The 55,859-nt window shown below is 68.1% G+C and carries 53 protein-coding genes and 1 tRNA gene (2 of these 54 cut by a window edge); 23 read left to right on the top strand and 31 right to left on the bottom strand.

Translation table 11 applies throughout. The annotated features are described in order from the left end of the window. Positions 1 to 620, bottom strand: partial view of an aminoacetone oxidase family FAD-binding enzyme gene (locus HUW10_RS10685; RefSeq protein ID WP_174503487.1) — the 5' portion only. 553 nt of this gene lie to the left of the window's left edge; only the first 620 of its 1,173 coding nucleotides appear in the window; the start codon lies at positions 618 to 620; the stop codon falls past the left edge of the window. A 151-nt stretch (positions 621 to 771) separates the two neighbouring features. Between HUW10_RS10685 and HUW10_RS10690 the strand changes: the two genes are divergently transcribed. Next, positions 772 to 1,860, top strand: coding sequence for a glycosyltransferase family 4 protein (locus HUW10_RS10690; protein ID WP_174503488.1), 1,089 nt, complete (start codon positions 772 to 774; stop codon positions 1,858 to 1,860). 67 nt (positions 1,861 to 1,927) lie between these two features. Here the strand turns inward: HUW10_RS10690 and HUW10_RS10695 are convergent, their stop codons facing one another. Beyond that, positions 1,928 to 2,383: a hypothetical protein gene (locus HUW10_RS10695; protein ID WP_174503489.1), complete on the bottom strand. Its 456-nt coding sequence runs from the start codon at positions 2,381 to 2,383 to the stop codon at positions 1,928 to 1,930. A gap of 93 nt (positions 2,384 to 2,476) precedes the next feature. On the opposite strand from HUW10_RS10695, the gene istA reads away from it, so the two are divergent. Next, positions 2,477 to 4,018 (top strand): IS21 family transposase, encoded by a 1,542-nt coding sequence (istA, locus tag HUW10_RS10700; protein ID WP_174502215.1) that lies wholly within the window; start codon positions 2,477 to 2,479, stop codon positions 4,016 to 4,018. An 11-nt stretch (positions 4,019 to 4,029) separates the two neighbouring features. Continuing rightward, positions 4,030 to 4,785: an IS21-like element helper ATPase IstB gene (gene istB / locus HUW10_RS10705; protein ID WP_174502216.1), complete on the top strand. Its 756-nt coding sequence runs from the start codon at positions 4,030 to 4,032 to the stop codon at positions 4,783 to 4,785. Between the two features lie 125 nt (positions 4,786 to 4,910). Here istB and HUW10_RS10710 read toward each other — a convergent pair whose 3' ends face one another. From HUW10_RS10710 to HUW10_RS10735, 6 genes are all read right to left on the bottom strand, one after another. Continuing rightward, positions 4,911 to 6,683 (bottom strand): hypothetical protein, encoded by a 1,773-nt coding sequence (locus HUW10_RS10710; protein WP_174503490.1) that lies wholly within the window; start codon positions 6,681 to 6,683, stop codon positions 4,911 to 4,913. A gap of 321 nt (positions 6,684 to 7,004) precedes the next feature. Continuing rightward, a tRNA-Gly gene (locus HUW10_RS10715) sits at positions 7,005 to 7,078 on the bottom strand. A gap of 17 nt (positions 7,079 to 7,095) precedes the next feature. Next, positions 7,096 to 8,370: a 3-oxo-tetronate kinase gene (otnK, locus tag HUW10_RS10720; protein WP_174503491.1), complete on the bottom strand. Its 1,275-nt coding sequence runs from the start codon at positions 8,368 to 8,370 to the stop codon at positions 7,096 to 7,098. A 72-nt stretch (positions 8,371 to 8,442) separates the two neighbouring features. Further along, positions 8,443 to 9,216: a 2-oxo-tetronate isomerase gene (gene otnI, locus HUW10_RS10725; protein ID WP_174503492.1), complete on the bottom strand. Its 774-nt coding sequence runs from the start codon at positions 9,214 to 9,216 to the stop codon at positions 8,443 to 8,445. Positions 9,217 to 9,272: 56 nt separating this feature from the next. Continuing rightward, positions 9,273 to 10,184, bottom strand: coding sequence for an L-threonate dehydrogenase (gene ltnD, locus HUW10_RS10730; protein ID WP_174503493.1), 912 nt, complete (start codon positions 10,182 to 10,184; stop codon positions 9,273 to 9,275). Between the two features lie 45 nt (positions 10,185 to 10,229). Beyond that, the gene (locus HUW10_RS10735) at positions 10,230 to 11,339 is read right to left on the bottom strand and encodes a LacI family DNA-binding transcriptional regulator (RefSeq protein WP_174503494.1); all 1,110 of its coding nucleotides are present in this window, start codon (positions 11,337 to 11,339) and stop codon (positions 10,230 to 10,232) included. A 225-nt stretch (positions 11,340 to 11,564) separates the two neighbouring features. Between HUW10_RS10735 and HUW10_RS10740 the strand changes: the two genes are divergently transcribed. Together HUW10_RS10740 and HUW10_RS10745 are read left to right on the top strand one after the other, a co-directional pair. Next, the gene (locus HUW10_RS10740; RefSeq protein WP_174503495.1) at positions 11,565 to 12,473 is read left to right on the top strand and encodes an NAD(P)-dependent oxidoreductase; all 909 of its coding nucleotides are present in this window, start codon (positions 11,565 to 11,567) and stop codon (positions 12,471 to 12,473) included. Further along, entirely contained in the window at positions 12,470 to 13,105 is a 636-nt protein-coding gene (locus HUW10_RS10745) for an aldolase (RefSeq protein WP_174503496.1), read from the top strand. Before HUW10_RS10740 ends, HUW10_RS10745 begins: the two co-directional genes overlap by 4 nt. 31 nt (positions 13,106 to 13,136) lie before the next feature. Here HUW10_RS10745 and HUW10_RS10750 read toward each other — a convergent pair whose 3' ends face one another. After that, entirely contained in the window at positions 13,137 to 13,724 is a 588-nt protein-coding gene (locus HUW10_RS10750) for an antibiotic biosynthesis monooxygenase (protein WP_174503497.1), read from the bottom strand. A 4-nt stretch (positions 13,725 to 13,728) separates the two neighbouring features. Continuing rightward, positions 13,729 to 14,325 (bottom strand): DUF2889 domain-containing protein, encoded by a 597-nt coding sequence (locus HUW10_RS10755; protein ID WP_174503498.1) that lies wholly within the window; start codon positions 14,323 to 14,325, stop codon positions 13,729 to 13,731. A 204-nt stretch (positions 14,326 to 14,529) separates the two neighbouring features. Here HUW10_RS10755 and HUW10_RS10760 point away from each other — a divergent pair, with 204 nt between their 5' ends. Further along, on the top strand, positions 14,530 to 16,023 hold the full coding sequence (locus HUW10_RS10760; protein WP_174503499.1) for an MDR family MFS transporter: 1,494 nt from the start codon (positions 14,530 to 14,532) through the stop codon (positions 16,021 to 16,023). A 291-nt stretch (positions 16,024 to 16,314) separates the two neighbouring features. Further along, positions 16,315 to 19,743, top strand: coding sequence for an indolepyruvate ferredoxin oxidoreductase family protein (locus HUW10_RS10765; protein WP_174503500.1), 3,429 nt, complete (start codon positions 16,315 to 16,317; stop codon positions 19,741 to 19,743). Positions 19,744 to 19,756: 13 nt separating this feature from the next. Here the strand turns inward: HUW10_RS10765 and HUW10_RS10770 are convergent, their stop codons facing one another. From HUW10_RS10770 to trxB, 3 genes are all read right to left on the bottom strand, one after another. Beyond that, a complete protein-coding gene (locus HUW10_RS10770) occupies positions 19,757 to 20,869 on the bottom strand; it encodes an AbrB family transcriptional regulator (protein WP_174503501.1) in 1,113 nt (370 codons plus the stop codon). An 18-nt stretch (positions 20,870 to 20,887) separates the two neighbouring features. Next, positions 20,888 to 21,775: a LysR family transcriptional regulator gene (locus HUW10_RS10775; RefSeq protein ID WP_174504839.1), complete on the bottom strand. Its 888-nt coding sequence runs from the start codon at positions 21,773 to 21,775 to the stop codon at positions 20,888 to 20,890. Positions 21,776 to 21,839: 64 nt separating this feature from the next. Continuing rightward, positions 21,840 to 22,811, bottom strand: a complete 972-nt coding sequence (trxB, locus tag HUW10_RS10780) for a thioredoxin-disulfide reductase (RefSeq protein WP_174503502.1) — start codon at positions 22,809 to 22,811, stop codon at positions 21,840 to 21,842. Positions 22,812 to 22,953: 142 nt separating this feature from the next. Between trxB and HUW10_RS10785 the strand changes: the two genes are divergently transcribed. The 10 genes from HUW10_RS10785 to HUW10_RS10830 all read left to right on the top strand — a co-directional run bounded on the left by HUW10_RS10785 (position 22,954) and on the right by HUW10_RS10830 (position 32,682). After that, entirely contained in the window at positions 22,954 to 23,457 is a 504-nt protein-coding gene (locus HUW10_RS10785) for an Lrp/AsnC family transcriptional regulator (protein ID WP_174503503.1), read from the top strand. Between the two features lie 15 nt (positions 23,458 to 23,472). After that, on the top strand, positions 23,473 to 24,429 hold the full coding sequence (locus HUW10_RS10790; RefSeq protein ID WP_236656340.1) for a cytochrome c oxidase assembly protein: 957 nt from the start codon (positions 23,473 to 23,475) through the stop codon (positions 24,427 to 24,429). 134 nt (positions 24,430 to 24,563) lie between these two features. Then, on the top strand, positions 24,564 to 26,882 hold the full coding sequence (bamA, locus tag HUW10_RS10795; RefSeq protein ID WP_174504841.1) for an outer membrane protein assembly factor BamA: 2,319 nt from the start codon (positions 24,564 to 24,566) through the stop codon (positions 26,880 to 26,882). Positions 26,883 to 26,886: 4 nt separating this feature from the next. Next, the gene (locus HUW10_RS10800) at positions 26,887 to 27,672 is read left to right on the top strand and encodes an OmpH family outer membrane protein (RefSeq protein WP_174503504.1); all 786 of its coding nucleotides are present in this window, start codon (positions 26,887 to 26,889) and stop codon (positions 27,670 to 27,672) included. Positions 27,673 to 27,678: 6 nt separating this feature from the next. Beyond that, on the top strand, positions 27,679 to 28,785 hold the full coding sequence (gene lpxD / locus HUW10_RS10805; protein ID WP_174503505.1) for a UDP-3-O-(3-hydroxymyristoyl)glucosamine N-acyltransferase: 1,107 nt from the start codon (positions 27,679 to 27,681) through the stop codon (positions 28,783 to 28,785). A 41-nt stretch (positions 28,786 to 28,826) separates the two neighbouring features. Continuing rightward, positions 28,827 to 29,324, top strand: a complete 498-nt coding sequence (gene fabZ, locus HUW10_RS10810; protein WP_174503506.1) for a 3-hydroxyacyl-ACP dehydratase FabZ — start codon at positions 28,827 to 28,829, stop codon at positions 29,322 to 29,324. Beyond that, on the top strand, positions 29,321 to 30,127 hold the full coding sequence (gene lpxA / locus HUW10_RS10815) for an acyl-ACP--UDP-N-acetylglucosamine O-acyltransferase (protein WP_174503507.1): 807 nt from the start codon (positions 29,321 to 29,323) through the stop codon (positions 30,125 to 30,127). The genes fabZ and lpxA overlap by 4 nt, the downstream gene beginning before the upstream one ends. 23 nt (positions 30,128 to 30,150) lie before the next feature. Continuing rightward, a complete protein-coding gene (locus HUW10_RS10820) occupies positions 30,151 to 31,011 on the top strand; it encodes an LpxI family protein (RefSeq protein WP_174504842.1) in 861 nt (286 codons plus the stop codon). Continuing rightward, positions 31,008 to 31,400, top strand: a complete 393-nt coding sequence (gene gloA, locus HUW10_RS10825) for a lactoylglutathione lyase (RefSeq protein WP_174503508.1) — start codon at positions 31,008 to 31,010, stop codon at positions 31,398 to 31,400. The genes HUW10_RS10820 and gloA overlap by 4 nt, the downstream gene beginning before the upstream one ends. Positions 31,401 to 31,407: 7 nt before the next feature. Continuing rightward, on the top strand, positions 31,408 to 32,682 hold the full coding sequence (locus HUW10_RS10830) for a sulfotransferase (RefSeq protein WP_174503509.1): 1,275 nt from the start codon (positions 31,408 to 31,410) through the stop codon (positions 32,680 to 32,682). Positions 32,683 to 32,825: 143 nt separating this feature from the next. Here HUW10_RS10830 and HUW10_RS10835 read toward each other — a convergent pair whose 3' ends face one another. The 8 genes from HUW10_RS10835 to HUW10_RS10870 form a co-directional block, all read right to left on the bottom strand. After that, on the bottom strand, positions 32,826 to 33,365 hold the full coding sequence (locus HUW10_RS10835; RefSeq protein ID WP_174503510.1) for a hypothetical protein: 540 nt from the start codon (positions 33,363 to 33,365) through the stop codon (positions 32,826 to 32,828). A gap of 229 nt (positions 33,366 to 33,594) precedes the next feature. Beyond that, positions 33,595 to 34,134 (bottom strand): GNAT family N-acetyltransferase, encoded by a 540-nt coding sequence (locus HUW10_RS10840; protein ID WP_174503511.1) that lies wholly within the window; start codon positions 34,132 to 34,134, stop codon positions 33,595 to 33,597. A 249-nt stretch (positions 34,135 to 34,383) separates the two neighbouring features. Continuing rightward, the gene (gene ettA / locus HUW10_RS10845) at positions 34,384 to 36,063 is read right to left on the bottom strand and encodes an energy-dependent translational throttle protein EttA (RefSeq protein WP_174503512.1); all 1,680 of its coding nucleotides are present in this window, start codon (positions 36,061 to 36,063) and stop codon (positions 34,384 to 34,386) included. A gap of 265 nt (positions 36,064 to 36,328) precedes the next feature. Next, positions 36,329 to 36,928 (bottom strand): hypothetical protein, encoded by a 600-nt coding sequence (locus HUW10_RS10850; RefSeq protein ID WP_236656342.1) that lies wholly within the window; start codon positions 36,926 to 36,928, stop codon positions 36,329 to 36,331. A gap of 153 nt (positions 36,929 to 37,081) precedes the next feature. Then, positions 37,082 to 38,053: a 2-dehydropantoate 2-reductase gene (locus HUW10_RS10855; protein WP_174503513.1), complete on the bottom strand. Its 972-nt coding sequence runs from the start codon at positions 38,051 to 38,053 to the stop codon at positions 37,082 to 37,084. Then, positions 38,050 to 39,570 carry an acyl--CoA ligase gene (locus HUW10_RS10860; RefSeq protein ID WP_174503514.1) on the bottom strand — a complete coding sequence of 507 codons (1,521 nt, stop codon included), beginning with the start codon at positions 39,568 to 39,570 and terminating at the stop codon, positions 38,050 to 38,052. The genes HUW10_RS10855 and HUW10_RS10860 overlap by 4 nt, the downstream gene beginning before the upstream one ends. A 156-nt stretch (positions 39,571 to 39,726) precedes the next feature. After that, positions 39,727 to 40,854: an FAD-dependent oxidoreductase gene (locus HUW10_RS10865; protein ID WP_174503515.1), complete on the bottom strand. Its 1,128-nt coding sequence runs from the start codon at positions 40,852 to 40,854 to the stop codon at positions 39,727 to 39,729. 9 nt (positions 40,855 to 40,863) lie between these two features. Next, on the bottom strand, positions 40,864 to 41,073 hold the full coding sequence (locus tag HUW10_RS10870) for a heavy-metal-associated domain-containing protein (protein ID WP_174503516.1): 210 nt from the start codon (positions 41,071 to 41,073) through the stop codon (positions 40,864 to 40,866). Positions 41,074 to 41,199: 126 nt separating this feature from the next. Between HUW10_RS10870 and HUW10_RS10875 the strand changes: the two genes are divergently transcribed. After that, entirely contained in the window at positions 41,200 to 43,476 is a 2,277-nt protein-coding gene (locus tag HUW10_RS10875; protein ID WP_201712608.1) for a cation-translocating P-type ATPase, read from the top strand. Positions 43,477 to 43,483: 7 nt separating this feature from the next. On the opposite strand, the gene HUW10_RS10880 is transcribed toward HUW10_RS10875, so the two are convergent. The 10 genes from HUW10_RS10880 to hemE form a co-directional block, all read right to left on the bottom strand. After that, positions 43,484 to 44,227: an SDR family NAD(P)-dependent oxidoreductase gene (locus HUW10_RS10880; RefSeq protein WP_174503518.1), complete on the bottom strand. Its 744-nt coding sequence runs from the start codon at positions 44,225 to 44,227 to the stop codon at positions 43,484 to 43,486. 12 nt (positions 44,228 to 44,239) lie between these two features. Continuing rightward, positions 44,240 to 45,166 (bottom strand): dihydrodipicolinate synthase family protein, encoded by a 927-nt coding sequence (locus HUW10_RS10885; protein WP_174503519.1) that lies wholly within the window; start codon positions 45,164 to 45,166, stop codon positions 44,240 to 44,242. After that, entirely contained in the window at positions 45,163 to 46,131 is a 969-nt protein-coding gene (locus tag HUW10_RS10890) for a 2-hydroxyacid dehydrogenase (RefSeq protein WP_174503520.1), read from the bottom strand. Before HUW10_RS10890 ends, HUW10_RS10885 begins: the two co-directional genes overlap by 4 nt. After that, positions 46,128 to 47,834 carry an IlvD/Edd family dehydratase gene (locus tag HUW10_RS10895; RefSeq protein WP_174503521.1) on the bottom strand — a complete coding sequence of 569 codons (1,707 nt, stop codon included), beginning with the start codon at positions 47,832 to 47,834 and terminating at the stop codon, positions 46,128 to 46,130. The genes HUW10_RS10890 and HUW10_RS10895 overlap by 4 nt, the downstream gene beginning before the upstream one ends. A gap of 2 nt (positions 47,835 to 47,836) precedes the next feature. Beyond that, on the bottom strand, positions 47,837 to 48,583 hold the full coding sequence (locus HUW10_RS10900; protein WP_174503522.1) for a ribonuclease activity regulator RraA: 747 nt from the start codon (positions 48,581 to 48,583) through the stop codon (positions 47,837 to 47,839). A gap of 80 nt (positions 48,584 to 48,663) precedes the next feature. Beyond that, positions 48,664 to 48,807: a hypothetical protein gene (locus HUW10_RS10905; RefSeq protein WP_174503523.1), complete on the bottom strand. Its 144-nt coding sequence runs from the start codon at positions 48,805 to 48,807 to the stop codon at positions 48,664 to 48,666. Positions 48,808 to 48,965: 158 nt separating this feature from the next. After that, entirely contained in the window at positions 48,966 to 49,415 is a 450-nt protein-coding gene (gene hemJ, locus HUW10_RS10910; RefSeq protein WP_174503524.1) for a protoporphyrinogen oxidase HemJ, read from the bottom strand. Further along, positions 49,412 to 50,104, bottom strand: a complete 693-nt coding sequence (locus tag HUW10_RS10915) for an HAD family phosphatase (RefSeq protein ID WP_174503525.1) — start codon at positions 50,102 to 50,104, stop codon at positions 49,412 to 49,414. The genes hemJ and HUW10_RS10915 overlap by 4 nt, the downstream gene beginning before the upstream one ends. After that, positions 50,101 to 51,189, bottom strand: a complete 1,089-nt coding sequence (gene hemH, locus HUW10_RS10920; RefSeq protein WP_174503526.1) for a ferrochelatase — start codon at positions 51,187 to 51,189, stop codon at positions 50,101 to 50,103. The genes HUW10_RS10915 and hemH overlap by 4 nt, the downstream gene beginning before the upstream one ends. A gap of 5 nt (positions 51,190 to 51,194) precedes the next feature. After that, positions 51,195 to 52,271, bottom strand: coding sequence for a uroporphyrinogen decarboxylase (gene hemE / locus HUW10_RS10925; RefSeq protein ID WP_174503527.1), 1,077 nt, complete (start codon positions 52,269 to 52,271; stop codon positions 51,195 to 51,197). A 280-nt stretch (positions 52,272 to 52,551) separates the two neighbouring features. Between hemE and HUW10_RS10930 the strand changes: the two genes are divergently transcribed. The 5 genes from HUW10_RS10930 to HUW10_RS10950 form a co-directional block, all read left to right on the top strand. Further along, positions 52,552 to 53,430: a pyruvate, water dikinase regulatory protein gene (locus tag HUW10_RS10930; protein WP_174503528.1), complete on the top strand. Its 879-nt coding sequence runs from the start codon at positions 52,552 to 52,554 to the stop codon at positions 53,428 to 53,430. A 184-nt stretch (positions 53,431 to 53,614) separates the two neighbouring features. Continuing rightward, entirely contained in the window at positions 53,615 to 54,109 is a 495-nt protein-coding gene (locus HUW10_RS10935; protein WP_174503529.1) for a methylated-DNA--[protein]-cysteine S-methyltransferase, read from the top strand. A gap of 20 nt (positions 54,110 to 54,129) precedes the next feature. Continuing rightward, a complete protein-coding gene (locus HUW10_RS10940; RefSeq protein ID WP_174503530.1) occupies positions 54,130 to 55,107 on the top strand; it encodes a quinone oxidoreductase in 978 nt (325 codons plus the stop codon). 169 nt (positions 55,108 to 55,276) lie between these two features. Further along, positions 55,277 to 55,567, top strand: coding sequence for a high-potential iron-sulfur protein (locus HUW10_RS10945; RefSeq protein WP_174503531.1), 291 nt, complete (start codon positions 55,277 to 55,279; stop codon positions 55,565 to 55,567). A 127-nt stretch (positions 55,568 to 55,694) separates the two neighbouring features. After that, positions 55,695 to 55,859, top strand: partial view of a CHRD domain-containing protein gene (locus HUW10_RS10950; protein WP_236656344.1) — the beginning only. It continues 261 nt past the right edge of the window; only the first 165 of its 426 coding nucleotides appear in the window; its start codon is at positions 55,695 to 55,697; its stop codon lies beyond the right edge, outside the window.

Consider the following 55,859-nt stretch of genomic DNA (forward strand, 5'->3'; position numbering starts at 1 on the left):
GCGAGCGGAGTGGCGCGGGCGCGCTCCTCGCCCTCCAGCACGAAGGGCACCAGCGCCGGACGCGGCGCCACGATGCGCAGGCCGAAGCGGGCGGCGAGATCATGGGCGAAGCCGGTGGCGCCGAGTTTCGGGATCGACAGGCCGCCAGTGGCGAGGATCAGCGATCCGGCAGCGACGGGACCGGCCGAAGTGGCGAGGCGGAAATCCGGCGCGCCGCCGATCTCGCTGATGGTGCAATGGGTGCGGATCTCGACGCCGGCGGCGGCGCATTCGGCGAGCAGCATGTCGACGATGGCGCGGGCCGAGCCATCGCAGAACAGCTGGCCGAGCGTCTTTTCATGCCAGGCGATGCGGTGCGCCTCGACCATGGCGAGAAAATCCCGTGGCCGGAACCCGGCCAGCGCCGAGGCGCAGAAGCGGCGGTTTTCCGAGAAGAAGCGGTCCGGCGCCGTGTGGATGTTGGTGAAATTGCACCGCCCGCCGCCGGAGATCAGGATCTTGCGGCCGGGTTCGGGCGCATGGTCGAGCACCAGCACACGGCGGCCGCGCCGGCCGGCGGCGATCGCGGCCATCAGCCCGGCGGCGCCGGCGCCCAGAATGATCACGTCGAACTGCCGCATGTCTGCTCCCAGCGAACCAACCGCTTCACCCGCCATAAAGCAGGCGCGCGGCGGCACCAAGGGCGCCTCAGGGCCGGCTTGCCATGGCTGCGGAGGGCAGATGAACGGCCAGATTGATGCGGCGCCGAACTTCGTTCATGGATAACGCCGCATGAACACGGTCTCATATTTTCCCCATTCCGGCATCGCCTCGCTGGCCTTGCCGCGACATCTGGCGCTGTTCGCCGGGCTGGCGCTGTTTTCCGGCTTCGTCGTGCGGCTGATGATCGCCATCGGCGTGCCGGACCGGCCGGACGCGCGCAAGGCCCATACGCAGGTGATGCCGAAGGCCGGCGGGGTCGGCATCGTCAGCGCGTTTCTGCTCGGCATCGTGCTGCTCTATCGCTATGGGCATGTGTCGCGGCTGGCCGCACCGGTGTTTCTCGGGGTGATCGCGGCGGCCGTGCTGATCGCGGCGGTGTCGCTGCTCGACGATTTGCGGGATTTTCCCTTCGCGGTGAAGCTCGGCGCCCAGCTCGCCGCCGCGCTAGTCGCGGTGGGATCAGGGATTTCGGCGGTGCGGTTCGACCTGCCGCTGGTCGGCGGGGTCGCGCTCGGCGCTGCGGGGCCGGTGCTCTCGCTCGGCTGGATCCTGTTCGTCACCAATGCGATGAACTTCATCGACGGGCTGGACGGGCTCGCGGCGGGCACCACGCTGGTGACCTGCCTGTTTCTCGCCGGCATTGCCGGGCTGCATGGCGGTTTCTTCGTCTATACCACGGCGCTGCTGCTGGCCGGCGGGGTGGCCGGGTTCATGCCGTTCAACTGGCCGCGCGCGCGGATTTTCATGGGCGATGTCGGCAGCCAGTTCTGCGGCTTCATGCTGGCCGTGCTCGGGATTGCGGCGACGCATTACCAGGACATGCAGCTCTCGTTCCTGGTGGTGCCGCTGCTGCTCTCGGGCGTGTTGCTCGACGTGGCGTTCACCCTGGCGCGGCGGGCGCTGGCGGGGAAAAACCTGGCGCGCGCGCATCGCGGGCATCTCTATCAGGTGGCGCATCGCGCCGGGGTCGATCCGCGGCTGATCGCCATCGTCTATTGGGGGTTTGCGGCATTCGGCGGGCTCGTCGTCATCTGGTTTCTCGGCGCGCCGACGGGGTGGAAACCCGTGGTGGTGTTCGCGCCGCTGATCCCCTTCGGCCTGTGGGCCGGCTTCGTCGCCCACCAGGCACGGGCGGCGCGGATCGGCGATTGGGGATAGGTCGACGCCTTTTAGAGCACTATCCGATCAAATGATTCTAACCGATCGGATAGTGCTGTAACCCCCGCTAGAATTTACTCGGTTTGCTGACCACAAGGAACTGCCCCCTCGCTTCCGATTTAGCGCTAGGATCGAAAAGATGAGGATAGGGGAAATATACGTGCTTCGCATGGCTGCCGAACGCTCCGGCGAGACGAAGCGCACCCGCTCTGTCAGTCACGACTCCGACACCGATATCGGTACCGACCCTCCCGAGCCAACCGCCGAGCCGGTCCCAATTCGGCTGCGTCTGAGGTTTGAACTCAGCGTCGAGACAACCGGCGGCAACGGCCGCGCGGAGAGTGATGGACAATGATTTCCGCCTGACGAGGCAGTTCGCCGCATTCCAGAGCGCCGCAAAGTGGAGCCGGTCTGCGCGTTCCGGTTGATTGTGAACATCGATTCCGTTTGATTGTGAACGCCTAATCCGGTTGATCATGAACGCGGATTCCGGCGGATCGTGAACACCGGTTCGGGTGCTCATGAACGTGTCCTGGAGTGCGATGGTGGGGCGCCGCTGCTGACAGTCTTCAACCAGGGGTAATCCCGATCCTTTGCTGAGCAGCGAGGGATGGGAATGCCGGGAGAGAGATTGTCGATGCGGAAGATACGTGATGTTTTGCGGCTGCGATTTGCGCAGGGACTGAGCCAGCGAGCGATTGCGGGTAGTACGGGTCTGAGCGTAGGAGCTGTGAACAGTTACCTGAGCCGGGCGCGGCTGGCGGGATTGAATTGGCCTCTGCCTGAAGACCTTGGCGACGCGCAGCTTGAGACGCTGCTATATCCGCCGCTGCCGGATGTTGCGCCGGACCGCCGGCCGGTGCCGGATTGGGCGGCGGTGCATCGTGAATTGCGCCGGCCGAATGTGACGCTGTCGCTGCTGTGGGAAGAATACCGGGCCGGCACCGGCGGCCAGGACGGGTTCAGCTACTCCTGGTTTTGCGATCTCTACCGGGAATGGGTGGGTCGTCTGAAGCCGACGCTGCGCCAGGTGCATATGGCGGGAGAGCGGCTGTTCGTCGACTTCGCTGGCCACGCCATGGAAGTGATCGATGGGGCGAGCGGGGAGATCCGGCGGGCCGAAATCTTTGTTGCCGTACTCGGTGCCTCGAGCTTCATCTACGCCGAAGCGACCTGGAGCCAGGGGCTGGCGGACTGGATCGGCGCGCACGTTAACGCGTTGACCGCGATTGGCGGCACGCCGCGGCAGATCGTCAGCGACAATCTGCGCGCGGGGATCACGCGCGCGTGCTTTTATGAGCCGACGGTGAACCGCACCTACGCCGACATGGCGGCGCATTACGGCACCGCGATCATTCCGGCGCGGCCTTACAAGCCGCGGGACAAGGCGAAGGCCGAGGTCGGCGTGCAGGTGGTCCAGCGCTGGATCCTGGCACGGCTGCGCAACCGCCGCTTCTTCTCGCTGGCTGAATTGAACCAGGCGATTCGCGAATTGGTCGATCAGGTGAACGATCGACCGATGCGCGGCTGGGGCACCAACCGGCGGGCGCTCTATGAGCAGCTCGACCGCCCGGCCCTGCAACCACTGCCGCCCACGCCTTACGAATACGCGGACTGGAAGCGCTGCCGCGTGAACCTCGATTACCATGTCGAGATCGACAAGCACTTTTACTCGGTGCCGTTCCGGTTGATCCGCGAAACAGTAGAGGCACGGATCACGGCGAAGACGGTGGAAATCTTCCACCGGGGCAAGCTGGTGGCCACGCACCAGCGCAGCTTCCGCCAGCACCGGCCGACCACAATCGCGGATCACATGCCGAGTTCGCATCGGCGCTATCGCGATTGGACCCACGAACGGATATTGCGCGAAGCCACTGCGGTCGGTGACGACACCGCCGCCCTGGTCGAAATCATCCTGCGCTCGCGCCCGCATCCCGAACAGGGGTTCCGCTCCTGCATTGGCATCCTCGGATTGGCAAAGCGCTACGACCCCGAGCGGCTGGATGCCGCCTGCGCCCGTGCCTTGGCACTCGGAACCCGCTCCTACGGCTCGGTCGCTGCGATCCTGAAGAATGCTCAGGAGAGGAAGACCACGGACAAGACCGAACAACCCAGCCTGTTCCACGAGAACATCCGTGGCCCCGGCTACTATCACTGAAAGGAAACAAGATGCTGATCCATCCCATGGTGGAGCGCCTGCGCGGCCTCGGCCTGACGGCAATGGCCGACGCGTTCATCGAGATGCAGAACCAATCGGCGGCTGACGATCTGACCCGCGAGGATTGGCTCGGGTTGCTGGTCGACCGTGAGGCAACCAGCCGGGACAACAAGCGCCTCGCCCGCAGGCTGAGCCAGGCGCGGCTGCGCCAGAATGCGGTTGTCGAGGATACTGACTTCCGGACACCGCGCGGTCTGGACCGAGCCCTGTTCCACAAACTTGCCGGTTGCGAATGGATCTCGCACAGCCAGCATCTGGTCATCAGCGGCCCGACCGGCGTGGGCAAATCATGGCTCGCCTGCGCGCTCGGCCACAAGGCGTGCCGGGAGGGCTTCTCGGTCCTCTATCGGCGGGCGCCACGCCTGTTTGCCGAACTCGCGACGGCGCGCGGCGAAGGAAGATTGCCCCGGATGTTGGCGGCCCTTGAACGCACCCGCCTGCTCATCATCGATGATTGGGGACCCGAGCCCCTGACCGCCGAGCAGCGCCGCGACCTACTGGAAATCGTTGATGATCGTTATGAAAAGGGCTCCCTGCTGGTGACCAGCCAGGTGCCCGTGAATCGCTGGCATGACCTGGTGGGGGATCCCACCCTGGGAGATGCGATCCTGGACCGCGTCGTGCACCGCGCCCATCGCATCGAACTGAAGGGACCGAGCCTGCGCAAGCGTCACGCCGTCACCACACAATCCGATCAGGGCGCTTGACGAACCCCACGGAAAAATGAGACGGCGCAACCGTCAGTGGCAGCGATCCACCATGACCGCCGGCCGCCCGTCAGGCCCCGTTCAGGCCAGAGCGAGCAGGTGTTCATGATCGCCGGAATCGGTGTTCACGATCGAACGGATTGACCGTTCATCATCACCGGAATGCGCAGCCGGTCGAACGCAAGGCTCGAGGTCTCCGACGATACTGACGGAATGCCGCGGCGGATGTTTCGGGGGAGTCGGAAGACCGTCATGCTTCCAACAGTCTTTCCGCTCCAGCCCGCCTTGATGAATGCATTCTGCCAGACGGGAAGCTGTTTACGTGGCACAATGACATCTGCAATTTTGACGGCCTTCGTGAAATCGTTGAATGCCGAAGAAAATCCGGGCGGATGCAGGCCAAGTTCAAGCATTCGCGCCGCCGGCCATTTCGCGAATTCGGGCGGTATGAAATTCCCGTAACCATTGGTCATACGGAAATACCCATCGGTTTCAATTTGCCAGAACATGGCATCCCCGCTTGTTGGGCCGAAAGGTAAAAACAGAACGATTTTCCCTTTTTCTATGAATTTTTTATAGGTCGCCCCCTGGAAAAGACGGGCCGTAGGGACGTGGCTTTCCCACCAATCGACATCGTGGTTCACGGCGGCTGGCAAGGTGAATATTATGGCGCAGGCCAAGGACAGCTGCGCCGCCATGCGATGTTTGGCCAACTTGTCGATCCAAAGCGTGATGAGGCCAGAAATGGCCAGCATGACAAACAGCATCAGGCGCGATGGCAAGGCATTGTCGAGAAAGGGCAGCTTCCCGACTACTGCCCAAGGGAGAGGAATGATCGTTGACGTGAGGACATGTAACTCCGGCCCAAGAGTGCATAGAAGCGCAGCACTCAACAAAACGAGTAATGGCTTTGCAGCGTCAACGCGCCTGAGACTGGAAATGGCGACGATTAATATCAGCAATAAAGGCAGGCCGATATACCCCATTTCCTCACTGAAATTTCCAGAAAAGCGCTGAGCAATGGGCAACGCCCATTTCCCAAAGATAAATGTAATCGGCGTCGGTATAATAAGATTTGCCAAATTAGTTGAGTACAAACTTCCATCTTGGAGTAGGTGTGGAATTTTATTATAATTCTTAAAGAAGATGTATATAATTGGAGATACAGAAAGAACAGAAATCATATATGAAATAAAAAATCCAAGAATGATATTTGTCTTTGACATAATAAATATATTTTTTATATTTTTTTCTTCGTTATATTTTTTGAAAATTAAAAACAGAAACAGAAACATTGACTCCATAACAAATATTTCTAAAGAACACAAAAACTGAAATATAAGTGAAAATGATAAAATAAATATGTAAATACCGTGAGATATTTGATTTCTTGATCGAGCACCAATAGCGAAGAATGATATCGGTACAAACATGATAAATTCAACCTGTAGATGCCCAATCATCGCGGCAAATACATATGAAGAAAACCCAAATATCCATCCGCCTAAAAACGAAACAATCGATTTATCTGTATATAAAGAACAAAACAAAAAGGCAGAGGTCGCCGCAAACGCTGGATTTAAAATTGATATAATATTAAACGATACAATTGGCCCGAAAAAATATGTGATTGGCCACGCCAGGAGCGCGATTCCAGGTGTTGTTGTTGATTGTGAAATATTCAAGCCATAGGGCGCCCAAGCTTTCGCGAGAATAAGTGGGTTATCAAGATGGATGATTGCCTGCGGCAAAAAACGGAACATCCATATGTATAAAGAGGGATCACCCCCTGTTCCAAAATACACGTCGCCGTTCAGCATACCTTGCCGATAAAATATCGAAATTGCTGCGACTGCATATATTAGAAATACAAAAACAATATTATGAGGACGCCTCATAGATTCACTTCCCGGCAACCGATCTTAGAGTGCTTTCAGATCATTTGATGACTGAATATTGCGCTCTATTGTATTAATAAAAAAGCACCTTCAATCGATCAGGTGAATTAATCTGATCGTACGATGCTTTGAACTGATGCTGGGTGTTTATATTTAGATTTTATATTTTTACAAGTTTTTTCAATTATGCATACTGGTATCACGATTGGGGAAAACCAGCCCAAGGATATAATCGTTCATGGCATCGGCCGGGAGCAGCGGTGCGTGATGGACGAGAGACGAGAACGGGTATGCGTAGGGCGCGAAGAGCGCGCGAGAGACTGGAGCGGGTAGCGGGAATCGAACCCGCGCGTTCAGCTTGGGAAGCTGACAGGCTACCATTACATCATACCCGCATGGCGCTGGGCGAGATTTAGTCTGCACCGGGCGCGGGCGCAACTCCCATCGCGGCGAGGGCGCGGGGGAAAAAGTCCGGGCCGCCGAAATTGCCGGATTTGAGGGCGAACAGGCGGGGGGCGGGCTCGATGCTGCGCAGCAGCGGCACGCCGGGGGCGATTTCGGCGCCGATCTCGAAGGCGGGGATGCCGAGGCGGTCGACGATCGCGCCCGAGGTTTCGCCGCCGGCGACGATCAGGCGGCGCACGCCGCGTTCGGCGAGTCCCACGGCGAGGGTGGCGAGGGCGGCCTCGATCCGCGCGCCGATCGCAGCACCATGGGCGGATTTCAGCGCCGCGACCGCCTCCGGCGTGGCGGAGCTGGCGAGCAGGACGGGGCCGGCGCCGAGATGCGCGCCGGCCCAGGCGAGGGCGGCGGACATGTCGCCGGCGAGAAGGGCGGCGGCGTCGAGATGGCGGACCGGCATCCGCCCCTCCACCGCGGCGATCTGGCCGAGCGTCGCCGCCGAGCAGCTGCCGGCGATGATCGCGGCAGGCCCCGCCGGCGCGGAGAAATCGGGGGCGGCGGCAGCGGCGGCAGGGCCCGCGATGGCGCGGGCGAGGCCGAGGCCGAGGCCGGACGCGCCGGTCGAGACCGGGCGGCGCAGCGCCGCCTTGCCCAGGGCGAGGAGATGGCGCTCGGCGATGGCATCGACGATGCAGGCCGCCCTGCCCTCGCCCGACGCCGCATCGAGCGCGGCCGCGATCGCCGCCTCCCCTTGCTCCACGAGATCGAACGGCGCGAGGCCGACGGGGCGGGATGACTGGCGGGCGAGCACGCGGACGAGGTTGGAATCCCGCATCGGGTTGAGCGGGTGGTCCTTGAGCGGGCTTTCGGCGAGCGGGACGGCGCCGACGAAGAGATGCCCCTGGTAGACGGTGCGGCCGGTTTCGGGAAAGGCCGGGCAGACCGGCACGCAGTGGCCGCCGGCGCGCGCCGCCAGCGCCTCGGTCACCGGGCCGATATTGCCCTCGTCGGTCGAATCGAAGGTCGAGCAGATCTTGTACATCACATGCTCAGCACCCCGGGCCGTGCAGTATTCGGCGGCGGCGAGGGCGGCGGCGACGGCCTCCCGCGCCGGGACGGAGCGGATCTTGAAGGCGACGACGATGGCGTCGATCTCCGGCAGGGCAAGGCCGTCGGCGGGGATGCCGATGGTCTGCACCGTGCGCAGGCCGTTGCGGCTCAGCGTGTTCGCGAGGTCGGAGGCGCCGGTATAGTCATCGGCGATGCAGGCGAGGCGCAGGCTCATCGGCCGCGCCCGGCGAACGTGGCGGGGCGCGGGCTCATCGGCCGCGCCCGGCGAACGTGGCGGGGCGCGGGCTCATCGGCCGCGCCCCGCGAACCATTCGAGGCCGTCCTCGGTGCGGCCGCGCGGGCGGTATTCGCAGCCGACGATGCCGGCATAGCCGAGGCGGTCCAGCTCGTCGAACAGGAATGGATAGTTCAGCTCCTCGCCATCCGGCTCGTGGCGCGAGGGGACCGAGGCGATCTGCACGTGGCCGACCTGGCGGATCAGCCGGCGCAGCCGCATCGTCACGTCGCCATGGATGATCTGGCAGTGATAGATGTCGAACTGCAGGCGCACATTGCCCAGGCCGAGCCCGGCGATGAACGCGGCGGCGGCATCGACATCGTTGAGGAAATAGCCCGGCATGTCGCGGCCGTTGATCGGCTCCAGCAGCAGGTCGATGCCGTGATGGGCGAGGGTTTCGGCGGTGCGGCGGACGGCGTCGCGATAGCTTGAGCGGGCGGCGGGGTCGGCCGGATCGGCGAGCCCGGCCATCAGGTGCAGGCGGGTCACACCCGTCGCCGCCGCGTATTCGAGGGCGCGGGCGGTGCCGGCGGCGAGTTCCTCCTCGCGGCCGGGCAAGGCGGCGAGGCCGCGCTCGCCGCCGGCCCAGTCGCCGGGCGGCAGGTTGAACAGCGCCTGGGTCAGCCCGTGCCGCGCGAGGCGGGCGCCGATCTCTTCCGGCTGGTGATCGTAGGGGAAGAGGAACTCCACGGCGTCGAACCCCGCATCAGCGGCGGCGGCGAAACGGTCGAGGAAGGGAACCTCGTTGAACATCATCGAGAGATTGGCGGCGAAGCGGGGCATGGGGCCCTCCGGATCAGGCGTGTGGAGTCAGGCGTGTGGCGTCAGGACGGTCGGGATCAGGTCGGTTCGGGCAGCGAGATCGGCGCGATGCGGGCGAAGAGCCGGGCGACGGAGGCATCGTCGTCCCGCCCCATGCCGGCGGCGGCGGTCATCAGGAAGAGTTGCAGCGCCTCGGAGGCCATCGGCACCGGCATCCGGCCGCGCCGCGCCATGTCGAGCACGATGCCGAGATCCTTGGTGAAGATGTCCACCGCGCTGCGCGGCGCGTAATCGGCGTCGAGAATGTGGGGCACGCGGTTCTCGAACATCCAGCTATTGCCGGCGGAGCCGGTGATGACCTCGTAGACGCGGGCGAGGTCGAGCCCCATCGAGGCGGCGAAGGCGATGGCCTCGCAGGCGGCGGCGATATGCACGCCGGCGAGGAGCTGGTTGACCATCTTGAAGCCGGCGCCGATGCCCGGGGCGTCGCCGAGTTCGTGGATCGTGGCGGCCATCGCGTCGAGCGCGGGGCGGGCGGCGGCGAAGGCGGCTTCGCTCCCCGAAGCCATGATGGTGAGCTTGCCCTCCGCCGCGCGGGCGGTGCCGCCGCTGATCGGCGCGTCGAGATAATGCACGCCCATCGCCTCCAGCCGGGCGGCGAGGGCGCGGACGGCCTCCGGCGCCATCGTCGCACAGGAGATGAAGACCGAACCCGGCGCCATCGCCGCGGCACAGCCGGCCGCGCCGAACAGCACCGCCTCGGTCTGCTCGGCGTTGACGACGACGCTGACGACGATCTCCGCCCCGCGCGCGGCGGCCTCGGGCGAGGCGGCCGGCGCACCGCCGGCGGCGGCGAGGCGGTCGAGATTCGCCGGCACGACGTCGAACCCGCGGAGCGAAAATCCGGCGCGCAGCAGGGCTGCGGCCATGCCCGCACCCATCGAGCCGAGGCCGATCACGGCGGCCGCCCTGCCCGTCCCCGCGCTCATCGCCGCCCGTCCGCTGAAGCTGTGGTCATGCCGTTCTCCTGAGGCTCATGTGCTGCCGCCGGCCTCGAGCGTGAAACCGACATCGAGGCGGCGGGTGGTCGGCTCCCGCCCGGAGATGCGGGCGAGAAGCATGGCGGCGGCCTCGCGGCCGATCTGGCGGCGGGGCGAGACGATGGTGGTGAGCGATGGCGTGGTCAGCGCCGCGATCGGCAGGCCGTTGAAACCGGCGATGGCGATGCGGCCGGGAATCTCGATCCCGTCGCGCCGGGCGCGCAGCAGGGCGCCGACGGCCATTTCGTCATTGGCGAAGAACAGCGCGTCGAGCGCGGGGGCGATGGCGAGCAGCTCGGGCAGCGCGTCCCACCCGGCCTGCTGGCCGCCACTTTGGCCGCCGCTTTGGCCTTCCGTGCCCGCGCGGTCGAACAGGGTGATTGCGGCCTGGCCGGCGAGGTGGCGGCGCAGGCCGTCATAACGCTGGCGGGCGCGGTAATCGTCGTGCATGCGCAGGCCGACGAAGCCGATCCGCCGGTAGCCGCGGGCGAGCAGGTGGGCGGCCATCGCCGCCCCGGCGCGGACATGCGAGAGGCCGACATTCATGTCGATCGGCGCGCGGCCGGTTTCCATGAACTCGACGATGGGGATGCCGGCATGGCGCAGCAGGGCGGTGGTGCGCTTGTCGTGCCGCAGCCCGGCGACGAGCATGCCCGGCGGGGCCCAGCCGAGCAGGGTGGTGGCCAGCGCCGCCTCGGTCGCGAGATCGTAGCCGGTGCTGCCGAGCAGCATCTGGTAGCCCTCGGCCTCCAGGGTTTCCTGGATGCCCTCGATCACCTCGACGAAGACGACATTGGCGAGCGAGGGCACGATGACGGGGATGACGCGGGTGCGCGCCGAGGCGAGCGCGCCGGCCATGCGGTTGGGCACGTAGCCGAGCGCTTCGACCGCCTGCTCGATCCGGCTGCGCAGGGCATCGGAGACCGAGGCGGGGTTGTTGATCGCGCGGGAGACGGTGATGGGGGCGACGCCGGCGCCGGCGGCGACCTCGGCCAGGGTGACCGCGCCGCGGCCGCGCCGGATGCGGCGGGGGGGCGCGGCTTCCGCGTCCGTCGCCGTTCGCGCTCGTTCTGCCTTTGCGCCGCCCGCGCGCGCCCTTGCCATGAAACGACTATCGCGGAGATCGGCGCGCGGCGCAAGATGGTAGCGCTGTCAAACAGTGGTTGCGCTACCACGACCCGGCTCCTATACATAGAGCACGTTCCGATCCATCCGGATCGGATGGCGTGCTCTGTCTTGTTGATAATTGGAGCATCTTTATCCGATCAGATGATTCCATCTGATCGGATGATGCTCTAGCAGACGAACGAACCTGCGGGAGAAACCTTCATGTCGGCCAGCGGATCAAAACCCTCCATCGGCTTCATCGGCATCGGCTTCATGGGCCACGGCATGGCGAAGAACATCGTCGAGGCCGGTTACGCGCTCACGGTGATGGCGCATCGCAACCGCGCGCCGGTCGAGGACCTGATCGGCCGGGGGGCGAAGGAGGCGAAGAGCCCGCGCGAGATCGCCGAAACCGCCGACATCGTGTTCCTCTGCGTCACCGGCAGCCCGCAGGTGCGCGCCGTGACCGAGGGGGAAAACGGCCTCGCCGCCGCCGGCAGGAAGCTCATCATCGTCGATTGCTCGACCTCGGACCCCTCGGTCACCGTGCCGCTCGCCGAGAGCCTTGCCGCGCGGAACATCACCCTGCTCGACGCGCCGCTCGGCCGCACGCCGAAGGATGCGTGGGAGGGCACGCTCGACGTGATGATCGGCGGGGCGGCGGAGGATATCGCCCGCGTGCGCCCGGTGATCGACACCTTCGCCCAGCGCGTGATCCATACCGGGCAGACCGGCACCGGCCACACGATGAAGCTGCTGAACAATTTCCTCTCGATGGGCTATGGCGCGCTCTATGCCGAGGCGCTGATGCTCGGCGCCAAGGCCGGGCTTTCGGCCGAGACCTTCCACAGCGTGATCGCCGGCGGGCGGATGGATTGCGGCTTCTACCAGACCTTCATGCAATACGTGGTCGGGCGCGACCGCAACGCCCACAAGTTCACGCTGAACAACGCGCTGAAGGACACCGCCTATCTCAACGCCTTCGCGGTGGCGCAGGGCGCGGCCAACCCGCTCGCCGCCGCCGTTCGCAATTCCTATGCCCAGGCGGTGGGCGCCGGGCGGGGCGACGATTTCGTGCCGATGCTGGCCGATTTCATCGCCGAGGCCAACGGGGTGAAGCGGGCGGAATGAGCGAGAGCGCGCTGCGCGAGGCGATCTGCCGCTTCGGCCGGTCGCTGTTCGAGCGGGGGCTGACGCCCGGCTCCTCGGGCAATATCAGCGTGCGGCTGGAGGATGGCGGCTGGCTCTGCACGCCGACCGACGCCTCGCTCGGCTTTCTCGACCCCGCGCGCATCGCCCGGCTCGACGCCAACCGGCGGCTGGTTTCGGGCGACAGGCCGACCAAGGAAATCCCGCTGCACGACGCGCTGTATGACACCAGGCCGGACGCGGGCGCGGTGGTGCATCTGCACTCGACCCATGCCGTCGCCCTCTCGCTGCTGCCCGGGATCGACCCGGCGGAGGCGCTGCCGCCGCTGACCCCCTATGTGATGATGCGCGTCGGCAAGGTCGCGCTGGTGCCGTTCCATGTGCCGGGCGATCCGGCGGTGGGCGATGCCATTCGCGGGCTCGCCGGCAAGCACAGCGCCGTGCTGCTGGCCAATCACGGCCCGGTCGTCGCCGGCACGTCGCTCCAGGCGGCGGTGTTCGCGATGGAGGAGCTTGAGGAAACCGCGAAGCTTCATCTGCTCACCCGTGGGCTCAACCCGCGGCTGCTGACGGCCGAGCAGCAGGCGGCGGTGCGGGCGAAATTCGGGGTCTGATTCCCCTTCCCTTCCCTGCCCTGCCCTGTCGTCAGGCCGCGCCGGTTTCGTCGGGGAAAGATTGCGGCGCCTCGCGCCGGTCGGTCATGCCGTAGTCGCGGATGACGCGCACCAGCCGGTGCGATGCCCCCTCGCCCGCCCCATCTCGCGCACCGTCTCCCGCCCCGCTCCTGAGGAGCAAGACATCGCCGGGGGTGAGGACCGCCTCGAACACGTCCCAGCCGAGGAGGCCAGGCATCGCGGGGTCGAGCCCGAGGTCGCGGGCGAGACCCTCCGGCGCCATGTCCGCAGCCCCCTCGCGCCGCGCGGTGAGGAGGGAGACATGCGCGCCGTCATCGGCCAGCACGCCGACGCGCAGGCGATACTCCGCGAACAGCGCGCGTCGCGCCTCGGCCTGGGCGCGGTGGTGCAGGGTGTGGCGGCGCCAGGCGATCAGCGCCGCCTCGTCGCGCCAGAGCGAAACCGAGAGCAGCACGCCCGGCCGGGTCAGGCTGCGATAGCGGATGTTCTCGATGAAGCCGTCGATCGCTTCAAGCTCGGGGCGCAGCAGGCGGGCATGGCCGAAATACTCGTCCAGCCTGCCGTCCTTCGGCCTGACCTCGAAGATGACGGCGTGCATCGAGCTATTCCGCCGCCGACGCCGCCTCGGCCTCGCGCTGGCGCTCTTCCGCCCGGGCGCGGATCTTGGCGACCAGCGGGCCCTGTTCGTTATAGGCGTGGCAGGAATTGAGCAGCGCGGTCGGGATGTCCCAGCGGTCTTCGGTGGTGCCGCCCTCGCGCGCGGCCTTGTGGGCGCGGATGGAGAACATGGTCTGGATCGCGGTGGTCGCGACCTGCTGGAGCAGTTCGCGCAGATGGGTGCAGCCGGCGGTGCCGCCGACGCGCTCCATCGCCCCCTTGAGGAAGCCCTTGCCGATGGTCAGCCCGACCAGTGCGGCGAAATTGGGCGCAACGCCGGGGCAGATCGCGTGCGGCGTGTCGTCCATCGTCGCCTCGGCGCGGACGACGGTCAGCTTGTCGTCCAGCGTCACGCGCAGGCCCATGCCGTGCAGCGCCTCGCCGGCATTGATCCGGCCGCGGTCGTGATTGCCGAAACTGTAGGTCTTGGTGTCTTTCAGATGCGCTTCGATGTCGACAAGGCCGTCGGCGCGGAGGAAGCCGCGGATCGCGATGTCGCGCAGATGGAGCAGTTGCCGGGGCTCGGCATGGCTGAGGGGCATGGGGCGGTGACTTTCCCTGATCACGATATTGCCCAATAGGGTAAGCGCTGCCACGGCGCGTTGCAAATGCCACGGGCGGTTGCATGGCAGGGTTGCTGCCCCAGCGCCGGAGCGGCGCGGCAGCATGGTTGTGCGGCGGCGGCGGCGCGGGCAATCTGGTGCGCTGTCCTCCTCACCCCGAGCGGGCGCGAGCATCGCGGAACCATGGAATATACGCACAGGCAACGGCTTCAGGTCATTTCCGGCATCATCCTGTGCATCCTGCTGGCGGCGATCGACCAGACGGTGGTGATCCCGGCGGTGCCGGCGATGGCGGCGGGGCTGCACGGCTTCGCGCATCTCTCCTGGGTGGTGACGGCCTATCTGCTGACCTCGACGGCGACGACGCCGCTGTATGGCCGCCTGTCAGACCAGTTCGGCCGGCGGCAGACGCTGATCCCCTCGATCGCGCTGTTCGTGCTGGCCTCCTGCGTCTGCGCCACGGCACAGACGCTGCCCTGGCTGATCGCCGGGCGGGCCTTGCAGGGGGTGGGCGGCGGCGGGCTGATGGCGATCGCGCAGGCGGCGATCGCCGACGTGGTCAGCCCGCGCGAGCGCGGCAAGTACCAGGCCTACATGGCGGGGACATGGGGCGTCGCCTCGACCGCGGGGCCGGTGGTCGGCGGCTGGGTGACGGATCATCTCTCGTGGCAGTGGATCTTCTGGTTCAACGTGCCGCTCGGCCTCGCCGCACTGGTGCTGAGCCAGATCGGGCTGCGCCAGCTGCGCACGGTGCCGCGCGGCGGGCGGATCGATTACGAGGGGGCGGCGCTGCTGACCGGCGCCGTTACCGCCTTCCTGATCGGCCTTTCATGGGGCGGTCGGACCTATCCGTGGCTGTCGCTGCCGGTGGTCGGGGTGTTCCTCGGCGGGGCGGCGCTGATCGCCGCGCTCTGGCGGTGGGAGGCGCGTGCCGCCGTGCCGCTGCTGCCGATGCGGCTGTTCGGCAATGCCTCGTTCGTGCAGCTCGTCGCCGTCGGGTTTCTCACCGCGCTGGCGATGTTCTCGGCGATCTTCCTGCTGCCGCTGTTCTTCCAGCTGGTCTACCACGCCAATGCCGCGCAATCCGGCTGGGACATCATGCCGTTCATGATCGCGAGCACGATCGGCGCCTATGCCGCCGGGCAGGTGGCGCGGCATACCGGGCGGACGCGCAGCCTGCTGGCTGGCGGGCTCGCGGTCGGCACCGCAGGGTTCCTGCTGCTCGGCCTGCTGCCGCGGGCAACGCCGCTCGGCCTCGTCGTGTTCAACTGCTTCATCATGGGGCTCGGGATCGGCTTCGTGCTGCCGTCCAACCTCGTCGCCGTGCAGAACGCGGCGAGCCGGCACGATGTCGGCGCGGCGACGGCGACGCTGCTGCTGCTGCGCGCGATGGGCGGCGCGTTCGGCGCGACCATCGCCGGGGCGGTGCTGCTGCTGCGCCTCGGCGGGCGGATCGACACGTCCGGCCACGCGGCCCAGACCATGGCGGCGAACCCCGCCCTGCCGGTGGCGTTCCACGACGCTTTCCTGGTCGCATCCGGCTTCGCGCTGCTCGGGCTGGTCGCGGCATTGCGGGTGGAGGACACGCCGCTGCGCGAGACGGTGGCGACCGAGGGGACCGACACGGCCGAGGCCGCACCCGAGTCCGAGCCCGAGCCGGCGCCGATCGGGCATTAGAGCACTTTCCGATCCTTTCCGGTCAGTTCCGATCGGATCAAGCGGCGTTTCACCTTTTCGTGATGATGCGGCGCGGCATCGGTCAGGCAGCGCGGTCCGCGCAATAAAATTTCGTGGCCGCCGCGGCGCGAGGGGCACGGGATTGCCGCAGGACGCTGCTGCGCGCAGCGATCGGCAAGCTGTTACGATCCTGACAAAAACCTGATTTTGCTCGCAAATTCCGGCCATGCGGCGCATGATCCGGGGCGGAGAAAAAGCCCGGCGGCAACAGCCGGGCGGGGGAAATTCCGCATGAAATCCGCCGACACCATGCTCGACATCCGCTACCGGCAAGGCGCCGGACGGGTGATCCTGACCGGAACCCAGGCGCTGATCCGCCTGCTGCTGACCCAGCGCCGGCGCGATGCGGCGTCCGGGCTGGACACCGCGGGGTTTCTCTCCGGCTATCGCGGCTCGCCACTCGGCGCGGTGGACATCCAGGCCCACGCCGCCGAAGCGGTGCTGGCGGCGGAGGGCATCGTGTTTCGCCCCGGCGTCAACGAGGACCTGGCGATGACGGCGATCTGGGGCACGCAGATGGTCCCGCTGTTTCCCGGCGCCACGCGGCAGGGCGTGTTCGCCATGTGGTACGGCAAGGGGCCGGGCGTGGATCGCTCGGGCGACGCGCTCAAGCACGCCAATTACGCCGGCACCACGCGCCACGGCGGCGTGCTGGTGGTGGCGGGGGACGATCATGCGGCGAAATCCTCCACCATCGCGCATCAGAGCGAGCCGGCGCTGATCGCCGCCGGCGTGCCGGTGCTGGCGCCAAGCTCGGTGGCGGAGATCCTCGAACTCGGGCTGTATGGCTGGGCGGCCTCGCGCCATGCAGGGCTTTATGTCGGGTTCAAGACGGTCGAGGAGATCATCGACTGCACCGCCTCGGTCGAAACCGGCCTCGATGTCCCGATCATCCTGCCCGACATCGACCCCGAGAGCGTCGCGATGCGGCTGCATGAGCCGGTGCTGGCGCAGGAGGCGCGCGTGCTCGGCCTGCGCCGGCCGGCGCTGATGGACTTCGTTGCCGCCAACCGGATCAACCGCATCGTCGAACCCGCCCCCGGCGCGCGGCTCGGCATCGTCACCGCCGGGAAATCGTTCCTCGATGTCGAGCAGGCGCGGGCCGATCTCGGGCTCGGCTTCGCCCGCGTGCTCAAGCTCGGCATGACCTGGCCGGTCGAGCCCGGGATCGTGCGGGACTTCGCGCGCGGGCTGGAGGAGATCGTCGTCGTCGAGGAAAAGGCGCCGGTGATCGAGGACCAGTTGCGGGCGATCCTGTACGGGATGACCGACGCGCCGCGCATCGTCGGCAAGCGCGACGAGACCGGGGCCACGCTGTTCCGCGCCGAAAGCGATCTTGCCGCCGCCGATGTCACGCTCGGGCTGGGCCGGCGGGCGCAGCGGATCGTGCCGGATGCGGCGCGGGAGGCGGCGCTGGCGCGGCTCGCCGCGACGATCGAGGCCGGGCACGCGCTCGATTTCGGCGCGCACCGGGTGCCGTATTTCTGCGCCGGCTGCCCGCACAACACCAGCACCAGGGTGCCCGAGGGCTCGCGCGCGATGGCGGGGATCGGCTGTCATTTCATGGCGACCTGGATGGACCGCGCGACCGATGCCTATTCGCACATGGGCGGCGAGGGCGCGGCCTGGATCGGCCAGGCGCCGTTCACCGCCGAGCCGCACGTCTTCGCCAATATCGGCGATGGCACCTATCACCATTCCGGCCTGCTCGCGATCCGCGCCGCCATCGCCGCCGGGGTGAACATCACCTATCGCGTGCTGTTCAACGACGCGGTGGCGATGACCGGCGGCCAGCATGTCGACGGGCCGCTCAGCGTGCCGCAGATCACCCGCGAACTGGCCGCCGAGGGGGTGAAGCGGATCGAGGTGGTGACCGACGAGCCGGAAAAATATCGAGAGGTGCGCGATCTCACGCCGGGCGTTGTCGTATCGCATCGCCGCGAGCTGGACGCGATCCAGCGCGCGATCCGCGAAATCCAAGGTGTCACCGCGATCGTCTACGACCAGACCTGCGCGACCGAGAAGCGCCGCCGCCGCAAGCGCGGCACGATGGCGGACCCGGCGAAGCGCGCCTTCATCAACAAGCGCGTCTGCGAGGGGTGCGGCGATTGCTCGCTTGTGTCGAACTGCATCGCCGTGGTGCCGGTGGAAACCCCGTTCGGGCGGAAGCGGGCGATCGACCAATCCGCCTGCAACAAGGATTTCTCCTGCGTCGAGGGGTTCTGCCCGAGCTTCGTCACCGTTCATGGCGGCGGGCTGAAAAAGCCGGAGGCGACGCGCGCCGCCCCGCCGGATGATCTGCCCGAGCCCACGCTGCCGCCCGCGGAATGGGACATGGTGGTGGCCGGGATCGGCGGCACCGGGGTGGTGACGATCGGCGCGCTGCTCGGCATGGCGGCGCATCTCGACGGGACGCAGGTTTCGGTGGTCGATGTGCTCGGCCTCGCGCAGAAGGGCGGCGCCGTGGTCTCGCATCTGCGCTTCGGCGCGGCGGCCGGGGCGGCGCAGGCGCTACGGGTGCCGGCGGGTCGGGCCGACCTGCTGCTCGGCTGCGACGCGCTGGTCGCCGCCGAGCGGGAGACGCTCGACTGCCTGGGCGACAAGACGCGCGCGGTGGTCAACCTGCACGAGACGATCACCGGGGAGTTCACCCGCAACCCCGCCTTCTCGCTGCCGATGGCGCGGCTGCGGCAGAGCCTGGCGCGGCGGGTGGGCGAGGCGCATCTTGACACGATCGAGGCGACCGCGATCGCCACCGCGCTGATGGGCGACGCGATCGCGACCAACCTGTTCCTGCTCGGCTATGCCTGGCAGCGCGGGCTGGTGCCGGTGAGCCGGGCGGCGATCGCGCGGGCGGTGGAGATGAACGGGCAGGCGGTCGGGCTCAATCTCGCCGCCTTCGCCTGGGGCCGCGCGGCGGCGCATGATCCCGGCACGGTGGCGGAGCCGGGAGCGGAGCCGGGCGCCGCGCCGGGAGCGGAACCGGGGGGGTTCGACGCGCTGTTCGGGATGTTGCGCGACGATCTCGTCGCCTATCAGGACCGGCGCTACGCCGCCCGCTTCGCCGAGGCGGTGGAGGCGGTGCGCGCGGCGGAGCAGGCGGTGCGGCCGGGCTCGACCACGCTGGCCGAAACGGCGGCGCGCACGCTGCACCGGCTGATGGCCTACAAGGACGAATACGAGGTGGCGCGGCTCTACGCCCTCCCCGCCTTCCGCGCCGAGCTGGCGCGCAACTTCACCGACACGCGGGATATCCGCCTGCATCTCGCCCCGCCGCTGCTGGCGCGGCGCGACCAGGCGACCGGCCTGCCGCAAAAGCGCGAATACGGCCCCTGGATGCTCAAGGCGATGGCCGCGCTGGCGCCGCTCAAGGTGTTGCGCGGCACGGTGCTCGACCCGTTCGGCCACAGCGCCGAGCGGCGGGGCGAGCGGGCGCTGATCGGGCGCTACGAGGCGACGCTGCGCCGCATCGGCGCCGCGCTGGATGAGGGGAATTTCGCCGCCGCCCTGGCGCTGGCCGCCCTCCCCGCCGAGATCCGCGGCTTCGGTCACGTGAAGGCGCGCAGCCTCGCCGCCGTGGGGGCGCGCTGGGCGGAGCGCGAGGCCGCCTTCATCGCGCCGCCCGCCGCCGCACCGCGACTGCCGGCGGCAGCGGAGTGATCAGCGGCGATGATCAGCGCGGCCGGGCGGCGCGGCGGCGGAGCAGGCGGGCGAAGAGCGGCATGGTGAACATCACCAGCAGCACCCGCAGCACATGGACGGCGAGGACGAAGGTGACGTCGGTCCGCGCGGCGATCGCCATCGCCAGGGCGGCGTAGATGCCGCCGGGCAGGGTGGCGAGGTAGCCCTCGAACGGGGTGGCCCCGGCGAGATCGGCGAGCAGCGCGCCGAGCCCGGCGCAGATCACGTTGACCAGCAGGATGAGGCCGAGCGCGGTCGGCAAGGCGCGGCCGATTTCGGCGAGGCGGGCGCGGGTGAAGCGCACCCCGGCCTGCCAGCCGATCGCGGCATAGGCGAGATCGACGATCGGCGCGGGCACGCCGGCATCGCCGGTGCGGCCGGTCAGGGTGATCGCCGCGGCGACGATCAGCGGGCCGAGCAGCGGGCCGGCCGGCATCCGGGTCAGGCGCGCGAGCAGCAGGCCGAGCGGGGCGGCGAGGCCGACAAGGACGAGCCCCTTCAGCCCGGCCGGGGGCACGGCGGCGGCCATGGCGCTGCCGTGAGAAAAATGGCCGCCGACATGAGATAAGTGGTCGGCGGCGGTCATGCCGCCGACGTGAAAGACGAAGGCGGCGACCAGCGGCATGATCGCGGTGACGAGGCCGACGCGCAGATATTGCACCACAGCGACCATGCGGATGTCGGCGCCGAGTTCGGCCGCCAGCGCCACGATGGCCGAGGCGCCGCCGGTGGTCAGCGCCAGCGCGCCGGTGGTGGGATCGACATCGCGGCGCAGGCCCATCAGCAGGCCGGCGCCGATCGAGACCAGCAGCGTCGCGAAGGTGACGAGAACGACCGGGACCGCATGGGCGGCGAGGGCGCGCAGGGTCGGCCCGCTCACCAGCGCGCCGATGACGACGCCGAGCACGGCCTGTGCGGCGAGCGAGGCGCTGCGCGGCACGCCCTCCGGCGCGTATCCCGCCAGTGCGAGGGCGGTGGCGACGAAAAGGGCCGCGAACAGGGCCGCGGAGGGCACGCCGATCGCGGCGAGCGGCACGGCGGACGCCGCCGTGACCGCAGCGAGCAGCGCCCAGCGCGCGGCCGCCGACCGGCGCGGAACCATCATCCTCCGGCGGCTACAGGCTCAGCGGCGGCCGATCTCGGTCACCAGGAAGTCGCGGAAGACGGAGACGCGCTTCGAGTTCCGCAATTCCTCGGGATAGACGAAATACATGTCGATCTTCGGCGCCTTCACCTCGGGCAGCAGGCGGACCATGCCGGTGGTATCCTCGGTCAGGTAGTCCGGCACGGCGCCGATGCCGATGCCGCTGCGAATGGCGATCAGCATGGCTTGCAGCGAGTTGACCTCGAGCGCGCCGGTGCGCGGGGCGGCGCCGTCCGGCCGGCCGATGCTGGCGATCCAGTTGACATCGGCCACCGGCGGCTTGCGGTCGCCGAACAGGATCAGGCGATGATCGTCGAGATCCTCGGGCCGCTCGGGCGTCTTGCCGGCCTCGCGCAGGTAATCCTCGGAGGCGAAGATCTGCCAGCGGATTTCACCGAGGCTGCGCTGCACGAGGTCGGGCTGGCGGGGCGGGTGCATGCGGATCGCGACATCCGCCTCGCGCATCGCGAGGTCGAGATCGACATCGTCGAGCAGGAGCGAGATGCTGACATCGGGGTATTGCTTGAGGAAGGCGCGCAGCCGGGGGGCGAGCCAGACCACGCCGAAACTGTGCGTCGTCGTCACCTTCAGCCGGCCGGCCGGGCGTTCCTTGCTCTCGGCCAGCAGCGCCTCGGTCATGGCGAGCTTGGCGAAGACGTCGCGCACCGTGCGGTTGAGCTGCTCGCCCAGCTCGGTGAGGATCAGCCCGCGGGCGTGGCGGTGGAACAGCGGCACCGCCAGCGCCTCTTCAAGCGCCGAGATCTGCCGCGAGACGGCGGATTGCGAGAGGTTCAGCACGTCGCCCGCATGGGTGAAGCTGCCCGCCTCGGCCACCGCGTGAAACACGCGCAACTTGTCCCAGTCCATGTGATTGCCTGTCACGGTCAGCTTCCCTTTCCCGGCCCGGCAATGGGCCGTATTTTATATTGTCTCAAGCAGCCTGTTGTTCGATTTGCGCGTGGTGCGCAAGGAATTTCTCCGCCTCGAGCGCCGCCATGCAGCCGGTGCCGGCGGCGGTGACGGCCTGGCGGTAGGTGCGGTCCTGCACGTCGCCGGCGGCGAAGACGCCGGGAACCGAGGTCTGCGCCGTGCCGGGGATGGTGCGGATATAGCCTTCGTCGTCCATCTCGATCTTGCCGCGGAAGAGCGACGTGGCCGGATCATGCCCGATGGCGATGAACACGCCGTCAACCGCGATGCTGCGTTCGACGCCGGTTTTCACGTTGCGCAGCCGCGCGCCGGTGACGACGGCGGGGCTGCCTTCGCCGGTGATTTCCTCGACCGTGTGATCCCAGATCACCTCGATCTTCGGGTGGGCGAACAGCCGGTCCTGGAGGATTTTCTCGGCGCGCAGCGAATCGCGGCGGTGGATCAGTGTCACCTTGGTCGCGTGGTTGGTCAGGTAGAGCGCTTCCTCGACCGCGGTATTGCCGCCGCCGACCACGGCGACCTCGCGGCCGCGATAGAAGAAGCCGTCGCACGTCGCACAGGCGGAGACGCCGGCACCCTGGTATTGCTGTTCGGAGGGCAGGCCGAGCCAGCGGGCCTGCGCGCCAGTGGCGATGACCACCGCCTCGGCGCGGTAGAGCGTGCCGGAATCGCCGCGCGCGGTGAAGGGGCGGGCGGCGAGATCGATCTCGGTGATGATGTCGTATTCGATGCGGGTGCCGACATGCTCGGCCTGGGCGCGCATCTGCTCCATCAGCCAGGGGCCCTGGATGACATCGGCGAAGCCCGGATAATTCTCGACATCGGTGGTGATGGTCAGCTGGCCGCCGGGCTGCAGACCGGCAACGATCACCGGGGCGAGATTCGCCCGCGCGGCGTAGATCCCCGCCGTGTAGCCGGCCGGGCCGGCGCCGATGATCAGCAGTTTCGTCTCGATCGTGGCCTGATCCGCCATTTGTTGCACCTCTGATGCGGAATTAAGGGTGCGGCGGCGGGTTTTCCAGCTTTCCGCGCCGCATTCACACCCTGAGGTTATGCAATTATATGACCGGACTATATCTGTCACGCGATCAACTCTTTCCGAGCGGTGAAAACCCATGCCGTCAACCCCGGCCTCCCCGTCCTCGCCGCGCCTCGCCGAGGCCACGCCGATCGACGATATCGACCGCCGGATCATCGCCGAATTGCAGGCGGACGGGCGGATGACCAATGTGGAGCTGGCGAGCCGCGCCGGGATTTCGCCGCCGCCCTGCCTGCGCCGGGTGCGGCGGCTGGAGGAGGCCGGGCTGATCCGCGGCTATCACGCCGAGACCGACGCGCAGAAGCTCGGCTGGCAGATCGAGCTGTTCGCCATCGTCGGGCTGGACAGCCAGCGCCAGGCGGTGCTGGACGCGTTCGAGGCGATGGTCGGCGGCTGGGAGGAGGTGCGCGAGTGCCACATGATCCGCGGCGGCGACGATTTTCTCCTCCGCCTGGTCGCGCGGGATACGGCGCACGAGAACCAGCTCACCGAGCGGCTGACCGCCGCCCCCAACGTGACGCGCGTGCAGACGCTGCAAACCATCCGCACCAGCAAGGCGCTTGCCGGGGTGCCGATCTGAGGCCATACCCGGCGCATGAACACGTCCCGGCATGAATTCGACCGCACCGACGCGCGCGGGCTGATCGCCATCGCCGTGCTCGGCGCCGTCCTCGACCTCGCGAGCCGGCTGGTCCCCGCTGTGCTGCCCTATCTCGCGCCCTATATTTTCAACGCGGCGATCTTCGCCGGGCCGCTGCTGGCGGCGTTCTGGTATGGGCGCGGGCTCGCGCGGAGCGCGGCGCGGCCGGCGCGCTGGCGCATCATCGCCTTCTATGCCGGGGTGGCGGCGATCTATTTCGTCGGCCAGACGCGCTTCGAATATGCCGCCCAGCACATGTTCTTCCTCAACCGCGTGCAGCAGGCGACGTTCGGTGTGTTCGCCCCGTTCCTGATCGCGTTTTCCTGGCCGCGCGACGTGCTGGCCGCCGGGGTGCCGGCCGGGCTGATCCGGCTGTTCGAGCGCGGGGCGGGACGGGTCGTGCTGCGGGTGCTGCGGTTTCCGCCGGTCGCCATCGTGGTGTGGCTGGCGACGACGGATGTGTGGCTGATCCCGCGGGTCAATTTCGCCTCGATGATCAACCCGCCGCTCTATGCGGTCATGAATGTCTCGATGATCGCGGCGGGGCTGCTGTTCTGGCTGGTGGTGCTCGATCCGCGGCCGCGGGCGGAGGCGGGGTATTCCTACCTGACGCGGATGGCGGCGGGCTTCCTGCCGATGTTTCCGCAGATCGCGGTGTCGTCCTATATCGCGCTGACCCAGACCGGGCTCTACAATTTCTACGATCTGTGCGGCCGGCTCTATCCCACGATCTCGCCGATGAAGGACCAGATGCTGGGCGGGATCATCCAGTGGATTCCGCCGGGGATGCTGAACACGGCGGTGCTGTTCGTGCTGCTGCACGCGATCCGCCGGAGCGAGGACAGGCAGGTGGCGGCGACGCCGATCCCGCCCGGAGCACGGGTGATCGAGGCGCGCTGGACCGGGCGCTAGGCCGGGCTGCCCTTGCGGCGCGGGGCGGTTGCGGCTAGGCCGCTTGTCTGTGCGGATGCGGGACTGGCCCGGATCCGGTTGGGTGACATCGTGTGATGGGGAGACAGTCCTTGCGGCGACTGCGATTGGCTCTGATGACCACGGCGTGCCTCGCGCCGGTGTTCCTCGCACCCGCGGCGCGGGCGGCGACCCCTGCCCCGGCTGCGGCCACGGCGAGCGGCGGGCGCATCGCCTCGATCCGGGTGCGCGGCAACCAGCGCATCGATGCCAATACCGTTCTCTCCTATATCCTGCTGCGCCCGGGCGACCAGTTCAGCCAGCGGCGGATGGATCTCAGCCTGAAGACGCTCTACGCCACCGGCCTGTTCAGCTCGGTCTCGCTCACCCGCGAGGGCGACACGCTGGTGGTGGACGTGCAGGAGAACCCGGTGGTCAACCAGGTGTTCTTCCGCGGCAATTCGGTGCTGAAGGACGACAAGCTCTCGAAGGCGATCTCGCTCAAGCCCGGCGCGGTGTTCACCCGCGCGGCGGCGGCGGCGGACACCAGGGCGATCCTCGATCTCTACGGCAAGCAGGGGCATTACGGCGCCACCGTCACGCCCGAGATCGTCAAGCTGCCGGAAAACCGGGTGAACGTGGTGTTCCGCTGCCATGACGGCGCGGAGACGCTGATCAGCCGGATCGATTTCGTCGGCAACCACGCCTATGGCCAGACGCGGCTGCGCGAGGTGATCTCCAGCCGCGAGGACGCGTGGTTCCGCTTCCTCTCCAGCGCCGATGAATACAACCCCGAGCGGGTGAAATACGACGAGGCGCTGCTCAGCCGGTTCTATTTCCATCACGGCTATGCCGACTTCAAGGTGCAGAGCGCCACCGCCCAGCTCGCACCGGACCGCAAATCGTTCTTCCTGACCTTCGTGATGAACGAGGGGCCGCGCTATCACATTGGCGGGGTGAAGGTGGAGAGCAGCGTCGCCAACCTGCCCGCAGCGTCGCTGCGCGCGCTGGTGCCGATCGAGAAGGGTGACCTGTTCGACGGCGATGCGATCCAGACCGCGGTGAAGGCGATCTCGAAGGCGGCGCAGAATCGCGGCTTCGCCTTCGCCCAGGTGGTGCCGGACGTTCACGAGGACCACGCGACGCACAAGGTGGATCTCACCTTCCGCGTCGTCGAGGGGCCGAAGGTCTATGTCAACGACGTGGTGATCAGCGGCAATACCCGCACCGAGGACGAGGTGATCCGCCGCCAGGTCGAGCTGGCGCCGGGCGATGCGTATAATCAGGACGCGGTCGACCAGTCGAAGCAGAACCTCGAGAATCTCGGCTATTTCAAGAAGCAGGACGGGGTCAGGATCTCGACCGCGCCGACGACCACGCAGGATCGCGTCAATCTCGACGTCAATGTCGACGAGCAGGCGACCGGGCAGTTCTCGCTCGGCGGCGGCTATTCGACCGATCTCGGCGCGCTGGCGAATATCGGGCTGAGCCAGGACAATTTCCTCGGCACCGGCATCAGCACCTCGATCTCGGCGCTGCTGGCGCAGAAGGGCACGCAGTTCAATCTCGGCGTCACCAACCCGTATTTCCTCGGCCGCAACCTGATCGCCGGCTTCGACCTGTTCCGCACCGATACCTACAACTCGACCGCCTACGTGTTCAGCGAGCGCTCGCTCGGCGGCGACGTGCGGGTGGGCTTCCGCTACAACGACCATGTCAGCCAGGCCTTCACCTATACGCTGAGCACGCGCGACATCTACAACATCGCCTCGACCGCGAGCCTCTACATCCTGAGCGAGCAGGGCAAGACCACGCTCTCGCAGCTCGGCTCGACGCTGACCTTCGACTACCGCAACAACCGCATCGATCCCTCCAGCGGCGAGATCCTGTCGCTGTCGGGCGATTTCGCGGGGCTGGGCGGAACCGCGAAATATGTCCGGCTGGAGGCGCGCGGCGCCTATTACATCCCGCTCGAACGCCTGCTCGGCGACAAGGCCTGGGTGCTGGAGTTCGACGGGCATGTCGGCAAGATTCTCGGCATCGAGGGCTACCGCACGACACTGGCGGACCGCTTCTTCCTTGGCGGCGACAGCATGCTCGGCTTCCAGACCGGCGGCGCCGGCCCGCATGACACGCAGTATGGCGACAGCATCGGCGGCAATTTCATCTGGACGCAGGACACGGTGCTGCACTTCCCGCTGCCGGTCAGCCCCGATCTCGGCGTGACCGGCTTCGCCTTCGCCGATATCGGCAGCCTCTCCGGGGTGTCGCCGATCACGGTGAACGGCACCACGCTCGGCGTTTACGACAATGCGGCGCCGCGCATCTCGGCCGGTCTCGGCGTGGCGTGGAACACGCCGTTCGGGCTCATCGACCTGTCCTATGCCCAGCCGATCAAGAAATACAAATACGACCAGATCGAGCAATTCCGCGTTTCCTTTGGTACGAGGTTCTGATCACGTGACACGCATCGCCAAAATCCGCGCCGGGCTGGCGCTTCCGGCCCTCATCATGGCCTTCGCCGGCACCGCCCACGCACAGTCCGAAACCGGCAAGGGGTATTTCATCCCGAAGCCGAAGGTGGAGGCGCCGCACACCGCGCCGATCCATACGCCACTGCCCCAGCAGCCGCAGGCGCCCGCCGGGCAGCAGCCCGGCGTGCAGCAGGTGCCGCCCGAGAAACTGCCGCCGATCCCGCAGCTCGCCCCGCTGCCCAAGGAAAAGGCGCCGCCCGCCGCGGTGATGGGCGTGCTCTCGGTGCCCGACGTGATGCGCAGCTCGACCGCGGCGCAGGGCGTCGAGAAGATCATCAACGAGCGGCGGCAGAAACTCGCCGAGGAAGCGCAGGCCGACCAGAAGAAGTGGGAAGGCGAGCAGCACGCCATCATCGCCGAGAAGGGCAAGCTCTCGAAGCCGGCGCTGGCCGCGCGCGAGCAGAAGCTCCAGCACGAGATCGAGCAGGCGCAGCTCGATTTCCATAACCGCAGCGTCGCCATCGAGGTGTCGGCCCGTACGGCGCTCGGCAAGATCGAAAGCTCGCTGATCGCGGTGATCCGCCAGGTGGCGCAGGCGCATGGCATGAACCTCGTGCTGCACCGCTCGCAGGTGGCGCTGAACGTCAACGCCTTCGACATCACCAAGGAAGTTGCCGACCAGCTCAACAAGATCCTGCCGCAGGTCGCGGTGCCGCCCTCGGTCGTGCCGAAGATGGCGCACGGCGCGCACAAGGCCGCGAAGAAGAAGTAAGCCGCGATGACCGGCGCGACCGATCCGCGGCCGGGCGATGCGCGGTTCTTCGCCCGCAGCGGCCCCTTCAGCCTGGCGGAAATCGCCGCGGCTGCAGGAGCGACGGTAGCGGGGGCCACGGTAGCGGGGACCAGGGTCGCGGATGCGGGGCAGCGCCTTTCCGGCGTCGCCCCGTTGCAGACCGCCGGCGCTGGCGATGTCAGCTTTCTCGACAACCGCAAATATCTGCCGCTGCTGGCCGAAACCCGCGCCGGGGCGGTGATCATGCGCCCCGAGATGGCGGCCGCAGCACCCGCGACGGTGGCGTGCCTGGTCACGCCCACCCCCTATGAGGGCTGGGCGCGGGCCTGCGCGCTGTTCCACCCCGCCCCGGTGGCGGTGGCGGGCATCCATCCGAGTGCGGTGATCGGCGCGGGGGCGGAGATCGACCAAGCGGCCGAGATCGGGCCCTTCGCGGTGATCGGCGCGGGGGCGCGCATCGGCGCACGCTGCCGCATCGGCCCGCACGCGGTGATCGGGCCGGGCTGCGTTCTGGGCGAGGGCGTGATCGTCAGCGCCGGGGCGAGCGTCAGCCACGCGCTGATCGGCGACCGGGTGATGATCCATCCCGGCGTGCGGATCGGCCAGGAAGGGTTCGGCTTCGCCACCACGAAGGACGGGTTTCTTTCGGTTCCGCAGCTCGGCCGGGTGATCATCGAGCATGACGTCGATATCGGCGCGAACACCACGATCGACCGCGGCTCGGCGCAGGATACCGTGATCGGCGCGGGCACGCGGATCGACAATCTCGTGCAGATTGCCCACAACGTGCGGATCGGGCGCTGCTGCGTGATCGTGGCGCAGGTCGGCATCTCGGGCTCGACCACGCTGGAGGATTTCGTGGTGCTGGCCGGCCAGGCCGGGGTGTCCGGCCATCTCACCCTCGGCAAGGGCGCGCGCATCGGCCCGCAGGCGGGTGTGATGTCCGACGTCAGGCCGGGGATCGACCTGCTCGGCAGCCCGGCGCGGCCGGCGAAGGAGTTCATGCGCGAGGTCGCGACATTGCGGCGCTTTGCGCGGCGCGGCGGATTGAGGCATGCTCCGCCCGCACCGGAGCGGGACGCCAAATCCTGACCGGATCATCCACAACACGAACGGGACACGGACGCTCTGACATGGACCGAAGCGCGACAGACACCACGGCACCACAGCCAGGGGGGATCACGGTGGATATCGCCGGGATCATGCATGCGATCCCGCATCGCTACCCGTTCCTGCTGATCGACCGGGTGGTGGAGCTGCAGCCCAATGTTTCGGCGGTGGGCGTCAAGAACGTCTCGGTCAACGAGCATTTCTTCCAGGGCCATTTCCCCGGCCATCCGGTGATGCCGGGCGTGCTCATCATCGAGAGCATGGCGCAGACCGCGGCGGTGCTGGTGGTGGAGACGCTCGGCCCCGAGGAGGCCGGCAAGGTGGTCTATTTCATGTCGGTCGAGGGGGCGAAGTTCCGCCGCCCGGTGGTGCCCGGCGACGTGCTGCGCATCCATGTCACCAAGGATCGCAACCGCGGCAATGTCTGGAAGTTCAACGCGGTCGCCAGGGTCGAGGGGGTGGCGGTCGCCGAGGCGAGCTTCGCCGCGATGATCATGGACCGGAAAGCCGGCGAGGCATGATCCACCAGACAGCGTCGATCGATCCGCGCGCCACGATCGGCGCGGGTGTCAGTGTCGGGCCGTTCTGCACGGTCGGCCCGGATGTGGTGCTGGAAGACGGGGTCGAACTCGTCTCGCATGTCGTCGTCGACGGGCATACCCGCATCGGCGCCGGCACCACGGTGTTTCCCTTCGCCACCATCGGCCTCGCGCCGCAGGACCTGAAATACAAGGGCGAGCCGACGCGCACCGAGCTGGGGCCGAACTGCGTCATCCGCGAGCATTGCACCATCCATCGCGGCACCGTGACGGGCACCGGCATCACCCGCGTCGGCGCCGGCTGCCTGCTGATGGCGGTGGTGCATGTCGCGCATGATTGCGCGCTGGGCGAGAACATCGTCATCGCCAACAACGTGGTGATGGGCGGGCATGTCGAGATCGCGGACCGCGCGATCATCGGCGGCGCCACCGCGATCCACCAGTTCGTGCGGATCGGCACCGGCGCCATGGTCGGCGGCGCCTCCGGCGTCGAGGCGGATGTGATCCCCTATGGCTCGGTGATCGGCAATCGCGCGCGGCTGCACGGGCTCAACATCGTCGGGCTGCGCCGGCGCGGGCTCGACAAGGAAGGCCAGCACCGGCTGCGCAACGCCTATCGCCTGCTGTTCCAGGGCGAGGGCACGTTCGCCGCGCGGGTCGAGGCGCTGCGCGGCGGCGCCGGGGATGATCCATATCTCGCGGAAATCCTCGCCTTCATCGATGCGCCGAGCAAGCGCGGCCTGATCCGCAGCACGACCCGCCACGGCGACGACGCCGAGGCGTGAGCGCGGATGCGCGCGGCGAGGGCATGAGCCGGGCGGCGACGCCGCTCGGCATCGTCGCCGGTGGCGGCACCCTGCCCGGGCGGGTTGCCGCGGCGGCGCGCGCCGGCGGGCGGGACGTGTTCATCGTCGCCCTCGATTCCTATGCCGATCCCGCGGTGGTGGGGGTGTTTCCCCACGAGACGATCCGCGTCGGCGCGGTGGGTGCCGCGATCGCAGCACTGCGCGCCGCCGGCTGCCGCGAGCTGGTGCTGGCCGGCCCGGTGAAGCGGCCCTCGCTGCTCGACCTGCGGCCGGACGCGATGGGGGCGAAGCTGCTGGCGCGCATCGGCCGGGCCGCCTTCGCCGGGGATGACGGGCTGCTCGCCGCCATCGTGCGGGTGCTGGGCGAGGAAGGGTTCACCGTGATCGGCGCGCATGAGGTGATCGGCGAGGTGCTGGCGCCGGAAGGCTTGCTGAGCGCGACCGCGCCGGATGCCGCCGCACTCGCGGACATCACGCGCGGCGTTGCCGTGGTGCATGCGCTCGGCGCCGCGGATGTCGGGCAGGGGGCGGTGGTGCAGCAGGGCATCGTGCTCGCGGTCGAGGCGGTGGAGGGGACCGACGCGATGCTGGCGCGCGCGGCCACGCTGCGGCGGCCGGGGCCGGGCGGCGTGCTGGTGAAGCTGGTCAAGCCCGGGCAGGACCGCCGCGCCGATCTGCCGACCCTCGGTGTCAAGACCGTGCAGGGGGTGGTGGAAGCAGGATTGCGCGGGATCGCATTCGAGGCCGGCGGTGCCATATTGATGGATCGCGAGGCGATGACGCGCGCCGCCGACGCCGCCGGGCTGTTCCTGCTCGGGATCGATCCGCGTGCCGCGCGATGGACCGAAGGGAGACAGTCATGAGCGATTTCCAGTATCTGCACACGATGATCCGGGTGAGGAACCTCGATGAGAGCGTTGCCTTCTACACCGGGCTGCTCGGGATGAAGGAGCTGCGCCGCTCCGACGTGCCGGATGGCAAGTATACGCTCGCCTTCGTCGGCTATGGCGACGAGGCGACGCACACGGTGCTGGAGCTGACCTACAATTACGGCGTCGAGGCGTATGACCAGGGCACCGCTTTTGGACATCTCGCCCTCGGTGTGCCGGATATCTATGCTGCGGTGGACAAGCTCCGCGCCGCCGGCGTGAAGATCACGCGCGAGCCGGGGCCGGTGAAGTTCGGCAAGACGGTGATCGCGTTCATCGAGGACCCGAACGGCTACAAGATCGAGCTGATCGAACGGAAGTGAGCCGACCATGCCGCGGGATCCGGTGCCGGAGCCGCCGTCGCGACGACCGGGAAAGAGTCTGAAATTCCGGCTGCTGTCGGCCGGGTTCGGCGCGGCGGAGCGGGTGCTGCCGCGCGGGGTGCCGGCGCTGGACGCGGCACGGATTGCCGCCGCCGCGGGCGGTGCAATGCCGGATTTCGCGCGCGAGGGGCTGGAGCGGCTGGTCGCCTCGCTCGCGGCGGAGACGCGGCTTTCGCTGTTCGGGCGGGTTTCGGTCCGCTACGACCTGATGCGGCTGGCGCGCAATGCCGAGGCGATCCGGCGGATGCACGCGGCGACCCCGGCGATCGGGCGGGACGCCGTGCGGGCGCCGGTTTTCATCATGGGGTTGCCGCGCTCGGGGACGACGTTCCTGCACACGCTGTTCGGCCAGGACCCCGAGGTGCTGGTGCCGCGGGTTTGGCAGACGCTGTATCCGGCGGCGCGGCCGGTGGGGTTCGACGCGCGGCGCAGTGCCGCGGTGCGCCGGACCGACCGGCAGCTAGACATGTTCGCCGGCATGGCGCCGGAGTTTCCGGCGATCCACCCGATCGAGGGGGACAGCCCGCAGGAATGCAGCGAGATCACCGCGCATGTGTTCCACTCGCTGCGGTTCGACACGACGTTCCGGGTGCCGAGCTACACCGCATGGCTCGACGCCGAGGATGACGGGCCGGCCTTCGCGTTTCACAAGCAATGGCTGCAGGCGATGCAGCACGGAACCGGCGGACGGTTCTGGGCGCTGAAATGCCCGGAGCATACGTTTTCGGTGAAGGCGATCCTGGAGACCTATCCGGATGCGCGGTTCGTGGTGGTGCACCGCGACCCGGTGCATGTGTTTGCCTCGGTCGCGCACATGACGGAGGTGCTGCGGCGGCCGTTCCTGCGGGACATCGACCCGGCGGAAATCGGCCGGCAGGTGACGGAGCGGTGGATCGACGGGGCGCGGCGCCTGGTGGCGTTCGACCAGAGCGGGGCGGTGCCGGCGGAACGGCTGGTCAATATCCAGTACGAGGCGCTGACGGCGGACCCGATCGGGGCGGTCGCGGGGATTTACGCGCGGTTTGGCGAGACATTCACCCCGGCGGCGGAGACGGCGATGCGGCAGTATCTCGGCGCGGCGCCGCGCGGCGGCTATGGGCGGAACCGCTACCGGCTGGCGGATTTCGGCATCAACGCCGAGCGGCTGCGGCCGCGCTTTGCCGGATATGTCGAGTATTTCGGCGTGCAGGCGCGCAAGCCGGGCGGACCGCAGCCGGCCTGAGGGGCGGCTAGAGCATCATCCGATCAGATGAAATCATCTGATCGGACCGTGCTCTGTGACGATATTCCCATCGGTTTTATAGGAATATGATCCTTTCCTCGCGGCGGGTGGGGCAGGACGACATTCCTTGTGCTGGAGAGGGGCTACCAGCCGAGGAAGGTTTCATGGCGGTGGGCGGCACGCGGCGGGGCGTGGCGCCAGAGGCGGGTTGTCGTTTCGCGCAGGGTGTCGGCGAAGCGGAGGGTGGCGAGGTGTTCGCGGCCGGCGCAGATGTCTTCGGCGGTGATGGCGAGGGTGGCGCGGAGTGTCTGGCCGGTGAGGGTTTCGATGGCGGCGAAGGTACTGCGGAAGCCGGTGGCGCTGGCGGTGGCGAAGGCGGCGCAGGCGGGCAGGTTGCGGCCCCTGACGGCAAGCCAGGCGCGGAGCGGGGCGGCGAGGGAGAAAGCCCAGACCGGGGTTCCGAGGATGAGCAGCTCGTACTTCGCGGGGTTGATCGTGGTCGGGAGGATTTCGGGCGGGTGGCCGCCAAGGCAGGTGCCGAGCGCGCGGAACGCGCCAGGAATGCCGTAGGCGCAGGCGGGGCAGCGGATGGTTTCCAGATCAGCGCCGAATTCGCCGGCGATCATGCTGGCGATGCGCGCGGTGGTTCCTGTCCGGGAATAATAGACGACGAGGACACGCATGCCGCTCGGTCCCTCTGCGTAATGACACATTTTTATACAGAAGAGACTCAGGTTTGGCGCGCGGAAGCGGTGAACGGGACGTTAATATTTTGATAGTTTCTGGGATGAGGGCACGGATTATTTACCGACAGGGTTGCTGTGGCGTGCGGTGAGGGTGTGGGTCGATGACCCGGCCGGTTGCGGGGACTGTTTCACGGGAAACAATCGGGGCGGTGCGGGGCCGCCGATTTCAGCCGTCCAACAGCGATCTCTCGTTTTTCGAGACACTCTCATACACCAGCATCTGCACGCCGTTGCGGAGAAAAGAGTCGGATTCGGTCATGCCGATGGCGCCGAGGACGGTGCGGCTGGCAAAATTGTCGGCGCGGGCGATGGCGATGATGCGGCGCAAATGAGCGCGGTCGTGGCCGTAGCGGAGGGCGGCGCTGGCGGCTTCGCGGGCGAGGCCGGCACCGCGGACTTCGGGCCATAGGGCGAAGCGGAGCGCGATGCCGCGGCCATCCGGGCGGTCGGCGAGGCCGGTGATGCCGAGGAAGGCGTTGGTGGTGCGGCCGCGGATGGACCAGATTCCGAAGCCTTGCGCGCCCCAGGCGGCGATGTCTTCCGCCAGTTCGGCCACGGCCTGTTCGCGGGTGCGGACCCCGCCGAGCATCAGGGCGAAGGCGCGGGGGTCGGTTTTCAGGGCGACGAGATCCTCGACATCGGACCAGCCCACCGGATCGAGCCGCAACCGCCCGGTGGTGATCTGCCATGTCGGGTTGATGGTCATGGAAATGGCGGGGCCTTGCCCCGGGCCCCATCAGGGGCGCTGCCCCTGAACCAAGCCAAAGGCGGAGCCTTTGGAATCCATTCGTTTTGGTTTTGGGGAGGGCATCCGGGCAATTGCCTTGGTAAAGGCAGGGACACGCCCTCCCCAAAACCAAAACGCGAGCGCGGTTCCAAGGGCTCAGCCCTTGGCGGGGGTGCAGGGGGTGGAACCCCCTGCGTGGGCCCGGAACCAAGACCCTGCATCCGCTGGCTACCTTGTGAGGGGGCGGTATTTGATGCGGTGGGGTTCGGTAGCGTCGGCGCCGAGGCGGCGGCGTTTGTCTTCCTCGTAATCCTGGAAGTTGCCCTGGAACCATTCGACGTGACTGTCGCCCTCGAAGGCGAGGATGTGGGTGGCGAGGCGATCGAGGAACCAGCGATCATGCGAGATGATGACGGCGCAGCCGGCGAATTCGGCGAGGGCTTCTTCCAGGGCGCGCAGCGTATCGACGTCGAGATCGTTCGTGGGTTCGTCAAGGAGGATGACGTTGTGTTCGCCCTTGAGCATTTTCGCGAGGTGGACGCGGTTGCGTTCGCCGCCGGAGAGGATGCCGACTTTCTTCTGCTGGTCGGAGCCCTTGAAGTTGAAGGCGCCGACATAGGCGCGGGAGGGGACGGTGCGCTTGCCGAGGTGGATGACGTCGGTGCCGCCGGAGATTTCCTCCCAGACGGTCTTGTTGTCATCGAGGCTGTCGCGCGACTGGTCGACATAGCCGAGTTTCACGGTGTCGCCGACGACGAAGGAGCCGGCATCGGGTTTTTCGACGCCGGTGATCATCTTGAAGAGAGTGGATTTGCCGGCGCCGTTGGGGCCGATGACGCCGACGATGCCGCCGGGGGGGAGCTTGAAGGAGAGGCCGTCGATCAGGAGGTTGTCGCCGAAGCCCTTGCGGAGATCCTGGGCCTCGATGACGGTGCCGCCGAGGCGCGGGCCGGGGGGGATGACGATTTCGGCGACGCCGGAGACCTGCTCGCTCGATTTGGCGAGCATTTCCTCGTAGCGGCTGATGCGGGCCTGGTTTTTCGCCTGGCGGGCCTTGGGGGAGGCGCCGATCCATTCGCGCTCTTCCTTGAGGGCGCGCTGGCGGGCGGATTCTTCCTTTTCCTCCTGGGCGAGGCGCTTCTGTTTCTGTTCGAGCCAGGAGGTGTAGTTGCCCTCGAACGGGTAGCCGCGGCCGCGTTCGAGTTCGAGGATCCAGTTGGTGACGTTTTCGAGGAAGTAGCGGTCGTGGGTGACGAGGATGACGGTGCCGGTGTAGGCGCGCAGGGTCTTTTCGAGCCAGGCGACGGATTCGGCGTCGAGATGGTTGGTCGGTTCGTCGAGGAGGAGGAGGTCGGGCTTCTCGAGGAGGAGGCGGCAGAGGGCGACGCGGCGGCGCTCACCGCCGGAGAGGTTGGTGACGGCGGCGTCGGACGGGGGGCAGCGAAGGGCGTCGAGCGCGATATCGATCTGGCGGTCGAGCTCCCAGCCGTCGCCGGCGTCGATCTTTTCCTGGAGGGTGGCCTGTTCGGCGAGCAGGGCATTCATCTGCTCGTCGTCCATCGGCTCCATGAAGGCTTCGGAGATTTCGTTGAAGCGGGCGAGGGCGGCGCGCATGTCGGCGAAGGCGAGGGCGACGTTCTCGCCGACGGTGAGGGTCGGGTCGAGATGCGGTTCCTGCGGGAGGTAGCCGACGCGCGCGCCCTCGGCGGCCCACGCCTCGCCGCCGAATTCCTTCTCGATGCCGGCCATGATTTTCAGCAGGGTGGATTTGCCGGCGCCGTTGACGCCGAGCACGCCGATCTTGACGCCGGGGAGGAAGGAAAGGGTGATGCCCTTGAAGACCTCGCGGCCACCGGGGAAGGCCTTGGTGAGGTCTTTCATCACATAGACATACTGGTAGCTGGCCATCGGGAGTTCCTGTGCGCGTGCGGGGTTTTGCAGCCGGTATAGGGGGGGGGCGACGCGCGGGCAACCGAGGGCGGGGTTTTGCGCCTGTGGGGCGCGCGGAATGCAGAACGGCCGGAGCAGAACGCCAGAGCGAAATGCAGAAAGGCCGGAGCAGAACTCCGGAGCGAAATACAGAACGGCCGGAGCAGAACTCCGGAACGAAATGCAGAACGGCCGGAGCGAAACTCCGGCCGTGTACGCGTTCAGGGGTTGGGGGTGCGGGGTGTCAGATGTCGACGTGCCAGCCGAGGGCGAGGTTCAGCACGATGCCGTAGGTGAGATACATCAGCCACAAGCCGGTGACGGTGTGGAAGAAGCCCTGGGCGCGGAGGCTGAACGGGGCGGCGACGCCGAAATAGGAAAATATTCCGGAGAAATACACGCAGCAGAGGCCAGCAAAGAGGATGGCCACCGGAATGTCGCCCGCTTCGGCGAAGACGATCAGGCCGAGGACGGAGACGAGGAAGAAGGCGACCGCCATGAAGCCGTTCACCCGCATGTCACCCTGGCGCATGCGGCTCAGGCCGATGGCGAACCAGTGCACGCCGAAGACCGAGGTGAGGATGCCGGCCGCGTAGAGCGGGGCGCCGTGGAAAACGTGGAACCAGGTCAGGCCGACAAGGATGTAGGTGCCGCAGAGGAATTGCAGGAAGCCGGGCATCCAGACGCCGTACCAGCCATTGGCCCAATCGACCGCAGGCGAGCGTTCCGGGAAGCCGAAGAGCTCCTGCGGACCATAGATCAGATAGCCGGTGCCGAGGCCGAAGAAGGCGAGGCCGAGGGGCACATAGGCCGAGGTTGGAAGACTGAAGACAGTGGGTGTCATTGGGCGTCTCTCATTGGTTTGATTGAGCCCGCGCCGGCACGGGGCCGGCGCGGGCGGTCCGACGATTGTTCGGCGCCGAACGCTTCTTATTCAAACCAGGTTACGAGATCGCCAGTTTTCGGGTTCAATTATGCGTTATTCACATGGATGTGATCAAACACCCGCGATTTTGGCACGCTGGCGTACCAAAGCGAGGACGGCGGCGCAGGTGGGGGCCGGCAGGTCGACCCAGGCGGCCATCTCGACCACGGCGCCGAGCAGCGCCTCGATCTCGATCGGGCGGCCGCGCTCGAGGTCCTGGAGCATCGAGGTCTTGTGCGCGCCGACCTCGGCCGCGCCGTCGATCCGCTTCTCGACATCGATGGCGAAGCGCACGCCGAACGCCTCGGCGATGGCCGCGCCTTCGAGCATCATCCCCCGCGCGAGGGCGCGGGTGCCGGGGTCGGCGGTGATGACGTCGAGTGTCGCACCGGTCAGCGCGCTGATCGGGTTGAAGGCCATGTTGCCCCAGAGCTTGACCCAGATGTCGTCGCGGATGCGGGGGCGGACCGGCGCCTTGAGGCCGGCCTCGATCATCAGGCGGCTGATCAGGGCGGCGCGCTCGGTGCGGGCGCCATCGGGCTCGCCGAGGACGAAACGGTCGCCATAGGTGTGGTTGACCACGCCGGGCTCGACGATCTCGGCGGCGGGGTAGACGATGCAGCCGAGCGTCTGCGCCGGGGGCAGCGCGGCCCAGACCGCGCCCTCGGGATCGACCGCGGTGATCCGACGGTCGGTGAAGGGGGCAGGCAGGCCGTAGGTATACCACCAGGGGATGCCGTTGATCGCGGCGATGATGGTGGTCTGCGGGCCGATCAGGTGGCGGAGTTGCGGCAGGGCGGGCTCGATGCCCTGGGCCTTGAGCGTGATGAGAACATAATCCTGCGGGCCGAGTTCGGCGGCGTCGGCCACGCGGGGGCGGGTGAGAATTTTTTCCCCGCCGGAGAGGAGCAGAAGCCCGTTGGCCTCGATGGCGGCGCGATGCGGGCCGCGGGCGACGATCGAGACATCGGTGCCGGCCGCTTGCAGCCGGGCGGCGACGAGGCCGCCAATGGCCCCGGCGCCGAAGACGCAGATGCTGGTCATGCCTCGATCCCGAGGCGGGCGGCGAGGCCGACGCGCTGGACCTTGCCGGTCGGGCCCTTGGGGATCGCCTCCATGATCAGGATGCGGCGGGGCACCTTGAAGGCGGCGAGGCGGCCGGCGGCGAAATCGCGGATCGCCTGCGGGTCGGGCGCGGTGCCGGCGCGGGGGACGACGATGGCGGCGACGTCCTCGCCCAGCTTGTCGTGCGGGATGGCGAAGGTGCAGACCTCGGCGATGTCCGGATGGTCGAGCAGGGCGACATCGACCTCCAGCGGGCTGATCTTCTCGCCGCCGCGGTTGATCTGCTCCTTGAGCCGGCCGGTGAGGAAGAGATAGCCCTCGGGGTCGAGCATGCCCTGGTCGCCAGTGCGGAACCAGCCATTGGCGAAGGCCTTGGCGTTGGCGTCGGGGTTGGCGGCGTAGCCGGCAGTGACGTTGGGACCGCGGATGACGACCTCGCCGGTTTCGCCCTGCGGCAGGAGGGTGCCGTCATCGTCCATGATCGCGATTTCGGGGCCGGCGGCGATGCCGACCGAGCCGGCCTTGCGGGCGCGCGGCGGCAGCGGGTTGGAGGCCATCTGGTGGGCGGCCTCGGTCATGCCGTAGGCCTCGATCACCGGGGCGCCGAATTTCTGCTCCAGCGCCGCCATCACCTGCGGCGGCAGCGAGGCGGAGGAGGAGCGGATGAACCGCAGCCGGGCGAGCGCCCTGACCGCGTCGTCCTCGGGGGCGCGAAGCAGGATCGCCTGGTGCATGGTCGGCACCGCCGTGTACCAGGTGGGGGTTTCCTCCTCGAGCCAGGAGAAGAAGCGGAAGGCGTTGAAGCCGGGCGTGCAGCAGACGGCGGCGCCGGCGCGCAGCGAGGCGAGGGTTGCCGCGATCAGGCCGTGAATGTGGAACAGCGGCATCACGTTGAGGCAGAGATCGTCCGGCGCGAGGGCGAGGCTGGCGGAGATGTGGCGCGCCGAGGCGGCGAGGTTTTTGCTGCGCAGCGGGACGATCTTGGGACGCGCGGTGGTGCCGGAGGTGTGCAGGACCAGCGCCTCGTCCTCCGGTTCGGCCGGGCCGGGGTTGGCGGCCGGGGTTTCGGGCAGGGCTGAGACGTCGAGCGTGAACACGCCGGCGGGGGCGGACTCGTCCTCGGCGAGGTCGAGCAGGGGGATGCCGAGCCTGGCGGCGACGCCGCGCACCGGGCTGTCGGTGCCGGCGGCGACGATGACGGCGCGGGGCTTCAGGTCATCGAGATAGAATTCGAATTCCTGGTCCTTGTAGGCCGGGTTGAGTGGGGCGGCGCAGCACATCGCGGCGATGGCGGCGAAGGCGGTCGCCGCGGCGGGGCCGTTCGGCAGGACGATGGCCACACGATCGCCACGGCCGATGCCGCGCGCGTTGAGCGCGGTGCGCACCTCCTCCGCCAGGGCAGCGAGGCGGGGACCGGAACAGGGGAGCCGCGCGGGCGCGGCGATGGCGCGGGCGCCGGTATGGGCACTCAGGATGTCGTGGACCGTTTCGCTCATGGCTGGCTTGCCGCCTCCTTTTATATGCTGCGATCAGAGGTGTTAGAGCAGCTTTATCCGATCCTGATGGATCGGAACGTGCTCTGGTGCGGCGATGTCTCTGACGCGGATCGGCCCGGCGGGCAAGGGGGTGGCGCGCGTTCGACCGGGGTAGGGTCAGGGTATGGCGTAGGAGGCGATGAAGCGGCGGTCGATCCGGTCTTTCCAGCGCCGCACCCAGGCGCCGGAGACGACGAGGCCGTTGCGCGTGCCGATCGCGTGGTCCGGCCCGGTGGCGAGGAGGTAGAGGGCGGCGCGCTGCGGGCGGAAGCGGCGGAGCGGCAGGCCGGCGAGGGCGCGGCGAAGGTTTTCGGCCAGCACCGGCCCCTGCCGCACCGCGTAGAGCCCGGATTTCGGCACGCCGAGGGCGCCGAAGCCGGCGATGTCGCCGGCGGCGAAGACGGTGTCGTGCGAGCGGGAGCGCAGCGTCGGGGCGACGGCGACGAACCCCGCCGGATCGAGGGCGAGGGCGCTGCCGCGCAGCCAGGCGGGGGCGGCGGCGCCGGCGGCCCAGACCACGGCATCGGCGGCGAGGCTGGTTCCGTCATCGAGCGGGATCTGCCCCGCCCGCGGGATGCCGGCGCGCGCCGGCGGGCCGAGCGCGATGCGGCAGGCATCGAGGCGGGCGGCGACCAGGCTTGCGGCGCGGCGCAGCAGGCCGGGCAAGAGGCCGGATGGGCCGGGCAGCAGGGTGAGGGAGAGCGTCGCCGGATCGGTCCCGGTGGCGGCGCGGCGGGCGCGCAGCCGGTGCGCGAGGGCGAAGGCGAGTTCCACCCCGGCAGCACCGCCGCCGACCACGGCGAGGTGGAACGGCGCGGGGCGGGACGACGCCGCGTCCAGCGCCGGCAGATGGGCGAGCAGGGCGTCCGGCGGGCGGACCGGGATGACGCCATCGGCAGCGGGTGAAGCGGGCGGGGCGCCGATATCGAGGGCCAGCAGGTCGTAGCCGAGCGGCGCGCCGCCGGCGCGGAGGACGCGGCGCGCATCGGGGTCGAGGCCGGTCGCGCGGTCGAGGCAGAGGGTGGCGCCGGCGGCAGCGGCGAGGCGGGCGATGTCGATCCGTCCCGCTGCCGGATCGGTGCCGCCAGCGACGATGCCGGGCAGCATGCCGGAATAGGACAGGCTTGCCGACGGGGTCAGCACGGTGACGCGCAGGCCGGGATGCGGTGCTTGCGCCAGGTCGCGCAGCACCGCGATGCTGGCATGGCCGGCGCCGACGAGCAGCAGATGGCGGGCGGCCGGCATCGGCACGGGTCAGGCGGCGGCGGGCTTCACCTTGTAGCCCTCTTCCTCGATCGCGGCGGCGAGGGCGGCGGCCTCGGCGGCGGTGGCGGCGGGGATGCGCACGGTGCCGGCGGCGAGATCGACCGCGACCTCGGCGCCCGGATGCACCGCCTGCACCGCCCCGGTTACGGCGCGGACGCAATGCTGGCAGGTCATGCCTTCGACGTTGAACTCGATCATGGCGGATCTCCTCGATAGGGGCAGTATGGGTGGAAACATGGTGTCTGCCATGATGGGAAGGTCAAGGGGGCGGGTTTGACCTTCCCATCATGGCAAACCCATATCATGCGGCGAAAGGAGCCCGCCATGACCCCGAGCAATGCCGCAATGACCGATGCCGCCGATCCGCAGGCGGTGGACCTCGCGGTGGAGGGCATGACCTGCGCCTCGTGCGTGGCGCGGGTGGAGCGGGCGGCGCGGAAGGTGGCGGGGGTGAGCGGCGCGGCCGTCAATCTCGCCAGCGAGCGGGCGCGGATTTCCGGCAGCGGGTTCGACACGGCGGCGGTGATCGCGGCGATCAGCAAGGCGGGATATGCCGCGCATGAGGTGGTGGACAGCGAAGCTGCGGCCGATGCCGAGGACGCGCGGCGGGCGGCGGACGGGCGGCGGGATCTGCGCCACGTGATCCTCGCAGCACTGCTGACGGCGCCGCTGATCGGCAACATGGCGCTGCATATGGCGGGCGCGCCGCTGGCGCTGCCGGGCTGGGCCGAGCTGGCGCTGGCGACACCGGTGCAGCTCTGGCTCGGCGCGCGGTTCTATCGCGCGGGGTGGGCGGCGCTGCGGGCGGGGGCGGGGAACATGGACCTGCTCGTCGCGCTCGGCACCACCGCGGCCTATGGGCTGAGCCTGGTGCTGCTGGTGCAGGGCTGGGCCGGCGGGCAAGGGGCCGCGCAAGGCGGCGTGCCGCTCTATTTCGATTCCGCGGCGACGGTGATCACCCTCATCCTGTTCGGCAAGTGGCTGGAGGCGCGGGCGCGGCGGCAGACCGGGGCGGCGCTGGCGGCGCTGGCGGCGCTGCGGCCGACCACGGCGCGGCTGCGCGACGCCGATGGCAGCGAGCGGGACGTGCCGATCGGGCAGGTCCGGCGCGGCGATCTCGTCGCGGTACGGCCGGGCGAGCGGATTCCGGTGGATGGCGTGATCGAGGCGGGGGAGTCGAGCGTCGATCTCTCGATGCTGACCGGCGAGAGCCTGCCGGTGGCGCGCGGGCCGGGCGGGCAGGTGCCGGGCGGGGCGATCAACGGCGAGGGCGCGCTGCTGCTGCGCACCGAGGCGGTCGGGGCGGAGACGATGCTCGCCCGCATCATCCGCCTGGTGGAGACGGCGCAGGCGGAGAAGGCGCCGATCCAGCGCCTGGTGGACCGGGTGGCGGCGGTGTTCGTGCCGGTTGTCGTGGCGGTGGCGGCGGCGACGCTGGTGGGGTGGCTGCTGGCCGGGGCGGGGGCGCCGGTAGCGATCCTGAACGCGGTGTCGGTTCTGGTGATCGCCTGTCCCTGCGCCCTCGGGCTCGCGACGCCGACAGCGGTGATGGCGGGGACCGGCGTTGCCGCACGGCACGGCATTCTCGTGAAGGACGCCGAGGCGCTGGAGGCGGCGGCGCGGGTGACGGCGGTCGCCTTCGACAAGACCGGCACGCTGACCGAGGGCAAGCCCGCAGTGGTGGCGCTGGCCCCGGCCGGCGAGATGGACGCCGCGGCGCTGCTCGCCACGATGGCCGGGGTGATGGCGGGCAGCGAGCATCCGCTGGCGCGGGCGGTGTGCGCGCGGGCGGAGAGCGAGGGCATCGCGCCGCTGCCGGCGGAGGCGGTCAAGGCGCTGCCGGGGCGCGGGGTGAGCGGGGTGGTCGGCCGGCAGCGGATCATGATCGGCAGCTCCCGCCTGCTCGAGGAGACCGGCGCTGCCGCCGGGCGGCTCGGCGCGACGGCGCGGGAGCTGGAGACGGACGGGCGCAGCGTGTCCTGGGTGATCGGGACCGAGCCAGCGGGCAGCGCGGAGATGGGCGGCGCGGCGCAGGTGCTCGGGCTGGTCGGGTTCGGCGACCGGGTGAAACCGGGGGCGGCCGGCGCAGTCGCGGCACTGGCGGCACAGGGGCGGCTCGTGGCGCTGCTGACCGGCGACAATGCGGGCGCGGCCGCCGCCGTGGCGCGGGACCTCGGGATCGACAAGGTGTTTTCGGGGCGGCTGCCGGCGGACAAGGAAGAGATCATCGGCGCCCTGCGGCGGGACCGGCACGTGGTCGCGATGGTGGGGGACGGGGTGAACGACGCGCCCTCGCTCGCCGCCGCCGATATCGGGATGGCGATGGCGACGGGCACGGATATCGCGATGCATACGGCGGGGATCACGCTGATGCGCGGCGACCCGGCACTGGTCGTCGCGGCGCTGGACGTGGCGCAGGCGACGATGCGCAAGATCCGCCAGGGCCTGTTCTGGGCGTTCGTCTACAACGTCGTCGGTATTCCGCTGGCCGCACTCGGCTGGCTGAGCCCGATGGTCGCCGGCGCGGCGATGGCGGCATCGAGCGTCAGCGTGGTGACCAACGCGCTGCTGCTGCGCCGCTGGCGGCCGCAGGTGAAATAACGTCGCGTCAGTAGGTGGCGCGGCCGCCGGAGATGTCGAACACGGCGCCGGTGCTGAAGGAGGCTTCGTCCGAGGCGAGGAAGCAGATCAGCGCTGCGATTTCCTCGACCGTGCCGAAGCGGTTCATCGGGATTTTCGAAAGCATGTAGTCGATGTGCTGCTGGCTCATCTGCTCGAAGATCGCGGTGCGGACGGCGGCGGGGGTGATGCAGTTCACCGTGATCGGCGTGCCGGCGAGTTCCTTGCCGAGCGACTTGGTCAGGCCGATGACGCCGGCCTTGGAGGCGCTGTAGGCCGGGGCGTTGGGATTGCCTTCCTTCCCGGCGATGGAGGCGATGTTGACGATGCGCCCGGCATTGCGCGCGCGCATGTGCGGCACCACCGCCTTGCAGGCGCAGAACACGCCGGTGAGATTGACCTCGATGACCTGGCGCCAGGCGTCGAGCGGGTAGTCCCACGTCGGCGCGTTCGGGCCGGTGATGCCGGCGCTGGCGATGAGAACATCGATCGCGCCGTGTTCGCGCACCGCCTCGGCGGCGGCGCGTTCGAGGGCGCGCAGGTCGGTGACGTCGAGCGACACGCCGGAACAGGACGGGCCAAGATCCTGGGCAGCGGCGACGATGGCCTCGCGGCTGCGATCCCACAGGATGGCGTTGCCGCCCTCGGCGATGATGCGGGTGGCGGCGGCAAGGCCGATGCCGGCGGCACCGCCGGTGATCACCGCGGTCTTGCCCTCGAAACGGTTTTCCACTCGTGTTTTCCTTCAGATCGCGGCGCGCTTGTCGTGCTTCGCAAGGCGATGGAGCAAAAAGTCGATTTCGGCGCGCGCGGTTTCGGTGAGCTTGCCGGCGGGGACGCGCTGGACGTCATGGGCGATAACACCGCGTTTGCGAAGAACATATTTGCGGGTGGCGAGACCGACGCCTTGCTGCTGTTCGTAGCGGATCAGCGGCAGATGGGCGTCGAACAGATCATGCGCGTCGTCGCGCTTGCCCGCGTTCGAGAGGCGGACGATGTCGGCCAGCATGTCCGGGAAACAATAGCCGGTCATCGCACCATCGGCGCCGCGCTCCATTTCGAAATCGAGAAATAGCCCGCCATTGCCTGTTAGAATCGAAAGCGGGCGGAGGCTACCCTCGCGCTGGAAGGCGCGCAGCGCGGAGATTTTTTCAAGCCCCGGCCAGTCCTCGTGCTTGAGCATGACGCAGGAGGGCAGGTCCGTCACGATGCGGCGGATGACCTGCGGCGTCAAGATCACCGAGAGCGTCAGCGGATAGTCCTGGATGACGAACGGGATGTCGCTGCCGATCGCCTCGATCGCGTTGTGATAGTAGGTCACGATCTGATCATCGGTGCGCAGCGAGGGCGGCGGGGCGATCATGACGCCGGCGGCCCCCGCATCCATCACCGCGCAAGCGAGGTTGCGCATGGCGGCGAAACCGGGGGCGGAGACGCCGACAATGACGGGCACGCGCATACGGCCGATGACCTGGCGGGAGATGGCTAACGCTTCGTCAGAGTCGAGCTTTGGGGCTTCGCCCATGATGCCGAGGATGGTGATGCCAGTCGCACCGGCGGAAGAATAGAAATCGCACATGCTGTCGATCGATGTCGTATCGATCGCGCCATCGGGCAGGAACGGCGTGGGCGCGATGGGGAAGACGCCGCGCGCGGTGTGGTCGAGTTTCATTGCGGTGGCATCTTCGCCGGGGTTTCGGCGACGGGGGTGATCGGGCCCTTGCCGTCGAACCAGGACATGACGTTGCGGATCAGCAGGTCCGCCATCAGGCCGCGGGTGTGGTGCGTGCCGGTGCCGATATGCGGCACGAGAACCGCGTTGTCGCAGGCGAGAAGTGAAGCCGGGACATGTGGCTCGTTTTCGAAGACATCGAGGCCGGCGGCAAGGATTTTGCGATGGGTCAGCGCGTCGATCAGGGCGGCTTCGTCGACCACGGTGCCGCGGGCGACGTTGATCAGGATGCCATCGGGGCCGAGGGCGGCGAGCACCTCGGCATTGACGACATGGCGGGTGGCGGCACCGCCGGGGAGAACGACAATCAGCACATCGACCGCGGCGGCGAGATCGCGCAGCGAGGGGAAATGCGGATAGTCGAGATCCGGGATCCTGTTGCGCGTGTGATAGGCGATCGGCAGGTCGAAGCCCGAGAGGCGGCGGGCGACGACGCGGCCGATGCGGCCCATGCCGGCGATGCCGATGCGCCGGCCACGCAGGCTGTGGCCGAGCGGGAAGGCGCCGCCGGTCCATCTGCCGTCGCGAAGATAGCGCTCGGCGGCAGGGATCGTTCTGATCGTGGCGAGCAGGAGGCCGACGGTGAAATCGCCCATCTCGTCGTTCAGGACATCCGGCGTGTTGGTGACGATAACGCCGTGTTTGGCCGCTGCATGCGCATCGACCGTGTCGTAGCCGACGCCGAAATTCGCGATCAGTTCGAGCGCGGGCAGGCGGGCGATCAGCGGCGCATCGGTCGGGCGGCGGCCGCGCGTCACGAGGCCGCGTATCCGCGCGCCGTGCTGCGCGATCAGCGCGTCGAGATTGCTGCCGTCATCGACCAGAATGTCGAAGCGGGCGGCAAGCGAGTCCTCGATGACCGGCATCAGGTCGCCAAGGAAGAGAAGTGTGGGGCGCTCGCTCATGCGGAGGGTCCTTCGCCACGGAGGAAATCGAAATCGCAGCCTTCATCGGCTTGCAGCACGGTGGTTTCGAACAGCCTGGCATAGCCGCGCGCAGGCGGCGGGCGCATCGGCCGGGCGGCGTGATCCGCCGCGCGGCGCTGCCATTCGGCATCGTCGATCAGCAGATCGAGCGTGCGCGCGGCGACGTCGAGCCGGATCGGATCGCCGGTGCGGACGAGGGCGAGCGGGCCGCCGGAAGCGGATTCCGGGGCGATGTGCAGCACGATGGTGCCGAAGGCGGTGCCGCTCATCCGTGCATCGGAAATTCGTACCATGTCCTTCACCCCGGCGCGGGCGAGCTTGCGCGGGATCGGCAGGTAGCCGGCCTCAGGCATGCCGGGCGCGCCGATCGGGCCGGTGTTGCGCAGGACGAGGATTGTTTCGGGCGTGACATCCAGCTCGTCGGAATCGATTCTTGCCGCCATGTCCTCGACATTTTCAAAGACGAGGGCAGGGCCGGTGTGGTTCAGCAAGTGCGGCGAGGCGGCGGATTGCTTGATGACGGCGCCGCGCGGGCAGAGATTGCCGCGCAGCACGGCGAGGGCGCCGGAGGATTTCAGCGGCTTGTCGGCGGTGCGGATGACGGTCTGGCCGGGGACGATTTCGGCGGCTTCGGCGATCTCGCCGATGGTCTGCCCGCTGATGGTGGGCGCAGCAGGATCGAGATGGCGCGAAAGTTCGTGCAGCAGGCGGGGGATGCCGCCGGCATGGTGGAAATGCTCCATGTAGTGATCGCCGGAGGGTTTCAGGTCGACCAGGACGGGAACGGAACGGCCGATCGCATCCACCGTGTCGAGCTCGATCCTGGCACCGGCGCGGCCGGCCATGGCGGTGAGGTGGATGATGCCGTTGGTCGACCCGCCGATGGCTTGCAGGACGGCGAGGGCGTTGCGCAGCGAGGCAGGCGTGATGAGGTCGCGCGGGCGGGGCGCGCCGGATTTCGCCAGCTCGACGATGCGCTTGCCGCTGGCCTCGGCGATGCGGCGGCGCTCGGCATGGACGGCGGGGATGGTGGCGCTCATGGGGAGGGAAAACCCGAGCGCCTCGATCACGCAGGCCATGGTGCTCGCGGTGCCCATCACCATGCAGGTGCCGACCGAGGGGGCGAGGCGGCCGCTGATGGTTTCGATTTCAGCCGCATCGATCTGCCCGGCGCGGTGCATTCCCCAGAGGCGGCGGCAATCGGTGCAGGCGCCGAGCACCTCGCCCTTGTGATGGCCGACGACCATGGGGCCGGTGGGGACGACGATGGTGGGCAGGTTGGTGCTGATCGCGCCCATCAGCTGGGCGGGGAGGGTCTTGTCGCAGCCGCCGATGACGATCACGGCGTCCATCGGCTGGGCGCGGATCATTTCCTCGGTGTCCATCGCCATCAGGTTGCGCAGGAACATCGAGGTCGGGTGCGCGAAGCTCTCGCCGATGGAGATGGTGGGGAAGACCATCGGCAGGCCGCCGGCGAGCATGACGCCGCGCTTGGCGGCCTCGATCAGGTCGGGGCTGTTGCCATGGCAGGGATTGTAGTCGCTGCCGGTGTTGGTGATGCCGATGATGGGCCGGTCCAGCGCATCGTCGGAATAGCCCATCGCCTTGATGAAGGCCTTGCGGAGAAACAGCGAGAAGCCGGAATCGCCATAGCTGGTCAGCCCCTTGCGCAAGCCCGACATGGTCAGGCCTTCTGGCTGGCGCGGAAGGCTTCGTAGCGGGCTTTGGTTTCGGCGTTCGCCGGGTAGAGGCCGGGGAGCGGCACGCCGCGCTCGATCTCGGTCATGATCCAGGCTTCCAGCGCCTCCTGCTCGATGGCTTCGGGCACCACTTCGGCGAGCAGGGCCTGGGGGATGACCACCGCGCCATCGTCATCGACCACGATCATGTCGTTCGGGAAGACGGCGACGCCGCCGCAGGCGATGGGCTGCTGCCAGGCGACGAAGGTGAGGCCGGCGACCGAGGGCGGGGCGGCGGCGCCGCGGCACCAGACCGGCAGGCCGGTGCCGAGCACGCCGGCCAGATCGCGCATCACCCCGTCGGTGACGAGGCCGGCGACGCCGCGCTTGCCCATGCGGGCGCAGAGAATGTCACCGAAAATGCCGGCATCGGTGATGCCCATGGCGTCGGCGACGGCGATGCAGCCTTCCGGCATCGCCTCGATCGCGCCGCGGGTCGAGGTTGGCGAGGCCCAGGAGGCGGGGGTGGCGAGATCCTCGCGGGCGGGGACGAAGCGCAGGGTGAAGGCGCGGCCGACCTTGCGGCCCTGGCCAGGGGTGAGCGGCGACGTGCCGCGCAGCCAGACATTGCGCAGGCCCTTCTTGAGCAGGACCGTGGTGAGAGTCGCCGTCGAGACCGATTGCAGCGCGGCGATGAAGGCGGCGTCCTGCGCCTGGTCGGTTCCGGTATCCGGCGTCGCATTCGCGGTCATTGGCGTTCCCCCTGTCTGGCGCGGACGGCGCCATTCGGTCGTTTGTATATTAGGGGCACGCCATGCCGCAAGGCGGGTGGTCAGTCGTCATCGCCATGATGCCAGCCGTGGTAATAGCCGGGCGGGCCATAGCCGTAGGGGTAGTAGACGCAGCCGGCGAGCGCGGTGGCGAGGCCGGCAAGGGCAAGGGCCAGAATCGTGGCCCGGAGTGCGGAGCGGTTCATCTGCTGTTTCCCTCCTCGTGGATGGCGTATCAAACCCGGCAAAACCGGTGTTTCGATGACGCCAATGTGGCAGGGATGTGGAATTTTGTCCTAATTCAAGGTATTTGGGATATTATTCCAATAACGGAACTGGGAATTTATTCCGTGATTCCGCGAGATCAGGGTTTCACGAAGACCATGATGACGATGATGACCATCAGGATGGTCGGGACCTCGTTGGCGATTCGGTAGAAGCGCTCGGGCTTGATGTTGGCGTCGTTCAGGAAATTTTTCCGCCATTTGGAGAGCGCACCGTGAAAGCCGCTCATCAGGATGACGGAGATGAATTTCGTCCACCACCAGCCGGCCGACCAGGAGATGGCGCCGGGGGTGAGGATGAGCAGGATGCCGAAACTCCAGGAGGAGATCATCGCCGGGGTGGCGATCTGCTTGAGCAGGCGGCGTTCCATCACCTTGAAACGGGCGGATTCGGCGGAGCCGGGGGCGAGCTGGCAGTGATAGACATAGAGGCGCGGCAGGTAGAACAGCGCCGCCATCCAGGCGATGATCGACATCACGTGAAAGGCGAGTTCCCAGCGGTAGAACGGCGCGAGGGCGGCGATGGTCATGACTTGGCTCCGATCGCGGCGGCGAGGGCGACGAGGTCGCGCAATTCGTGGTGGCCGGCGATGATTCGGGCGGCACCGGCGGCGAGCAATGCCTCGCCATTGCCGTGCGGGGCAAAGCCGTAGCAGGTCATGCCGGCGGCGACGGCGCCGGTGATGCCGGTGACGCTGTCCTCGATCACGAGGCAGGTTTCCGGGGCGGCAGGCAGCGAGCGGGCGGCGGCGAGGAAGACATCCGGCGCCGGTTTCGGCCGTCCGCCTTCGGGGAACAGGCGCGGGGCGGAGAAGGTGCGGCCGGCCACGAGATCGCGCCAGCCGACGCGGCCGAATTTCGCGTCCATCTCGACATCGGCCGAGTTGGAGGCGATGCGCCAGGCCTGGCCGGCGGCATCGAAATGCTCGAGGATGTCGCGCGCGCCGGGAATGGGTTCGGCGTGACGCTCCATCGCGGCGACGATGCGGGCGACGAGCATCGTGTTCCAGTCGGCAGGCAGCTCGCTGCCGAGATCGGCCTCGATCATCGGGCGCATGGCGCGGAGCGAGACGCCGACGAAGCGGGCCATCGCCGCATCCGGCGTGATCGGCAGGCCCAGCTCGGTCATCGCCGCGGCGATGACGGCGGCAGAGACGCGTTCGCTATCGATCAGAACGCCATCGCAATCGAAAATGACGAGGTCAAAGCTGCGGGTCATGCCGCCTCGACCGCCCGATGCCGGGCCCAGGGGCAATCCCGGTTGCGGACATCGCAGGACCGCCCGCCACGATGCGAGCAGAGGCCGGGACCGTGGGCCACGGCGCGACGGGCGATTCCTGCCACGGCAGCGATGAAGGCGGGATCGTCGTTTTGCGCCGGGGCGCGGTAATAGCCGGGCAGCTTCAGATGGTCGGCGATTTCGCGATATTCGACATCAAGTTCGACCAGCGTTTCGATATGTTCGGAAACGAAAGCGATGGGGATAACGACGATCGCGGTCTTGTCCTTCGCGGCCTGTTCGATCGCCTGTTCGGTCGAGGGTTCGAGCCATTTCTGCGGCGTGGCGCGGGACTGGAAGCAGACCTGGTAATCGGGCCGGTGGCCGATCCGGTGCTCGATCGCCGCCATCACCGCTTCGGTGCAGGCCTCGACCTCCTCCTGGTAGGGATCGCCAGCCTTGACGATGGATTCCGGCAGGCCGTGGGCGGAGAAGAGCAGGCGGATTTTCGCACCCGAACCGAGATCGGCGCGGGCTTTCTCGTAGGTGCGGATGACCGGCTCGGCGGTGGCGGCGGCGAAAGCGGGATCGTCATACCAGCAGCAGAGCGTGGTGGTCGGAGCGACGAGGCCGGCGCGGGCGGCGGAATCGTGCCAGTCCGCCAGGGAACTGCCGGTCGTTGTCGTGGAGAATTGCGGATAGAGCGGCAGGAGCAGGATACGCTCGGGGTTCCAGGCCTTCACCTCGCGGGCGACGTCGCGCGCGAAAGGATGCCAGTAGCGCATCGCGATGAAGCATTTCGACCCGGGAAGGGCGGCTTCGAGCGCATCCGCCTGCTGGCGGGTGAGATCGAGCAGCGGCGATTTGCCGCCCATCAGCGCATAGCCTTCCTCGGCCTTTTTCTGCGCCGAACGGGCGATCAGCCGGGCGAGCCAGAAGCGGATGAAGATTGGCGCGCGGATGATCGCGGGATCGGAGAAGAGGTTGACGCGGAACGGCTTGATCGACTCGGGGCCATCGGGGCCGCCGAGGTTGAACAGCACGATCGCGGTGCGGACGGGCAGAGCGGGTTCGGAATCGTTCATGGCGCTCAGGTGGCGGCGAGGACGGATTCCTCAAGCTCGCCGGGTTCCAGCGAACGGAGGCGTTCGATCACCGCGGCGACGTGTTCGGGCGGAGTATCCGGCACGATGCCATGGCCGAGATTGAAGATGTGCGGATGGCCTTCGAGGCCGCGGGCGATCCGCTCCACCGCGTGGCCGAGCGAAACGCCGCCGGCGCGCAGCAGCAGCGGATCGAGATTGCCTTGCAGGGCGACGCGGCGCGGCGCGAGCCGGGCAAGGGCGACGGGATCGACCGATGTGTCCATCCCGACCCCGTCGATGCCGGTTTCGGCGATGTAGGACAGGGTCATCAGCCCGCCGAGACGGGGGAAGCCGATGATCTTCACCCCCGGATGACGGGTGCGGAGCTGTTCGACGATGCGCGCCGTCGGGTGGATCACATGGGCGCGGAAGAGATCCGGCGGCAGCAGCCCGGCCCAGGAGTCGAACAGCATGACGCAATCGGCCCCGGCCTCGATCTGCCAGGAGAGATAGTCGATCGTCGCGGTGGTGACGGTTTCGATCACCGCGGCGAGCAAGGCGGGATCGGCATAGGCGGTGGCGCGGGTGAGCGGAAAATCGCCGCCGCGGCCATCGATCATGTAGCAGGCGACGGTGAAGGGGCTGCCGGCGAAGCCGATCAGCGTCGTCTCCGGGGCAAGTGCCGCGCGGACGCGGGAGACGGTTTCCATCACCGGCTCGGTGCCGCGGCGCAGGGCGGCGGGGTCGAGCGCGTCCAGCGCGGGCAGACCGTCGATCCGTTCGAGGCGGGGCCCTTCGCCCTCGGCAAAGCGGAGTTTCTGGCCCAGCGCCCAGGGCAGGATCAGGATATCGCTGAACAGGATCGCCGCATCCATGCCGAAACGGCGGACGGGTTGCAGGGTCACCTCGGTCGCGAGCGCGGGCGTGGTGCAGAGGGCGATGAAGTTTCCCGCCGTTTCCCTGAGCTTGCGATATTCGGGCAGGTACCGGCCGGCCTGGCGCATCAGCCATACCGGCGGCGGCCAGACTGCCTCGCCCCCGAGCACTCTGAGAACCGGTTTTTCCGTGCTTTGTCCCGTCATGCGACCTGCCTACCTTCATTTCGACTTATAGGAAAGGACGGTGGTAGGGCTTGTGGCTGTGAACTCTGGGGAACCCCGTAAACCGGATTTTTCTGCACAAAGTTTTCCACAAGCAAAACCGGCGTATACTCTGCTGATTCTGCATCAAACCCCCAGTTTTTCCACATACGCTGGGGGCCCCCGGAAAATTCATCCACCGGCAGGGGCGGCGGAAAATTCATCCCCGCTTTCCACCGGCTCCGGTATCGCGGCCCAGGTTATCCACGCTATGAGGCAGGGCATGGACGGCAAGCGGCTCAATCTCCACCTGGTTTCCGACGCCACCGGCGACACGCTCGGCGCGGTGGCGCGGGCGGCGAGCGTGCAGTTCGAGGGGGCGGATATTCACCTGCATCGCTGGAGCCTGATCCGCTCGCGGTTGCAGCTGCACCGGGTGCTGGAGGGGATCGAGGCGGAGCGGGGGCCGGTGCTGTGCAGCCTGCTCGACCAGGCGCTGCGCCATGAGCTGGACGAGGCGTGCCAGCGGCTCGGCGTGCGCATCCAGCACGTGCTCGACCCGGTGTTCGGCCTGCTGGCCGACGAGCTGGGCGCGCCGGCGCGGCCGACGCCGGGGCGGCAATATGTGCTGGACGCGGATTATTTCCGCCGGATCGACGCGATGCACTTCGTGCTGTCGCACGATGACGGGCAGGCGCTGCGCGGGCTGGCGGAGGCGGATGTGATTCTGGTCGGCGTATCGCGCTCGTCGAAGACGCCGACCTCGTTTTATCTGGCCAATCGCGGCATCAAGGCAGCGAACGTGCCGCTGGTGCCGGGGATCGACCCGCCGGCGATGCTGGACGACCCGCCCTGCCCGGTGGTCGGGCTGTTCATCGATCTCGAACCGCTGATCGAGATCCGCCGGCACCGGCTGACCCTGCTCGGCCAGGGCAGTTCGGTGGGCGGCGGGGCGGGTGTGTTCCGCCCGGATCGCGGCGACTATGTCGACGAGGAGACGGTGAAGGCGGAGTTGCTCGGCGCGCGGCGGATCTGTGCGGCGCGGGGCTGGCCGACGGTCAATGTCACCCGCCGCTCGATCGAGGAGACCGCGGCGGCGGTGCTGAAACTGATGGACGCCTGGCACGAGCGGCGCCGGCGGGGCGGCCCGGCGGACCGGTAAGGACAGCGCGATCACGTCCGCTTGACTTCCGGGGGTGAGGCTCTAGTGTCCCCAAAACGAGACCCGACAGGTTTCGACAAGAGGCGGACACGAGCAAAATCAGTATTTTAGTGGCCTGATGGTCCCTGAAGCCCGGATGCGCCGTTCAGGGGCAGGCCACGAGCCTGAAAATGGGGAAGGTCCTGTGGCCCAGCTTTCGATGCGGCATCCGGTGTTTGGCGGTTTCATCCTGCATGAGCGGGACGGCGCCATCGTATCGGTCGATTTCGGCGCCGGCGAGGATGCGGCGGCGGATGCGCCGACACCGCTGCTGAAGCGGGCGGCTTCGGCGCTGGAGCGCTATTTCGACGGCGATGCCCTCGACGAGACCCTGCCGCTCGCGCCGGCGGGCACCGATTATCAGCGCCGCGTGTGGGATCATTTGCGCGCGATCCCGCGCGGCCAGACCAGAACCTATGCCGAGGTGGCGCGCGCCGTGGGCGGCAGCGCGCGATCGGTCGGCGGGGCGAACCGCGCCAATCCGATCCCGATCCTCATCCCGTGCCACCGGGTGCGGGCGGCGGACGGGCTCGGCGGCTATTGCGGCAGCAGCGAGGAAGGCTGGGGCCTGGCGATGAAGCGCCGGCTGCTCACCCTCGAAGGGGCTGCGTTCGGCGAACCGACGCGCCGCGGCATCTGAAAAAATCCGGGAGACAGGACATGACGACCAAGGCCATCCGTATCCACACCCATGGCGGACCTGACGTGCTGCGCTGGGAGGACGTGCCGACACCCGAGCCGGGACGCGGCGAGGCGCTGGTGCGGCACGAGGCGGTGGGGCTGAATTATATCGACGTCTATTTCCGCACCGGCCTCTACAAGATGCCGCATCTGCCGGCGACGATCGGCATGGAGGGGGCGGGGATCGTCGTCGCGGTGGGCGAGGGCGTCACCGAAGTGGCGGCGGGCGACCGCGTCGCCTATGCCGGCGGGCCGGTCGGCGCCTATGCGACCGAGCGGGTGATCGCCGCGGACCGGCTGGTGAAGCTGCCGGCGGGGATCGATTTCCAGACCGGGGCGGCGATGATGCTCCAGGGCATGACCGCGCAATACCTGCTGCGGCGGACCTATCGGGTGCAGGCGGGCGAGACCATTCTCGTGCATGCCGCGGCCGGCGGCGTCGGCCTCATCCTCTGCCAGTGGGCGCGGCATCTCGGGGCCACGGTGATCGGCGTCGTCTCGACCGAGGCGAAGGCGGATCTCGCCCGCGCGCACGGGGCGCATCACGTCATCGTCGGGCACGACAATCTCGCCGCCGAGGTGAAGCGGCTGACCGACGGCGCGATGGTGCCGGTGGTGTATGATTCGGTGGGCAAGGACACGTTCGGGCCGAGCCTCGATTCGCTGGCGCCGCTCGGGCTGATGGTCAGCTACGGCAATGCCTCGGGGCCGGTGCCGCCGCTCGATGTCGGCATTCTCGCGGCCAAGGGCAGCCTGTTCCTCACCCGGCCGACGCTTGCGACCTATACCGCCAAGCGCTCCGACCTCGTTGCCGTGGCGAACGACCTGTTCGGGGTGGTCGAGGCCGGGGCGGTGAAGATCCGCGTCAACCAGACCTTCCCCCTCGCCGAGGCGGCGGCGGCGCACGAGGCGCTGGAGGCGCGGCGGACCACCGGCAGCACCGTCCTGCTGCCCTGAGAAGGGTGGGGCGACGCGCGATCAGGATCACGATCGCGCGAGCGCCGGATTCCTGCCACGTTTGGATTTGCAGAGTGGAGAGACCCGGTGCGGTGCTTGCCGTATCGGGTTTCATTCCCACACTCCATTCCTGTCCCTCCGTGGACAGTCAAAAACAGGAGCAGAGACAATGTCCGACGACAAGAGCAGACAGAATGGCCGGCGCGCGCTGTTGCGCAAGGCGGCCGGAATTTCCGCCGGTATCGCCGTGGCCGGCATCGTCGCCACGCAGGCGGCGGAAGCGGCCGGCATGGCCAAGTCCGCGGTGAAATATCAGGATATGCCGAAGGATGGCCACCAGTGCGACGGCTGCGCGCTGTATGTCCCGGCATCGACCGCCGGCAAGGACGGGCGCTGCAAGGCGGTGGCCGGCGCGATCTCGCCCAAGGGCTGGTGCGAGCTGTGGAGCCCGAAGGCGTAATTTCGCGCCGAGCATGAGGTTTCGGCGGGGCGGCCCGGAATGGCCGCTCCGCGCACCCAAGGGCGCGAGGGGATGATCGCGCCGCATCGACACACAGGAGACGAATGTGAGAGTGACCAGGCGAGGCTTGACTGCATTTGTGCTTGCGGCCGGGCTGGCCGGTGGGACGGGGATCGCGCAGGCGAAGACCATGCGAATTTCCGCCCAGCTTCACCCGGTGGCCGGGACGATGTCCCACGCGACGGGCGCGATGCACGGCACGTTCAACACGGTGACCCGGCGGGTGACCTGG

Source organism: Acidiphilium sp. C61 (assembly GCF_905116885.1).
Classification (GTDB): domain Bacteria; phylum Pseudomonadota; class Alphaproteobacteria; order Acetobacterales; family Acetobacteraceae; genus Acidiphilium.

Excerpts from the sequence above, each read along its gene's own strand:
- HUW10_RS10835 (WP_174503510.1), bottom strand. The coding sequence starts at position 33,365 with ATGCGTGTCCTCGTCGTCTATTATTCCCGGACAGGAACCACCGCGCGC.
- HUW10_RS10900 (WP_174503522.1), bottom strand. The coding sequence starts at position 48,583 with ATGACCGCGAATGCGACGCCGGATACCGGAACCGACCAGGCGCAGGAC.
- HUW10_RS10735 (WP_174503494.1), bottom strand. The coding sequence starts at position 11,339 with ATGGCAAGGGCGCGCGCGGGCGGCGCAAAGGCAGAACGAGCGCGAACG.
- HUW10_RS10690 (WP_174503488.1), top strand. The coding sequence starts at position 772 with ATGAACACGGTCTCATATTTTCCCCATTCCGGCATCGCCTCGCTGGCC.
- HUW10_RS10790 (WP_236656340.1), top strand. The coding sequence starts at position 23,473 with ATGAACACGTCCCGGCATGAATTCGACCGCACCGACGCGCGCGGGCTG.
- HUW10_RS10745 (WP_174503496.1), top strand. The coding sequence starts at position 12,470 with ATGAGCGAGAGCGCGCTGCGCGAGGCGATCTGCCGCTTCGGCCGGTCG.
- otnK (WP_174503491.1), bottom strand. The coding sequence starts at position 8,370 with ATGAGCCTGCGCCTCGCCTGCATCGCCGATGACTATACCGGCGCCTCC.
- HUW10_RS10765 (WP_174503500.1), top strand. The coding sequence starts at position 16,315 with ATGAAATCCGCCGACACCATGCTCGACATCCGCTACCGGCAAGGCGCC.
- HUW10_RS10915 (WP_174503525.1), bottom strand. The coding sequence starts at position 50,104 with ATGACCCGCAGCTTTGACCTCGTCATTTTCGATTGCGATGGCGTTCTG.
- HUW10_RS10940 (WP_174503530.1), top strand. The coding sequence starts at position 54,130 with ATGACGACCAAGGCCATCCGTATCCACACCCATGGCGGACCTGACGTG.
- HUW10_RS10830 (WP_174503509.1), top strand. The coding sequence starts at position 31,408 with ATGCCGCGGGATCCGGTGCCGGAGCCGCCGTCGCGACGACCGGGAAAG.
- ettA (WP_174503512.1), bottom strand. The coding sequence starts at position 36,063 with ATGGCCAGCTACCAGTATGTCTATGTGATGAAAGACCTCACCAAGGCC.
- otnI (WP_174503492.1), bottom strand. The coding sequence starts at position 9,216 with ATGCCCCGCTTCGCCGCCAATCTCTCGATGATGTTCAACGAGGTTCCC.
- HUW10_RS10750 (WP_174503497.1), bottom strand. The coding sequence starts at position 13,724 with ATGCACGCCGTCATCTTCGAGGTCAGGCCGAAGGACGGCAGGCTGGAC.
- HUW10_RS10855 (WP_174503513.1), bottom strand. The coding sequence starts at position 38,053 with ATGACCAGCATCTGCGTCTTCGGCGCCGGGGCCATTGGCGGCCTCGTC.
- HUW10_RS10760 (WP_174503499.1), top strand. The coding sequence starts at position 14,530 with ATGGAATATACGCACAGGCAACGGCTTCAGGTCATTTCCGGCATCATC.
- HUW10_RS10770 (WP_174503501.1), bottom strand. The coding sequence starts at position 20,869 with ATGATGGTTCCGCGCCGGTCGGCGGCCGCGCGCTGGGCGCTGCTCGCT.
- HUW10_RS10945 (WP_174503531.1), top strand. The coding sequence starts at position 55,277 with ATGTCCGACGACAAGAGCAGACAGAATGGCCGGCGCGCGCTGTTGCGC.
- HUW10_RS10740 (WP_174503495.1), top strand. The coding sequence starts at position 11,565 with ATGTCGGCCAGCGGATCAAAACCCTCCATCGGCTTCATCGGCATCGGC.
- HUW10_RS10860 (WP_174503514.1), bottom strand. The coding sequence starts at position 39,570 with ATGAGCGAAACGGTCCACGACATCCTGAGTGCCCATACCGGCGCCCGC.
- HUW10_RS10775 (WP_174504839.1), bottom strand. The coding sequence starts at position 21,775 with ATGGACTGGGACAAGTTGCGCGTGTTTCACGCGGTGGCCGAGGCGGGC.
- gloA (WP_174503508.1), top strand. The coding sequence starts at position 31,008 with ATGAGCGATTTCCAGTATCTGCACACGATGATCCGGGTGAGGAACCTC.
- HUW10_RS10820 (WP_174504842.1), top strand. The coding sequence starts at position 30,151 with ATGAGCCGGGCGGCGACGCCGCTCGGCATCGTCGCCGGTGGCGGCACC.
- HUW10_RS10785 (WP_174503503.1), top strand. The coding sequence starts at position 22,954 with ATGCCGTCAACCCCGGCCTCCCCGTCCTCGCCGCGCCTCGCCGAGGCC.
- HUW10_RS10865 (WP_174503515.1), bottom strand. The coding sequence starts at position 40,854 with ATGCCGGCCGCCCGCCATCTGCTGCTCGTCGGCGCCGGCCATGCCAGC.
- HUW10_RS10695 (WP_174503489.1), bottom strand. The coding sequence starts at position 2,383 with ATGAGCACCCGAACCGGTGTTCACGATCCGCCGGAATCCGCGTTCATG.
- trxB (WP_174503502.1), bottom strand. The coding sequence starts at position 22,811 with ATGGCGGATCAGGCCACGATCGAGACGAAACTGCTGATCATCGGCGCC.
- istB (WP_174502216.1), top strand. The coding sequence starts at position 4,030 with ATGCTGATCCATCCCATGGTGGAGCGCCTGCGCGGCCTCGGCCTGACG.
- HUW10_RS10870 (WP_174503516.1), bottom strand. The coding sequence starts at position 41,073 with ATGATCGAGTTCAACGTCGAAGGCATGACCTGCCAGCATTGCGTCCGC.
- hemE (WP_174503527.1), bottom strand. The coding sequence starts at position 52,271 with ATGACGGGACAAAGCACGGAAAAACCGGTTCTCAGAGTGCTCGGGGGC.
- HUW10_RS10840 (WP_174503511.1), bottom strand. The coding sequence starts at position 34,134 with ATGACCATCAACCCGACATGGCAGATCACCACCGGGCGGTTGCGGCTC.
- lpxD (WP_174503505.1), top strand. The coding sequence starts at position 27,679 with ATGACCGGCGCGACCGATCCGCGGCCGGGCGATGCGCGGTTCTTCGCC.
- lpxA (WP_174503507.1), top strand. The coding sequence starts at position 29,321 with ATGATCCACCAGACAGCGTCGATCGATCCGCGCGCCACGATCGGCGCG.
- HUW10_RS10895 (WP_174503521.1), bottom strand. The coding sequence starts at position 47,834 with ATGTCGGGCTTGCGCAAGGGGCTGACCAGCTATGGCGATTCCGGCTTC.
- ltnD (WP_174503493.1), bottom strand. The coding sequence starts at position 10,184 with ATGAGCGCGGGGACGGGCAGGGCGGCCGCCGTGATCGGCCTCGGCTCG.
- HUW10_RS10930 (WP_174503528.1), top strand. The coding sequence starts at position 52,552 with ATGGACGGCAAGCGGCTCAATCTCCACCTGGTTTCCGACGCCACCGGC.
- fabZ (WP_174503506.1), top strand. The coding sequence starts at position 28,827 with ATGGACCGAAGCGCGACAGACACCACGGCACCACAGCCAGGGGGGATC.
- HUW10_RS10755 (WP_174503498.1), bottom strand. The coding sequence starts at position 14,325 with ATGCCCCTCAGCCATGCCGAGCCCCGGCAACTGCTCCATCTGCGCGAC.
- HUW10_RS10850 (WP_236656342.1), bottom strand. The coding sequence starts at position 36,928 with ATGACACCCACTGTCTTCAGTCTTCCAACCTCGGCCTATGTGCCCCTC.
- HUW10_RS10905 (WP_174503523.1), bottom strand. The coding sequence starts at position 48,807 with ATGAACCGCTCCGCACTCCGGGCCACGATTCTGGCCCTTGCCCTTGCC.
- HUW10_RS10890 (WP_174503520.1), bottom strand. The coding sequence starts at position 46,131 with ATGAGCGAGCGCCCCACACTTCTCTTCCTTGGCGACCTGATGCCGGTC.
- hemJ (WP_174503524.1), bottom strand. The coding sequence starts at position 49,415 with ATGACCATCGCCGCCCTCGCGCCGTTCTACCGCTGGGAACTCGCCTTT.
- hemH (WP_174503526.1), bottom strand. The coding sequence starts at position 51,189 with ATGAACGATTCCGAACCCGCTCTGCCCGTCCGCACCGCGATCGTGCTG.
- bamA (WP_174504841.1), top strand. The coding sequence starts at position 24,564 with ATGACCACGGCGTGCCTCGCGCCGGTGTTCCTCGCACCCGCGGCGCGG.
- HUW10_RS10710 (WP_174503490.1), bottom strand. The coding sequence starts at position 6,683 with ATGAGGCGTCCTCATAATATTGTTTTTGTATTTCTAATATATGCAGTC.
- HUW10_RS10885 (WP_174503519.1), bottom strand. The coding sequence starts at position 45,166 with ATGAAACTCGACCACACCGCGCGCGGCGTCTTCCCCATCGCGCCCACG.
- HUW10_RS10875 (WP_201712608.1), top strand. The coding sequence starts at position 41,200 with ATGACCCCGAGCAATGCCGCAATGACCGATGCCGCCGATCCGCAGGCG.
- istA (WP_174502215.1), top strand. The coding sequence starts at position 2,477 with ATGCCGGGAGAGAGATTGTCGATGCGGAAGATACGTGATGTTTTGCGG.